Raw genomic sequence first — 48,888 nt, forward strand, 5'->3', positions numbered from 1 at the left:
GCAGGGGGGACCCTGTGGGAGAGTAGGACGCCGCCGAACTCCTTTTACGGGAAAGCCCCGTGCCCTTGTGGCACGGGGCTTTTCTGCGTTCACCCCTCTTTGCTCGGTGAGCGGCCGCGGGTCGGGGCGTCGAAGCCGAGCAGCATGCGCATCGTCGTCGACTTCCCGGCGCCGTTCGGGCCGAGAAGTCCGGTGACGGTGCTGGGCAGGACCGTGAAGTCGAGGTCCTGGACGACGGTGGAGTCTTTGTACCTCTTGGTGAGTTCGTATGCCCTGATCAAGCGGTCGACGCTACGGAGGGGGCGCGCCGCAGACGTCGGACCTGGGGCGGGATGTGGCGGTGCGTGTAGTACCGGGGTACGACGCGGGGGCGATCGGGGGCCGTGAATGTTGTTTGCGCAGGTCGGGTGGGGAAGGGAAGGATCGGCGGATGGAACATGTGATTCGAGCCGTATGCGCCGATGAATGGCCCCTGGTCAAGGAGTTGCGGCTGGCGGCGCTGCAGGACCCGGCTGCGCCGGTGGCGTTTCTGGAGACGTACGCGCAGGGTGCGGCCCAGCCCGACGCGTTCTGGCAGGGCCGGGCGCTCGGTGCGTCCGAGGCCGGGAGCGGTGAAGCGCGGCAGTTCGTCGCCGTCGCGCCCGACGGGCGGTGGGACGGCAGCGTCACCGTGCTGATCGAGCGGCCGGACGCGGACGTGCGGTTCGGGAAGGCGGCCGATGTGCACCAGGCGCATGTGGTCGGTGTGTTCGTACGGCCCGAGGCACGGGGCGAGGGCCTGGCCGAAGAGCTGTTCCGGGCCGGGACGGACTGGGCGTGGTCGCTGGTGGAGCCGCGGATCGAGCGGGTGCGGCTGTATGCGCACGAGGACAACGCGCGGGCTGCGGCGTTCTATCGGCGGATCGGGTTTGTGGCCACCGGGGAGTCGGTGCCTGTGCCGGGCGACTCGTCTGCGCGGGAGCTGGAGTATGCGGTGGGGCGGCCGGTGTAGGTGGGTGGCGCCGGGTTCGCCCGGCTAGCGTGAGCCGGTGAGGTCTTGGGGCCAGCGGGCGCGGGCCTGTTCCTGGGAGCGGAGGAGGGCCAGGGTCGGCAGGCCCTGGGCCTGGCCGCTCGACAGCAGCTCCGGGAGCCGGGGCAGGGGCGCCACCGCGGCGACGTCGTCGAGTACGAGCGTCATTGGTGGGTCGAGCCGACCGTCGGTCGACCGTGCGGCCATGCGGCGGCCGTGCTCGACCACGTGTGAGGCGAGTGCCGTGAGCAGGGGCATTGCTCCGGGACCCGAGCGGGGATCCTCGATCGGTTCACCCACCACGTAAAGGGTGCCCCCCTCGCCCGCGAAAGATTCCAGCACGAGTGAATCGGCCCGGTTCGGTGTGCAGGCCTCGCGGATGTGGACCGAGGAGAGCGCGGCGAAGGCTCGTACCGTCAATTCCTGTGCCATCTCGCGGCGTTCGGGATGGGCGGTCAGTGCGGACTCCAGCACGCCGGCGAGCCCGGAGGCTGCCTTGGGGTGGGTACGGAGCAGGCGCACCGGTTCGTGGGCGCTGCCGCCGAGGGCCCAGCGGTGGACCTGGCGGAAGGGTCTGCCGTCGATGGCAGCGGCGTGCAGCCAGCACTTCAGGAGCGTTTCCGCGGTGTCGGCCGTCGTCGCGTCGATCCGGGCCTGCGGCCGGACCGGGGCGAGGAGCGCGGCGGAGCGGGCGGCGGCCGTGTCGGGCTGTTCGCAGCCGGCCGTGGGGGACCAGTGGAGGCGGGCCGGGGTGTCGCAGAGGTGGCCCGGGTCGTAGACGAGGACCGGACCGAGCTTGGCGCGGGCGTCCTTCGTCTCGGCCCAGACGGTGGGGTCGGAGGTGACGACGAGCGCGGGTCCGTCGGCCTCCTGGATCGCCTGGATGACGGTGGGGCGGCGGGTGGTGGCCGGTCCGTAGACGACGAGGGGGGGCCGGGGAGAGGGGAGGGCGGGCTCGGGTGGGGTGTGCTCCACGGGCACGGGTGCGGGTGGGGTGTGCTCCACGATTGCGGGCACGGCCTCCGGGGAGTGGGCCGTCGGCCGAGGCTCCGGCTCGGGCTTTGGCTGCGGCTCCGTCTGCTGTGGGTTCTGGGCCTCGGGCCGGGGCTCCTGCCGCTGGGACGGTACGGGCGTTTCCTCGCCCCCGTAGCGTTCGCTCCGCTGCTGTGCCCGTACCAGCCGCCAACGGGTCACCACCCCTATCACGAAGACCGTCAGCACCAGCAGCACCATCAGTTCGCCTATGAACAGGCCCCAGAACAGTCCGTACCCGGAGAGCTCGCCCGCCGGGGTGTTCGGCCAGGCGGCCGGGATGTCGTGCGGGGTGGTGACGAGTTGTCGCATCGCCAGGGGGGTCTCGGCGAGGGTGACCCCCTCCGGCCAGGCGCCGTGCGTGAAGAGTCCGGCCATGCCGGTCGCCGTCCACGCCAGCAGCGTCAGCCCGAGCAGGAAGGCCAGCAGGCCGATCAGCAGGCCGTCCGGGATGCCTCCGCCGCCTCCTCTGCTGCCGCCGGTACGTACCTCGCCGCGCCCTGCCATGTCATGCCACCGTTGACTCGGACGACTCGTTCAGTCGTTGTTGGTGCTCGATCCGTGCCGCGCGCTGCTCAGCCTCCAGCTCGGCGGCGCGTACGTCCTCCGGGAGGAGTTCGGTCGCGGAGGACTCGGTCATGGCGCGGTCGGTGAAGACCAGAGGGCGTTCCGCCTCGGTGATCAGGTGTTTGACCACCTGGACGTTGCCGTTGACGTCCCAGACCGCGATGCCGGGGGTGAGGGTCGGGATGATCTCGACCGCCCATCGGGGCAGGCCGAGTACGCGTCCCGTGGCTCTGGCCTCGTCGGCTTTCTGGGCGTAGATCGTGCGGGTCGAGGCCATTTTGAGGATCGCCGCGGCCTCGCGGGCCGCCGCCCCGTCGACGACGTCGCTGAGGTGGTGGACGACGGCCACGAACGAGAGACCCAGTCGGCGCCCGAATTTCAGCAGGCGCTGGAAGAGCTGGGCCACGAAGGGCGAGTTGATGATGTGCCAGGCCTCTTCGACCAGGAAGATGCGTTTCTTCCGGTCGGGCCTGATCCAGGTGTGCTCCAGCCAGACGCCGACGATCGCCATCAGGATCGGCATCGCGATCGAGTTCCGGTCGATGTGTGACAGGTCGAAGACGATCAGCGGGGCGTCGAGGTCGATGCCGACGCTCGTCGGTCCGTCGAACATGCCGCGCAGGTCACCGTCGACCAGGCGGTCAAGGACGAGGGCGACATCCAGGCCCCAGGCCCGTACGTCATCTATGTCGACGTTCATCGCCTCGGCGGACTCGGGCTCCGGGTGGCGCAGCTGGTCGACGATGTCGGTCAGGACCGGCTGCCGGTCGGTGATCGTGTCGTTGACGTACGCGTGGGCGACCTTCAGCGCGAAGCCGGACCGTTCGTCCAGGCCGTGCCCCATGGCGACTTCGATGATCGTACGGAGCAGGGCGAGCTGGCCGGTCGTGGTGATCGCGGGGTCGAGCGGGTTGAGCCGGATGCCGCCGTTGAGTGCGGAGGTCGGGTCGAGGCGGATCGGGGTGAGGCCCAGCTCCTGGGCGATGAGGTTCCACTCGCCGACGCCGTCCTCGCCCTGGGCGTCCAGGACGACGACCTGGCGGTCGCGGAAGCGGAGCTGGCGGAGCACGTACGTCTTCTCCAGCGCGGACTTGCCGTTGCCGGACTCGCCGAGCACCAGCCAGTGCGGGGCGGGCAGCTGCTGTCCGTACAGCTGGAAGGGGTCGTAGATGTAGCCCTTGCCGGAGTACACCTCGCGGCCGATGATCACTCCGGAGTCGCCGAGGCCGGGGGCCGCGGTGGGCAGGTAGACAGCCTGGGCCTGTCCGGTCGACGTACGGACGGGCAGCCTGGTCGTCTCCACCTTCCCGAAGAGGAAGGCGGTGAAGGCGTCCGACAGCGCGGACAGCGGATCTCGCATGGCGTGACCGACCTCCCTCTCGTTTCTCTCGGTTGTTTGCGGTCAGCGACGAATGCCGGTGGCGAACGGCAGGGTGTTCACGAAGGCGCGGTGGTGCTCGCGGTCGCACCACTCCAGCTTCAGATACGACTTTCCGGCCGAGGCCCGGATCGTCCGCTTGTCGCGGGCGAGGGATTCGGGTGAACGCGAGGACACGGTGATGTACCCCACCAGGTTCACTCCGGCCGCGCCGCTCGCGAGATCTTCACCCCGCTGGTCGAGCCGGCCGTGCGCGGCGATGTCGCGCGGGTCGACGGTGCGGTTCATCTTGGCCTGACGGCTGGCTTCCGCCTCGTCGTTGGTCTTCTCGGTGAGCATCCGCTCGATGGCGACCTCGGTGGGTTCGAGGTCCATGCAGACCGCGACCGTACGGATCACATCGGGCGTGTGGACGAGGAGCGGGGCCAGGAAGTTGACGCCGACGGGCGTCATCGGCCACTCCTTCACCCAGGCCGTGGAGTGGCACCAGGGCGCGCGGGTGGTCGACTCGCGGGTCTTGGCCTGGAGGAACGTCGGCTCGACCGCGTCCAGTTCGGCGGGCCAGGCGTTGCGCCTGGTCATGGCCTGGATGTGGTCGATGGGGTGGTCGGGGTCGTACATCGAATGCACGAGGGAGGCGAGCCGGCTCTGGCCGAGCGGCTGGCGCACCCGGATGTCGGCCTCGGCGAGACGGGCGCAGATGTCGGTGAGCTCGCGCGCCATGACGACGGCGAGACCCGCGTCCCGGTCCAGTTTGCGGCCGGCCTGGGGGCGGGCGGCTCGGGCCATGGCATGGGCCTCGGCGGACAGCTCACGGGTGTAGTGCATGCAGGCGACGAGGTAGGCGCGGTGCTGCTCGCTGGAGGTGGAGACCATGGACTGCAGCTGGTCGTACGACTCCTGCAGCCAGCCCGGGGACGTCTTGTCGCCGCGCTGGGCGACATCCTTGGCGTGGGCGTCGGGGTCGGCGGGCAGGGTGCGGGCGAGCATCTGAATGCGGGTCACGAAGCCGTCGCCGTTGGCGACATGCTTCAGCAGCGTGCCGAACCGGTCGACGAGCGCTTCCTGGTCCTCGCTGTCGCGCAGCCCGACGCCGGGGCCCTCGATCTCGATCGCGGCGGTCACGGTGCGGCGGTCGGCGTGCAGGAGTACGGCGATCTCGTCCGGGCCGAAGGGGGCGGCGAGCCAGTTGATCCGGCCGATGCCGGGGGGCGGCCCGATCTCGACCTCGCGCCCGTCGGCGCCGACGCCCGCCTCCATGGCGGCGGAACGGTAGGTCGTACCGCGGCGCAGGGTGCGCTTGTAGCTGCGGTTGATCTCGAACCATTTGTAGAAGGTGCGGTGCTTGTACGGGAGGTACACGATCGCGAGGGCGAGAAGGGGGAAGCCCGCGAGCAGCACGATCCGCGGGGCCAGGTAGGGGACGAGCAGCCCGCTCATCATGCCGAAGAACGCACCGGCGATGATCAACGCGATCTCGCCGGTCTCGCGGTTCTTGCCGACGATCGCGTTCGGCCGGGCCCGGCCGATGAGATACGTACGGCGGGGCGCGATCGTGTGGGACTGAGTCGTCAACGCCCTCCACCTCCCGTGCTGTTGTTACCTGAACTGCCTGATCCGCCACCTCGGGGGGAGCGGCTGCCATGTGGGGTGCCGGAGGTCGGCCCCGATCCGCTGCGGGGCGGAGGTGCGGCGGAGGGGGCAGATCCGCCGCCGACTCCGCTCCCGCCGCCGGAGTTGCGGGAGCTGTGGGCGGCGACACCGCCGCTGACCGCGTTGGCGGGCCTGGCCCCGCCGCTGCCGCTGTCGCCGCTGTTCTGGCCGCTGCGGCTGCTGTGGGTCTTGATGCCCTGGGAGACGAGAGCGGCAGGGGAGCTGATCATCGCGGCGGCCTGGGAGCCGTCGGTGGCCTGCTTGCGGTTGGTGCGGGCGCCCTGGATCTCGTCGCCGAAGCCGGGGACGAACCGGTAGATCATCGCGGAGGCGAAGATCGCGAGCAGGATGATGGCGAGACCGGACACGACGGAGGAGAACGCGTTCGGCCCGTCGTCCCCGGAGAGCGCGCCGGCCAGCCCCAGCACGATGACGATGACCGGCTTCACCATGATCACTGCGATCATGATGCCCGCCCAGCGGCGCACGTGGCCCCACATGTTCTTGTCGACGAGCCCCGCGTAGACGACGGTGCCGAGGAGGGCGCCCACGTAGAGCAGGGCGGCGCGGATGACGAGCTCCAGGTAGAGGACGCCCGCGGCGAGGATCGAGACGAGCGAGACGACGATCAGCATGATCGGTCCGCCGCCGATGTCGGAGCCCTTCTTGAGCGCTTCGGCGAACGACCCGAAGAAGACGTCGGCCTTGTTTCCCGTGGCCGAGGCGATCACGTCACTGACGCCGTCGGTGGCTGATACGACCACGTAGAGGACGAGTGGGGTGAAGGCTGAGGCGATGACCGTCAGCCAGAGGAATCCGACGGCTTCGGAGATCGCGGTGGTGAGCGGGACACCACGGATGGCGCGCTTGGCGACGGCGAACAGCCACAGGACGAGCGTGAGGATGGCGGAGGCCGCGAACACGATCGCGTACTGCTGCCGGAAGGTCTCGTTGGTGAAGTCGACGTTCGCGGTTTGCTTCACGGCGTCGCTGAGCTTGCCGATGATCCATGCGGCGGCGTCGGCGCAGCCGCGGGCGAGGGAGGAGAGGGGGTCCAGGGAGTTGTCGAGGGTGGTGGAGGGGCCGGTTTTGGGGGCGCCTGCGTCGCCGTTTTCGCAGTAGTCCTTGGCGGGGCCGCGGATCAGGTCGCACGCGTTGTTGCTTGCGCTGGGCTTCGGGCTCGGCGAAGGCTCAGCGAATGCGCGGCTGGCCAGCATGACGAGAGCGACCTGCAGGCTGGTTGCCACCGCTGCGAGTGAAAGGGCTCGGCTGGGTCGTTTACCGGGCATACGTGAACCCTCCAAACTCTTCCACGGCGTTGGCCATTTCCTCGGCGGGGGAAGCAGCCTGGTCACGACCGACGGGGGTGGGGCCGTCCTTCTGCGTGAAGTCGGTGATCTTCCAGTCCCCGTCGATCCACGCCAGGTCGAAGGTGTTGGTGAACCAGCTCTCGGAGACGGGGTTCTTGGAACCTTCACCGGCCAGCCCGAACAGGGCTGAGTACCAAACGGCGACGCTTGCGGTGTCGCCGTTGAACTTCACGATCTTGGTGCCGGCCGGGTTGGAACGTGAGATGAAGGTCAGGCCGGAAGGTGCGGTGCCGTCAGCATTCAGCCCGATGCTGGTGAGAAAGTCCTGACCGGAGTAGACCTTGTCAAGGTCACCCTGGCGGGCAGCGGCGACCGCAGGGGCGTATACGGCGGTGACGATCGCGCGACGACCGGTCTTGTCGAACATGTCGGCTGAGCCGAGCGCCACGGAGTAGTTCGCCGCCGCGCTCTGCGCCCCCTGCTTGTCATGGGCGAACCCCGAAGGAATCGAACCGTTCTTCCCCGTCACCGGCTTCGTCCCCGTGGCCGCCGTGGACGACGAATCCGGCTTGCTCTTCCCGTTCCCCGAGCCGCCACTGCCGTCTCCGCCGCTTCCGCCCATGTTCGCGAACGCGATAGCCGCGATCAGGAGGACGACCACGCCGACCACCGTGACCAGGGAGCGGGAGCTGCGGGCGGGGCGGCGGGGGGTGCTGTAGCCGTCGCCGTCCTCGCCGTCGGGGAGGCGGGTACGGGTCTGGCGCGTACCGCCGATGGTGCTGTATCCATCGTCCGTACGACCTGAACCGCTGCCGTAGCCGCTCTCGTCGCCGAGACTCATGCCGCGTGCGCCCCCTCAACCGTTTCCTGAACCGGGTAGTACGACGGTAGTCGTGCGGGTTTCCGCGCGGGCGCGGTGTGGTGACTCGACATCAGGGAAACGTAACCTCTGCCGGTGGGCACGACGGACGGATGGTGTGGGGGTGGGCAGGGCTGCCCCTGACATGGGATGACAGCCGGTCAGACGGCCATCCCGTAGACGATGGTGAACAAGGTGCCCAGCGATCCGATGATGAACACACCGGTCAGACCGGCAACGATCAGCCCCTTGCCCTGCTCCGCGCTGAATGTGTCGCGCAGTGCCGTGGCGCCGATGCGCTGCTTTGCCGCACCCCAGACCGCGATGCCGAGGCAGAGGAGGATGGCAATGGCCATCACGACCTCGATCATTACGCGGGCCTCGTTGCCCAAGGTCCCGAACGGCCCCCAATTCGGGGCGATTCCGCCGATGATGGTGGTGATGTCGCCCTTTTCAGCTGCCAGGATCATGTAAGTCACCGCCCCTGTTGGGTAGTTCAGTGCCCCTGCCACACGACATGGGTCGCTCTCTATCTTCGCTGATGAAACTGCTCTCGTGCGACGGCTTGACGGCTCTCTTTACCCGGATCTCGCACGTTTGACCGGTCCGACCGCCCTGACCTGCGGATCGAATCGGTGTATGACCGAATTCGTATGGTTACTCTGTGTATCACGGAGGGTGACCCCGGGCAATGACTGTCATCCCGCCACCCTGGCCGAGACTCTTGCGCAGGGCTGGTCAGCGCAGTGGCTGGTCAGAGCAGGGGGTGACGTGGGACGGGTGGCCGGGGTGGTGTCGTCCAGGTCGGCGGCGGCCGGAAATCGCACCAGGTGCCGTCGAAGGGAAACGTTCCGGCCTCGGCGAGCCGTACGACCGAGGTGCCCTCGTTACGGATGGCTGACGCTTCGTCGGCCGACCAGTAGGCAGGGTCGCCGGTCTTCTCGGCGAAGGACTGCTCGTCCTTCCACTGCCAGCTCCGGTCCGGGGCCACATTGATGTCGAGCTCGTGGTCGGTGATGTCGATGTCGTCGCCGTGGTGGACCCGGCGCTCCAGATTTACGTACCAGCCACGGAACTTCCGTCTGCGGCCGAAGAGCCAGAGGACGGAGTGCGCGGCACCGGTCGGCTGGTAGAAGAGCGCGCTGCCCATGGGCCACCGGTCGGCGACCAAGGGGTACCCGTCGGCCGGGCGCTCGTGCGGGGCGATGTCCCGCAGGTGTGCCCCGCGCGGAAGCTTCGTACGCCACATCGGTGTGCCGGTCTCCATCCACACCAGCTGGCCCGCCTCGGTGCGCTCTACGAGGCGTACGGGCACCGAGGCGCTCAGGTGTCCGCCGATGAAGAAGTTCCAGCGGAGTATCCGGCCCGGGTCGTCGTTCATGCCGCTGATCATGCCCGCGGTGGAGTGCACGGACACGTGGCCGGACACGTCGAGGGCGGAGAGCATTCCGGTCTCGCCGCCCGCTTCGACGAGTCACCGCTGAAGGAGCGGTGCCGGCCTTCCGATTCGCTCCGTCGCGGTGGCCCAGAGCAGTACCGCGCACAGGACCGCCGCCCCGGCGAACACCAACGGGCGCGCGAGGGCGTCTTCCCGTGCGCCGGCCGACAGCGCGCCGACCGCGGCGGGGGCAAGGGCCGGAGCCGGCAGTGCGCGGCGGCGCGGTGCGACACCCGGCGCGGCAACTCGGTGCTGCGCCCGGCACGGTGCGCGGAAGCAGACGGGTTGCGATGGCGTAGCAGGCGCAGGCCGGCAGCGTGGCTGCGAGAGCGTCGCTGGGCCGGTGCCAGTAAAGCAACTGGACCGCCCTGACCACGCCGAAGCCGGCCATGTCCAAGTCGTAGCGCGCGTCGGGTGGTGGCTCGGCGAGGTCGAAGGGCTACGGGTCAGCCTCGCTGTTGGAAGCGGTCATGTGCTCGGCCATCCAGCCTCTGCCTAGGCTTTGCGGGCGAGCAGTTGAATCTCCTGGAACTGCCGTCGGTCGGTGGGCTGAGGCTCACGAACCATCCGGGCTACCTCGGCCAACCCGGACTTGCGTAGCATCGCGGCGAGGTGATCAGGCCACCACCGATAGGCCGGCGCGACTGCGTGATCGAAGACCTGCGTCGGGTGAGACGGATCACCGCTTGCCGAAAAGCCGACCAGAAGGTGGCCGCCAGGTGCCAGCACACGGTGGAACTCCGACAAGATGATGGGGAGTTCTTGCGGCGGAGTGTGGATGATGGACCAACGTGAGAGTACGCCGCCCAGCACGCCGTCAGCGATGTTCAACGCGGCCATCGAGCCCACGTCGAACCGCAGGCCCGGATAAGCCTGTCGAGCCAACTCGATCATCGCAGGAGAGGCATCGACACCAAACGCCGACAGCCCCAACTCGTCCAGATAGGCGGTGATATGGCCAGGCCCACACCCCAGGTCCGCGACCTGACCGTCCCCACTCGCACTTACGACCTCGGCGAAGGCACCCAAGATCGCGCGGTCCAAAGGCCTGTCCCGCAGCTCGTCGCGGAACAGCTGCGCATAGGTGGGGGCAGCAGCGTCGTAGGCCTCGCGGGTGGCGCTGCGGGCATCGTGTTCGACCATGCTCGCGACAGTAGTTCCTGGCGCTGAGGCGAGCCGAGAGAATCACGATCTTCCCTCCCGCCCGTTCGCCTCAGACAGCTTCGGACCTCAAGGCCGTTCGGGTTTGTGGGCAAGAAAGGTAGCGAAAGTCCTTTTAGCTCCTTCGCTGGGTTCCTCCACCAGACGTGCACTGAGGACGAGCCCGGCCTGCTTCAAGAGTTCGACAATCCGATCGGGTGGCAACAGGTAGGACTCGTAAGACACCGGATGACCGCCATATGCCTGTGTTGGACGTAGATGCTGGTCGGCCCCCACGTGGCCGGCCAGCATCAAACAGCCGCCGGGCGCGAGAGTGCGGTGGAACTCGCCGAACACCACCGGCAACAACGTCGGTGGCGTGTGGTGGGTGGAGTAGTACGCGAGGATGCCGCCGAGGTCGTCGTCCTCGATCGGGAGCGAGGTCATCGAGCCGACGCTGAAACGGAGATTCGGGTGGGCATTACGGGCCAGTTCGACCATCGCGGGCGATAGGTCGATGCCGAACGCAGGCACTTGCTGCTCGGCAAGGTAGGCCGTGACTTTGCCGGGCCCGCATCCCAGGTCGGCGACGGGCCCGAGGCCGGCCGTTCGCACCACCTCTGTAAACACGTTCAGCATCCCTCGTGACAGCGGATCCAGCTCCGCCGGGGGCTTGACCTGCTCAAAGTAGTCGGCGGCGACCGTGTCGTACGACTCTCGGACGGCGGCGAGGTAGGAGAGATCAGGCATGCGGACGACTCTAGATCAGGGTTCGCAGCCCAGGTGATCACTTTTCTTAGCCGGTGCCACTGTGTCTTGGTCGTCGGCGGGTTCGGCGAAGTGGTCGAACTCGCCGGCCTGGACGCCCTTGGTGAAGGCGTCCCATTTCGTTTGGGTGGTTGTGACGATGTTGGTGGGGTCGCCGGTCTCGCGGAGGTATACGAGTTCGTCCGGGCCGAAGGCGATCTCGATCCAGGGGCCGAGGCCCTCCTCGCCCTCGGGGGCGGCGCGGATCCAGGTGAGGTCGGTGGGGATGTCAGTCATGGCGGTGGCTCTCCTTGAGGGTGCGTACGAGGGCGGCCCAGGCGGCGGGTGTGGTGCGGAGTGTCGCGCCGGTGGGGTCGCCGGACTCGGTGAGTTCTATTGCTCCGGTCCGGGCCGCGGCTACGTGCACGCAGGCTTCGCCCTGCGCGCAGTAGGACGACCTCTGCCAGGTGTGTGCGGACATCGTGGTTCCTTTCACAGGCCCTGGGCGGCCTTGTGGATGAGTTCTCGGGACCGCTCGACGTTCAGAGCCGCATCGTCGAGTCGTTCGAGCAGCAGGCGGTACTGGGCCAACTGGGCTTCCGCGTCGATGAAAACGGGGCCGTGCGACTGGTCGAGCTGCGCCGTATCGAGTGCGGGTACCGGTCCGCGGACGTAGTACACGGACTGACCCGAGCCCGGATAGTACGTGGCCTCGAAGGGGATCACGCGGATCGTCGCGTGGGGAAGCTCGCTCATCCCGAGCAGGTGCTGGAGCTGTCCCCGGGCGATATTCGGACCACCGAACATCATGCGCAGAGCGGCCTCGTGAATGACGGCCTGATAGGGGACGGGGTCCGTCCGGTAAAGCACTTCCTGCCGCTTGATGCGGTAGGAGACGCGGTGCTCGATCTCCGGTGGGGACAACTCGGGAACGGCCTGCCGGTAGATCTCCCGGGCGTGATCCACGGTCTGGAGCAGGCCGGGGATGTGGATGCTGTGCGCCGCATGCAGGCCGGTGCCATGGTGCTCGATCTCGGCCAGGTCGAGCAGCTTGGGCGGCAGGATCTCCCGGTACTCCTCCCACCAGCCACGCCTGCGGTCACTTGTCATGGCGACCAGCGCGTCGATCAGTGCTTGGTCGGTGCAGGAGTACGTGTGGGCCGCGACCCGTACCCGGTCGGCGCTCACACCGAACCGCGCCACCTCTATGTTGCTGAGCTGCCCCGAGCTCGTGCCCAGGAGGTCGGCTGCCTGAGTGGTGGTCATCCCGGCACGTTCCCGCATTTTGCGCAGCTCGGCGCCGAGCCGTGTGCGACGTGCGGTAGCGGCGGCCCTGCCTGCCATGTCGAACTCTCCCTTGGGAGCGGCTGAGTTGGGTTGTCACTCACACGAGTGGTTCAGCTCAAGGATTCCGGTCAACTGATGCAAGCAATCCTTGCAGCAGCCTAATCTCTGACTCAGGCCACCCGCCCGGAAGTACCCCGCTCGACGGAGCGGCCTCGTCACCGGGTAACCGGAAACACATGATTCAACTTCCCTCCGTGAACGGAGACTTCCATGGTCAGTGCCACGGTAACCCCGCCCTGGACGTACACCCTCCAACTCCCGCAGGATCCCCGCGCCCCCGGCGTGGCCCGTGCCACCCTCCGTACCATCCTGCGCGTACACGGCATGCGTGAACTCACCGAGACCGCCGAACTGCTGGCGAGCGAGCTGGTCACCAACGCCTACCGGCACTCCTCGGGGCCGTATTCCCTGCGCCTGCGCGACGCCGGGCGCAGCCGTATCCGGCTGAGCGTCTGGGACACCAATCCGCACATCCCCGCCCCGTTCCGGTGGAGCGCCGAGGCCCCGGCGGAGCTCGCCGAACGTGGGCGGGGGCTCTATCTCGTCACCCTCTACGCGGAGAGCTGGGGTGCGTACCCCATGAGGACCGGGCTACCGGGGCAGGGCGGGAAGATGCTCTGGGTGGAATGTGCGGCAAAGGCGGAGGAACAGGCCGGGGGCTGGCCGGGCGGGCGGGACGGGTGTGGCGGGCGTTGGTGAATCCGCCCGGACCGTTGTTGCTGCGTGGTCAGGCCCAGCCGACGACTTTGGCGTCGTCGGTCAGGCCGAGCGCAGGGCGTCTGTCGGGGACACCCTGGCTGCGCGCAGTGCCGGGTAGATCCCGGCGACGGCCGCCACCAGTACCGACACCAGCGGTCCGGCGATGACCGTGTAGAGCGGGATGGAGGCGGGCCAGCCCTGTGCGAGGGCGTAGCCGTAGACCGCGAGGCCGCCCACGAACAGCCCGCCGACTCCTCCGATGAGGCCCATCAGTACGGCCTCGATCAGGAACTGAACGGCGATCTGGCCGCCTCGGGCGCCCAGCGCGCGGCGCAGTCCGACCTCGCCGCGGCGTTCCATCACTCCCACCACCATGGTGTTGGCGATGCCGACGCCGCCCACGAGCAGGGCGACCGCCGCGAGGGCGAGGACGAGTCCGGTGAGGGAGTTCTTGGTCTCGGCCCGTGCCGTGTACAGGTCGGAGGGGCGGCTGACGGCGACCGTGCTCGGGTTGGCGGGGTCGGCGGTGGCTCCGGCAACGGTCTGTACGTCAGGGACGCGTTCGGGGTGGGCCCTGAGGTAGACCATGGCGGCGGTGCCGTCCGCGCCCAGGTGGGCGGTGGCCTGGGGCCAGCCGACCAGGGCGGCGGTGCCGAGCTCGGGGGCGAGCTCGTTCGGGGCCAGGATTCCGGTGACGACGAACCACTGTCCGCCCAGCCAGACCCGCTCACCCGGCGCGGTCACGCCGAGCCGGAGTGCGGCCTGGTCGCCGAGCACGGTCACCGGGAGGTTCTCGCTCGCCTTGTCCAGCCAGCGCCCGCTCCGCAGGGTGGCGTGCAGGACGTCGAGCAGGTTGAGCCGGGCGGCCAGCACAGTGAGGCTGCTGGTCTGCTGCGGTGGGACCAGGTCGTTGCGGTAGACCTGGGCTTTGGTGGCGCCGGTCGCGGTGACCCGTTGCACGGGGGCGATGTTGGCGAGCATCTTCTCGGCCGTGGGCGGCAGCGGCACCGGCTTCTGGTCGGCGCCGTTGCCGGGGGCGACGGTGATCAGGTTGGAGCCGAGCCGGTCCAGGCGCTCCAGCAGGTGCGCCTGGTTGGAGGCGGAGATTCCGGTCACGGCGATGACGGCGGCGATGCCCAGGGAGATGCCGAGCGCGGACAGGGCGGAGCGCATCTTGCGCGTGCGTGGTCCGATCAAGCCGAGGCGCAGCATGTCCGTCGGGCGCAGTCGGGTGCGTCGCAGGGGTGGCGTCATCGGACAGCTCCTGCGGGGTGCGGGCCGCGTTCGTCGAAGTCGATTCGGCCGTCGTGGAGGGCGATTCGCCGGGGGAAGGAGGCGGCCAGCTCGCGGTCGTGGGTGATGACGACGACCGTGGTGCCGTTGGCGTTCAGGGTGCGCAGCAGCTCGACGACGGCGGCGCCGGAGACGCTGTCGAGGGCCCCGGTGGGTTCGTCGGCGAGCAGCAGTGCGGGGCGGCCGACGATGGCGCGGGCGATGGCGACGCGCTGCTTCTCGCCACCGGAGAGCTGGTCGGGGTGGTGGTGGAGTCGGTGCCCGAGGCCCACTTCGCGCAGGGCTTCGGTGGCGTCGGCGCGCCGGCGTGAGGCGGGGGCGCCGCTGTAGAGGAGGCCGGTGGCGACGTTCTCGACCGTGGTGAGCCCGGACAGCAGGAAGAACTGCTGGAAGACGAAGCCGATCCGGTGGGCGCGCAGGGCGGCCAGTTCGGGGTCGGAGAGTGCGGACAGGTCGCTTCCTTCGAAGTGCAGCTTTCCTGCGGTGGGCCGGTCGAGGGAGCCGAGCAGGGCGAGAAGGGTGGACTTGCCGGAGCCGGAGGGGCCGACGACGGCGAGGAGTTCTCCGGCTTCGACGGTGAGGTCGATGCCGTGCAGGATGCGCAGCGGGGGTGATCCCGGGTATTCCTTGGTGATGCCGGAGAGTTCCAGCACGGGGGCTCTGCCGCGTGGCTGATCGGGCGTCATTTCGGGATCACCACCTGGTCGCCCGCTTGGACGTCCCCCGTGATCTGCGCCTTGGCGTCGGCGACCAGTCCCAGCTGGATCCTGACAAGCCGGGTGGTGGTGCCGCTGACGACCTGGACTCCGTAGCCGCCGCCCTCCAGGGCGAGCAGCGCGGTGACGGGGACGATGAGCGCGTCGCTGATGGTCTCGCCGACGACGGTGACGGTCACGGGAGAGGGCCCGGCCTGCTTGGCCTGCCGCTGGTGGTCCAGCGCGATGGTGACGGTGGTCTTGTCCGCGCCACCGGAGCCGTCCGAGCCGTTGTCCCCGCCGTTGCCGGAACCGCCGCGGACCAGTGAGCGAATGCGTCCGTCGATGGTGCTGCCGTCGGCCAGCTTCACCGTCACCCGGCCGTTGGGCTTGAACTGGGAGAGCTGGTTGTCGGCGGGCTGCGCGGTGGCGACCAGGTCGGTGCCGGTCACGGTCATGACCGCGGTGGCCCCGAGGGCCGAGCCGAGCTGTGCGCCGAGCTGCTGCACCCGCACGGCCGCCTGCGGCAGCATGACGACGCTGCCGAGCGCGACCGTTCCCGTCTGCTTCTCACCGAGGGCCTTCTGCCAGCGCTTGACGGCGGTGACGGTGGCAGGGGTGAACTTCTGGTCGGCCGTCAGGCCGAGTCCGTCGGCGTAGCCGAGCCTGATCAGGTTGCGTTTGAGCTGTTCGACGTCGGGTCCGTCACTGATTTCGGGGCCGAGGTCGCGCCACATCGGCCGGTCCCCGGTGAGCAGTACCACGGGCCGTCCGTCGACCTCGTAGAACTTCGCTCCCGCCTTGACGACGGAGCCGACGGCGGGCAGGGCGGTGATGGTTCCGTGGCCGGAGGCGACGACGGGAGTCGGGGTGTTGTAGCTGAGCGCGCCGCCGACCTGGATGCCGGTGGACAGCGAGCCCTTCTGCACCGCGACGGTGCCGTGGCTGACGGACGGCTGCGGGGAGGCGGTGCCGTGGCGCTCCCAGGGGCGCATCGCGGCGAGCACACCCGAGCCGCCGAGCGCGGCGACCAGGACGAGCGCGACGACGACCTTACGGCGCTTCTTTCGCGCGGGGGCGGGCGAGTTATCAGCCGGGGCGGTGGTCTCAACAGTGCGGCTCATGATCACTGACCGATCGAGTAGCCGGGCATCGGGAGCTTGCCGCAGGCCGGCTGGAGGGCGTCCCACGCGGCGGAGTCGAACGATTTCGCCGTGAAGTTGAGGATGCCGCTCTTGGGGTCGGGGTCAGGGATGTCTGCGTAGCCGTTCTTCCGCGCGCACGCGACGAAGGCGCGCGCCTGTTCGACGGCCTTGTCGTCGCCCTTCTGCTGGACCTGGTGGATGCCGGGGACCTTGGTGTCGCAGGCCTTGCTCGCCGCGTCGAAGCCGTTGGCCGAGCCGGGACTGTCGAGACCGGTGGCCGGGAAGGTGATGTTGCCGTCCTTGTCCTGCTCGACGCTGGTCTGCCCTTGCTTGTGCATGCAGTCGACCCAGGCCCGCCGGACCGCGTTGTCGTCCTGCGGCTTGCTCTTTCCCGCGCCGTCGCCCCCGGCCACGCTGGGCGCCGTGCCCTGTGAGGAGCAGCCGGTCATCACCAGCGCCGCTGTCACGGCGGCCGCCGCCAGTGCGGTCCGTACGGTCTTGGTACGCATTTCCTGCTCTCCCTGCTGGACGTCGACATTGACCTCCGTCATTCCTACGGACCGACGAGTTATGCACGGGTGAGTGTGTGCCTAACCGCTGGCTAACGCCTGCCGAGGCATCGTTGACCAGGGCATCGTTGACCAGGGCAGGGCAGGGCAGGGCAGAGCGCAGCGAGTGGAGTGGAACAGAATGCGAGTGCTGATCGTCGAGGACGAGGTGGACCTGGCCGCGATGCTCGCCGAGGGCCTGCGTGCCGAGGGCATGGTCTGCGAGGTCGCCCACGACGGTGCCCGCGCGCTCGAAATGACGGCCGCCGCCGAGTATGACGTCCTGCTCCTGGACCGGCACCTGCCCAACCTGAGCGGGGACGCCGTCTGCCGGGCCCTGAACACAGCCGGCTACCCGGCCAGAATCCTGATGCTCACCGCCGCCGGCGCCCTCGCCGACCTGGTCGACGGCCTCGGCCAGGGCGCCGACGACTACCTGGCCAAACCCTTCTCGTACCTGGAGCTGATCGCCCGGCTGCGCGCGCTGGGCCGCCGCTCCCCTGCCGGCAGCAGTGCCACCGTGCTGAGCAGGCACGGCGTCAACCTGGACACCGTGCGCAGGGTCGCCGAACGCGACGGCCGGCCGCTGAAGCTGACACCCAAGGAGCTCGGCGTGCTGGAACTGCTGCTGGCCGCGGACGGCGCCCCGGTCCCCACCGAGCAGCTGCGGGACAGCCTGTGGGACGCGGCGCTGGACCCGGCCACCACTGCCGTCCGGGTCGCCGTCCATTCGCTGCGCCGCAAGCTCGGCGAACCGCCACTGATCACCAACGACCCCGGCCACGGGTACCGGCTGTGAGCCGGGCCCGGACCGGTCGCCGCCTCTTGCTGCACGGGCTGCCCCTGCGCGGCCGACTGGCCCTGATGACCACGGCGGTCTTCGCGGTCCTCGGCTGCGGGCTGCTCCTGCTGAACTGGCTGAGCGCCCGTCAACTCCTGAAGGACAACCGCCACCTCGTCGACCCCGCGAGCGTGCTGGCTCCCGCCCAGGCGGAGCCGAGCCCCATCGCCGCGCCGCAAGGCTCCTCGATGCCCGCCGCGATCGCCACTCGCGCCCAGCGCTTCGAGGACTTTCAGCACACTGTCCTCAGTGATCTGCTGCTGCTCTCCCTGCTGTTGCTCGCCGTCTTCACCGCGCTCGCCGGGCTGCTCGCCTGGTGGGGCAGCAGCCGCTCACTGCACCGCCTCAGCCAGGTCACTGCGGCGGCCCGGCGAATCAGTACCGGCAGCACCCTGGACGAACGGCTCGGCCTGACCGGCCCGCGCGACGAGGTCCGCGAACTCGGCGACACCTTCGACGCGATGCTCGACCGCCTGGACCGCAGCTTCACCGCCCAGCGCCGCTTCACCTCCCACGCCTCGCACGAACTGCGCACCCCGCTCACCCTCCAGCGCACCGCCCTGGAGATCCCACTCGCCCAAGGCCGGGTCCCGGCCGACCTGAGACCCGCCGTCCAGCGCGCGCTGGACGCCAACGCCCGCACTGAACGGCTGATCGCGGCACTGCTGACACTGGCACGTGGCGAGAGCGGGCAGCTGACGCCGCATCCGGTCGACCTAGAGGACGCCGCCAGGGACGCCTTGGCGGACCTGGCCGACGAGGCCCGGACGGCTGGCATCCGGATCACCGCTGATCCGGGCCCCGCCCCGGTCGTGGGCGACCCCTCGCTGCTGCGGCAGATCGCACTGAACCTGCTGACCAACGCGGTGCGGCACAACCACCGTGACGGCGCGGCGACGGTGACCACCGGCACCGTCGGCGGCCTTGCCTTCATCGAGGTCGGCAACACCGGCCCGGTGCTGGATCCGGACGAACTCCCCGCCCTCTTCGAGCCGTTCCAGCGTGGTCGGGAACACCGCAGCGACGGCTCCGGGCTGGGACTGGCCGTGGTCCGGGCGATCACCCTGACCCACCACGGCGAGCTCACCGCCACCCCCCGCCCCGACGGCGGCCTCACCGTCCGAGTCGAACTGCCTGCCGCACCTGGAACAGGCTCCCCGGGGTCGGGCACCTGAGAGTATGACGCTCCGGAATCAGGACGGTGGCGGGCTTCAGGTCGCGATGGACCACGCGTCCGATTTCGCCTGGGTGGTCGTGACGACATTGCTGGGGTCATCGGTCTCGGTGAGGCGGACCGTGCCGGGGGCGGGGGCGGCTATGTGTACGCAGGAATTGCCCTGGGCGCAGTAGGACGACTTCCGCCAGCTGGACGAGCTTGCTGGGACGTCAGTCATCGGGGTGGTTCTCCTTGAGGGCGCAGAGAAGGGCTGCCCAGGCGGTGGGGGTGGTGCGGAGTATCGCGCCGGTGGGGTCGCCGCTCTCGGTGAGGCAGACCGTGCCGGGGGCGGGTGCGGCTATGTGTACGCAGGACTCGCCCTCGCCGCAGTACGAGGACGTCTGCCAGGCGGAAGCAGGCACGGTGGGTCCCTTCACAGGTCGTGGACGATGCTGTGGATGAAGTCCCTGGACTTGTCGCGATCCAGTGCGGCGCCTCCTACGCGAACTTGGAGCTTGGCACCGGACCGGGAGAGGCGATGTTCGGGCGGGGGCCGGTGGACCAGCCTTGCGCAGTCGCTGCGACGAACGCGCTGAACATCGCGTCCGTGTCGGTCGGGGTCTCCCCGTCCCCAGGGTCGGGTGCGGCGTCGGACCGTACGATCTCGGCGGCGATCTCAGCTTCCTCCCGGGTGTCCGGGGGCACGCGCTCCGGGCCGTCCTCGCCCATGTGCAGGCGCGTTCCCCAGGGCGCGACGACGGTCTGGGCGAGAAGGGTGCTGACGTCGGCGGCGGCGACGGGTGGGTCCGTCCAGCAGGTGGCGTGCTCGAACAGGATCTGCCCTTCGGGGCGTTCCCGCAACGATTCGGCCACATCGTCGTCGATCTCGTTGAGGTCGTAGGCGACGACCACCGTGTCTCTGCGCTGCGGGGCGTACGGCTCCGCGGGCAGCCCCAGCACTTCTGCCGTGGCCAGCCCCAGAATGCGGTCGGAGCGGCCGGGCAGCACGGTGACGGACTGCGGTGCGCGACCGGCGGCACGCAGCGCGATGGCCAGCCGGTCGATGCCGCCCCGGCACAGTGCGTACGTGTCCTGGAGGTACGCGTACCGGCCGTTCATGCCGGACTCGAAACCGTATGGTGACAAGGTGGCCAGGTAGCCGCCGGTCAGGGTGAGGTGCCAGCCGCGCAGATCCCGGTCGTCGAGTGGGCCCGCCATCGCGGCCCGTTCCGCCCGGCGCAGCATGTCGGTGAGGCGTCCGTGGGCCTCAAGCCATGTGTCGTCCTGCGGTGTGAGCAGCGGGGCGAAGGCGTCGCGGGCACGAGAAAACTGGCCGGAGAGCAGGCAGTTGCGGGCGAGAAGGTAGCGCTCGGGCCACATGGGCAGCTCGGCGCCGAGCTCTCCGAGCACGGTCACTGCTTCGGCGTGACGGTACTCCTTCTCCAGCGCGGAGATCAGCTCGGTCCGCAGAGGGCGGGCGTCGGGCAGCTGGCGCAGGGCTTCACGCAGCGCGGGTACGCCGAGGAAGGAAACGCCTCGCTCCACACAGCTGTAGCCGAAGTCGTACAGCGCCTGCGGATGGTCGGGCGCCTTGGCCAGGGCTTTCGCCGTCTGGGCGAGATCGGCGAAGTCGACCGCGGTGGCGAGCCGGCGCACGATCTCCGCCAGGTCCTTGAGGGGCACGGTCTCGGCTATCGGACGTAACGCCCGTATGGTCCCGGGTACGTCCCCGTCTTTCAGGAGCTTTCGCGCTCCAGCAAGTTCATTCGTCATTGCCGCTGATCATCGGGGGGCCGTTCGAGGCGCGCAAGAGTTTTACGGGCGCCGGGGTCGCCGGTCCCCCACTGCGAGGCATCTCCACGAGCCGGGCCCCACGCCGGCCGCACAGGCAGCGTCAGGCCGGTCCTGCCGTGCCTTGGTTGTCGTCGAGTTCGGCGAAGTGGTCGAACTCGCCGGCCTGGACGCCCTTGGCGAAGGCATCCCATTTCGTTTGGGTGGTGGTGACGATGTTGGTGGGGTCGCCGGTCTCGCGGAGGTGGACGAGTGCGTCCGGGCCGAAGGCGATCTCGATCCAGGGGCCGGGGCCCTCCTTGCCTTCGGGGGCGGCGCGGGTCCAGGTGAGGTCGGCTGGGATGTCAGTCATCGGGGTGGTTCTCCTTGAGGGTGCGGAGAAGGGCTGCCCAGGCGGTGGGGGTGGTGCGGAGTATCGCGCCGGCGGGGTCGCCGGACTCGGTGAGGCAGACCGTGCCGGGGGCGGGTGCGGCTATGTGTACGCAGGAATTGCCCTGGGCACAGTAGGAGGACTTCTGCCAGGCGGGAGCGGGCATGGTGGGTTCCTTCACAGGTCGCGAGCGATGTTGTGGATGAAGTTCCTGGACTTGTCGCAGTCCAGCGCGGTGGCTTCCATGCGGCCGAGCAGCACGCGGTACTTCTCCAACTGGGCCTCGGTGTCCAGGAAAACGGGACCGTGGGACTGGTCCAGGTTGACGGTGTCGAGCTGCGGAACCGGTCCGAGGAAGTAGTAGATCGACTGACCCGACCCGGCAAAGGTTCCCGCGGAGAACGGGATCACCTGGAGAGTGATGTGCTCACGTTCGCTCATGTCGAGAAGATGCTGAAGCTGCTTGCGGGTCACCGCCGGACCGCCGAACTGCATGCGCAGTGCGGCCTCATGGACAACGGCCTGCTGTGGCGTCGGTGATCCCCTGAAGAGCACGGCCTGTCGTTTGATGCGGAACGAGATGCGGTGCTCGATGTCGGGAGGTGGCAGTTCCGGCACGTCCTGGCGGAAGACTTCGCGCGCGTATTCCGCAGTCTGGAAGAGGCCGGGGATGTGAACGGTGACGGCCGTCCGCAGCCGACGGGCGTGGTGCTCGATCTCCGCCAGATCGAGGAGCGGTGCGGGCAGAATCTCCCGGTACTCCTCCCACCAGCCGCGTGTGCGGTCGGAGGTCATGTTCCCCAGCGCGGCGACCATGTCCTTGTCGGCGCAGTCGTATTGGCCGGCCAGAGCGCGTAGGCGCGCCAGGCTCACGCCGATGCGTCCCGCTTCCATGTTGCTGATCTGGTTCTGCTTCACACCCAGGAGTCGACCGGCCTGGGTCGCGGTGAGTCCTGCGCGCTCACGGAGTTTGCGCAGCTCGCTGCCGAACCGAAGTTGACGACCCGTTGGATTATTTCTCACGGGTTTATTCGCCTCCTTGAGCGGCTGGTCACCCATAAGGGTGTCAGTTTATTGATTCACCAGGAATCGGTTAACACGTTAGCTGTCGATCGCTACCTTGGATGCCAGGCCACCCGCCCGGAACTGCCCCGCTCGACGGAGCGGCCTCGTCACCGGGCAACCGGAAACCCATGATTCAACTTCCCTCCGTGAACGGAGACTTCCATGGTCAGTGCCACGGTATCCCCGCCCTGGACGTACACCCTCCAACTCCCGCAGGATCCCCGCGCCCCCGGCGTGGCCCGTGCCACCCTCCGTACCATCCTGCGCGTACACGGCATGCGTGAACTCACCGAGACCGCCGAACTGCTGGCGAGCGAGCTGGTCACCAACGCCTACCGGCACTCCTCGGGGGCGTACTCCCTCCGCTTGCGCGACGCCGGGCGCAGCCGTATCCGGCTGAGCGTCCGGGACACCAATCCGCACATCCCCGCCCCGTTCCAATGGACCGCCGAGGCCCCGGCGGAGCTCGCCGAACGTGGGCGGGGGCTCTATCTCGTCACCCTCTACGCGGAGAGCTGGGGCGCCTACCCCATGCGCGGTGGTCTGCCGGGGCAGGGTGGGAAGCTGCTCTGGGTGGAGTGCGCGGCCAAGGGGGAGGGCGAGGGGGAGCGCGGGCCGGGCGACAGATGTACGGGACGGGCATAGCCTCGTTGCATGGTGCGGAGCGAGGCGAAGGACGTGGCCGGGTATCTGGCCGAGGTGCCCGAGGAGCGCAGGGACGCCCTGACGAGGCTGCGGGAGTTGTGCCGGGCGGAGCTGGCCGGGTTCGACGAGGTCATGGCGTACGGGATGCCCGCGTACGAGCGGGACGGCACCGCGGAGATCGCGTTCGCCTCGCAGAAGCAGTACATCTCCTTCTACCTGATGCGCAGCGACGTGCGTGAGGCCTTCGCGAAGCGGCTGGCCGGGCAGGACATGGGGAAGGGCTGCCTGCGCTTCCGCAAGACGGAGGCGATCGACTACGACCTGGTACGGGATCTGCTCCGGGCGACGGCGGCGGCGGCGGGGCCGGGCGCGGTCTGCTGAGCGGGTGTGGCATCACGCCCTTGACCGGCGGAAATTCAATGCGGTGCGTCGCGTGACCGCGTAGGAAGGTGCCATGAGCACCTCCACCCCCATACCCTCGGTCGCTGCCCAGAACGCCGCCGACCGGCGGACCTTCGTCCGCGCCACGCTCGACCTGGGGGACGTGCTGCTGCGCCCGTGGTCACGGGAGGCCGACGAGCTGGACGTGATGCTCGACGGCCTGACAGCCGCCGCCGCGGACCCGCTGATATCCCGCTGGAACCCCTTTCCGGCAGCTGATCGCGCCGAGGCCCTGGCGTGGCTGGAGCTGCGCGAGGGCGGCTGGGACCGTGGTGACGCCGCCTCCTTCGCCGTACTTGACCCGGCCGACGGCGCCGTACTGGGCGCCGTCGGCCTTCGCTGGGTCGACCGTGCGGACGGCCTTGCGATGATCAGCTACTGGACACTCCCGGCCGCCCGTGGACGGAGCGTGGCCACCAGAGCGACCAGAGCGGTGACCAGCTGGGCCTTCGAGACGGCCGATGCCCGCCGGATCGAGATCGCTCACGCCACCGGCAACGAGGCCTCCTGCCGGGTGGCCCACCGCTGCGGCTACCCCGCCGAAGGCACACTGCGCGACTCCCACCGCTACGGCGACGGGGCCTACCACGACGAGCACCTGCACGCCCGCCTGGCCACCGACCCGGAACCGGTCGACGTCGCGGGCGGCCCGACGGCCTGAGGCAACCCGGCGAGCGGGGGCTCGCAGTAGTAGTCCACGCGAGACAGACGGCGACAGGCGCTGACATGCTTTCCGGTGCACGCAGGACGTGTCGGCGACACCCGCCAGGGAAGGCGGCGTGCCAGCGGTGCACCTCGTCGGCGGAAGCGGAGACGGTGCTGGCAGTCTTGGGCCATGCTGATCTCCGGCTATGAGGACGACCCGCTGGTTGCGGGGGAGGATCTTCTCTCCCGGCCGGGCTTCTGGGCCGCGTACCTGATGTGGATGGGCGAGACGGACGGCGAGGACGGCGAGCCGGTCTCCGCGTGTTTCGGTGCGGACGAGGCCGATTTCGACGCGGCATACGAAGAACTGGTGGACCAGGAACGGTGGCCGGTCTTCCGTATCCCGTTCGGCGGCGGTCACAGCGCGGTGGTGGTGAACCGCAACTTCCCCGATGAACAGGGGACGGAGTACTTCATCTCCCACCCTGACTGGGGGCGACGGCACGGTCATCTCGCCACCCTTGACGGGCATCAGGCCGGGCCGGGGCTGTCCTGGCAGGAGTTGACCCATATCGCGAACACGCCGTCCGACCCGAACTCGCCCGGAGTCCATGACCCGGACGCCCGGCTGCTGCTCCTGTTGCCCGCGCTCGGCGACGAGGATCTGCCGGATGACGCGGAGAAGGCGGTGAGCGCGGCGTTGATACGGGCAGCCGGCACGCCGGTGGCCGAGGCCGCGCGTGTTGCGGCCCGGCTTCTGCTCGACCATCCCCTGTGGGAGCCGGCCCACTGGGAGATACCCGGACCGTCGCCGCTCAGCGGCGGTGAGCCGTTGTTCGACGGCATCCTCCAGTGCGACGGTTCGATGAGTCCGCGATGCGGGCTGCGCCTTGCCCGGGGAATCACCGTGGAGCAGAGCGAACGGCTTGCGCGGGCGCTCGGGACGTGGCCTGGCCGATGAGCTCCTTGGCCCGTCACCAGCAGGTCGCACTCGAAGTACTGTCGTGGAACCCCGCCGCGCCCGGCAGCGTGCTGCTGCGGCTGCTCGGTCACGACGACCGGTACGTCAGAAGCAATGTCGCCCAGCGCAAGGATCTGCCGCCGGAGGTGGTGGACGCGATCCTCAGCCACCCGGATCGGGGTGTCAGGGCGGCTTTCGCGGAGAGCTGGAACGCCGACCCGGCCCAGCGTGCCCGGCTTCTCGACGATCCGTCCGCGACGATCAGCCTCATCCTGGCCATGGGGCCGAATCCCTACCGGATGCCGGTGGAGCCGCTGCCGGACTGGGCGTACGAGCGGCTGCTCGCCCACCCACGGGACTCCGTCCGCTACGAGACGGCTGCTTCCGCCAGTGTGCCGGCCCATGTGCGGGCCGGGATGGCGGGCCATCCCGAGCCATTCTTCCGGCGTATGGCCTGCCGCGCGTGGGACCAACTCGACGAGTCTGCAAGGGAGTCGCTGCTCAACGACGAGGACTCGGAGGTCAGGCAGGCCGCCGCGCTGCGCGTGTGCCATGACGACGAGGAGCGGACCGCGTGGCTCGTCGAAGCCCTCGCGGAATCGTGGCAGCTCCACAATCTGCTCGCGGTGGGCCGGCTCGGCCGCGGACTCGCCGAGCGGTTGATGGCCAAGGGCGATCGGCTCTCGTCGCTCGCCGCGAATCCCTCATTGCCCGCGGACCTGGTGGCACGACTGGCCGTCAGCCCCGACCCGTACGTACGGCTCGTCGTCTCCGCCCGCCCCGAACTGACCGAGGATGAACGCGCCGCCATCGAGTACGCCGTCGGACCCGAGGACCGGTTGGACACCTTGGCGTGGGTGTGGGAGGCCCGTGAGGACATGGATGTGCTGCGGCGGTGTGCGACGTCCGCGCATCTGTGGCTGCGGCGGAGCGCCGCCGCCTGCCCCGGGCTGCCGCAGGACCTGGTGGAACTCCTGGCCAGGGACGAGGATTTCGCCGTACGGCTGCTGCTGTGCGAGTTCCATCCGGAACCGCCCCCGGAGCTGCTGCTAGCCCTGTTCCTGAACGGTGGGCACCGTGCCGTAGGGATGCTCGCCGCCAAGCCCCGCTTTCCCGCGGAGGGGCTCGCTGCCCGGTTCGCCGACTCCTCCGACCCGGAACTGCGGCTACTGGCCCTGCGCGATCCGGGGCTGGGGGCAGAGGACCTGGACCGGCTCAGCCGTGATCCTCAGACGCGGGCGGCGGCGGCACGGGACCCGCGGCTTCCGTTGTCACGGATCCGGGAGCTGCTGGCCGACACGGCGACGACAGGCTCCGTTGCGGGAAACCCTGCGCTGCCGGTCGAGGCCATGCACGCGATCCTCGACGGGGCGGGTGTGCCGCGGGCCGGTTAGTGGGCGGCCGCGGGGTGAATGGACGGGGGTGGTCGAGCCGGTGGCTGCCAACTCACTCCGGAAGTCGATGACATGGGGCGGCCACCCCGTTCGGGTGAACTGCCCGGTCCGGCATGCCGGGCCTGCGGGGGTGTTACGCCTTGAGGCGCGTGCGGGCGCGGCGTGTCGCCCGCACTGGATTTGGCACAGTGCCGCTCCACGATCAAGTCCACGATCAAGGACGGAACGGGGTGGCCGGAGTGGCAGTGGTGGGACAGCCGGGGGGCCGGCAGCGGCTGAGCGATCTGTTGGGCGAGGCGGGTGGCGCCGGCAGGGACGTACTGCAGCACAGCGACAGGGTCTGGCTACGGGCCGCCGGTGGTGCGGAGGGGATGTGCACGCACCTCGGCCCGGTGAAGTCGGAACTGGAGACAGCGCACGAGGGCCTGCTCACGGGGACCGGAGGTCTGACCGCGCTGGCGGAGCTGGGATCGGTACGGGAGTCGTGGGTGCGACGGTTCGAGGTCGCGCGGGGGGAGTGCGGGGCGCTGGCCGGGAAGCTGAGGGCCGTCGCCCGGGCCCAGGGCGAGACTGACGAGACAGTAAAGGCGTCGTTCGCATCGGTGGCGCCGTCGGGTCGGGGCGAGGTGCGATGACCCTCACCTGGGCGCAGTTACGCGACCTGAAGTGCGGCGAACTGGAGGGTGCGGCCGACGGGTGGGGCAAGGCGAGCAACCGTGCCGGCGCGGGCCGGGACCGCATCGAGACGCAACTTCTGACCGGCTTGCGCGGTACGCAGCGGGGTGCGGCGGCGGACGCGGCGGTCGGGCGGCTCAAGCAGCTGAGCCGGAACCTGAGTTACGCCTACACGGAGTGCGGTCTGCTCCGTACGACGCTGAACAGCCTGGCCCATGAGCTGCGCATCCAGCAACGGGCGTTGCGGGAGGCGCTGGACGATGCGGAGTCCCTGAAGTTCACCGTGCACGCGGACGGTTCGGTGACGTATCCGGCGGCGGGCGATGGCCTGATCGACGGAAAGCCGCTGCCGGGCGGGACGGCGTCGGTGGGTTCGCTGCCGGGCCTCCTGCTGCCTTCGGGCCTGGTCGCGCCCAACCCGAACGTGTCGAAGGCGCAGGACATCGCGGACCGGGTGGCGAAGGCCGTACGGACGGCGGCCGAGATCGACTGGCGGTACGCCCGCATCCTGCGGCAGTTGAGGGCCGAGGAGGGCCTGAAGGTCCCCGACGCCACGTGGACCGACGCGGCGGGCGACGCGGCCGAGGTACGGGACGCGGCGCGCGGCTACCTGAAAGACGGCATCCCCCGCGACGCCTCACCGGCCGAGCGGAAGGCCTGGTGGGCCGGCCTGACGGACGAACAGCGCGAGGAGTACCTGGCGGTGTACCCGGACCAGATCGGCAACTTGGACGGCATTCCGGCTGTGGTGAGGGATGCGGCGAACCGGGACAACCTGCAGCTGCTGATGGGGAAGCTGGAAGGGCGGGACGACGCGAAGTCGGAGACGCAGTTGGCGGGGTTGCGGGAGATCGACCGGCAGTTGCGGGAGGGGCGGCAGCCTCCGATGTTTCTGCTCGGCATTGGGGATCAGGGGAATGGGCGGGCGATTGTCTCGTTCGGGAACCCGGATATGGCTCGGAATGTGTCGGCGTATGTGCCGGGGCTGAACACGTCTCTGGATGAGGAGTTCGCGAAGGGGGATCTCAAGCGTGCCCGTGACACGGCGATGGGCACTCTTAATCACGATCCTTCCAGTGCGGCGATTGTCTGGCTCGGATATGACGCACCGCAGTCGCCGGATGGGCTGGGAAGCCTGGCGGTAATGGGTGACGAGAGAGCAGAGAAGGGAGGGGGTGCTTTCAATGGGTTCATGGGTGGCTTGGTGGCTACGAACGAGCATGAAGACCCGCATCTGACCGCCATTGGGCACTCATACGGTTCGCGCACAGTGGGTGCTGCCACGCAGCGGGAGGGCGGGATTCCCGGTGTGGACGACATCGTCCTGGTCGGCAGCCCGGGAGTCGGGGTGGACCGTGCCGAGGATCTCGGGGTGGGGAAGGACCATGTCTTTGTCGGGGCGGCGGAGCACGACATCGTGACGAAGCTCCCCTCCAAGCAACAGGCCGTTGTCGGTGCTGCGGGGTTGGTTGCTGGAGGGCCGCCCGTTGCCCACTTGCTCGGAGATCTCGCCGATCAGGGCGACGACGATCTCTGGTTCGGCAAGGACCCGGCGAGTAGGGCATTTGGCGCAAGACGCTTCCCCGTAGATGACGGGCCCCGGTTCATCAGTCGTGAGGGGATCTCCATCGATGCGCACTCCCAGTACTTCGACCCGCGCAGGGATAGTTCATCTGCGAACAGCATTTCTCTGATTGCTGCGGGGCACGCTCAAAAAGTCCAAGTGGAGGAGTACCGGTGATCCACCGATTTCGGGCTGCGGCGATGGTACTTCTGCTGTGCGTGGCAATGTCTGGTTGTGTGAACGGGGGGAAGAGGGCAGTAATGGATATGCAGGAGGCCGGGGACCGCGCTGACAGCATTATGGACGCCGTGCTGGGGCATATTGATCCTGCAGTGCAATGGGTGCACGCCCCCACGACTACGGGGACCTGCGATGTCACGCGTAGGCGAACTGTGATGACCATTGTTTCGGAAGCCCGTCGAGGAAGCTTCCTGGGTGTGGTCGACCGCTTCTGGCGCAAGAGTGGCTACCAGATCAAGGCGATCAACAACGATGTGGATGTGCCGGCGATCTACGCACAGACGAAGGACGGTTTCGGAGTCAGCCTCATCATCGGCTACGAGGGCCAAGCATTCTTCGAAGTCGATAGCCCCTGTGTAAATGAGTCGGAGGTCGCCGAATCCACCACCCCACCGAACGGCCCCGCCTACGAGGGCGTCTACCCCCTCCCCCGCCCCAACGTCCGCTCCGACTTCTGGTCCGCCGGAGCTCCCTGACGTCGCGTCAGCATACTCAATGACCCATATCCGGCCAGTCGGTGGGGTAAGGGACGGGCTGGCCACCTGGGACTTTGAGTCCTGCATTGGGCCCTGGGGCCCATGCCGCGCCCAGTGTTGGTGTGGTCGCATACAGAGACCGGGGGAACTGTCGCTGCGCCCACTCACAAAGCTGGGAGACCCGTCGTGTCTGGCATACGAGAATTAGCGGTACCGGGTGGCGCCGATATAAGCGCCGCCGCCGCCCGTCCGGGCAGACAGTCGTTGTCGCGCCCTCTGCAAGCGGTGCTGATTCTCGTCCGACTGCTCTTCGTCGTCACCGTCGTGGGTGCGATCGACGCGCTGGTCGTGGCCTCGTCCGTCGATGCGGTGGACGGTCACCTGCTGGGCATGGTGCTGTACGCCGCACTGCCCGGCGTCACCGGATTCGTACTGTCGCTGTACATGCGGACCGGCGGCGTCTGGATCTGGCGCGGGCTTCTCGCAGTACACGCCTGGCTCACCCTCGGTGCCCTGGCGACACTGAGCGAGGACACCGGCGGGCAGGGTGTGACGCAACTGGTGATGCCGGTTGTCGTCATCGTCCTGTTGTTCCGGGCCGGCTCGCGCGAATGGTTCGGGCTCGGTCCTGAACAGCGCGCCGAGCACCGGCCGTTCAGCATCGCGCGGATGATCAAGTGGCGTCGGGACGCCGGTCAGACCGCGATGGAGTACCTGGGCATGATCCTCGTGGTCGTGGCCCTCATCGGTGGGCTCGTGGCGACGGGCATCGGCGGGCAGCTGACCGGGGAGATCCGTAACGCCATCTGCCAGCTGACCGGAAGCGCCTGCCCGGCGCCCGATGTCGACGTGGTCGCCGGCAAGGGCACAGACACGGGTAACGGCGGCGGCACCTCGACCGGGGGCGGATCCGATTCCGCCGGCGGTGCGGGATCCGAGGGTGCGACCGTGACCGGGGGCACGGGGTCCGGCGGCTCGGACACATCCGGCGGGTCCACCTCATCCGGCGGCTCGGATTCCGGTGGCTCCGCCTCATCCGGTGGCTCCGGCAGCTCCGGTGGCTCCGGCGGCACAGACAGCACCGGCGGCACCACCGCATCCGGCGGCTCCGACACCTCCGGCGGTTCCAGCGGCTCGACCAACGGCGATTCTTCTACGCAGGTCGACGCGGGTAGACAAAACTCGGACACCAACTCCTCCCACCCCTCGGACGGCAACTTCCTCACCGGCGTCGTCGGCGACGGCGGCCTGTGGGGCGACGTCAGCGGTGTCGTCGACACGGTCTCCCACCCCGTCGACACCGCCAAGGGCATCGCCGACCAGTACGCCCAGGCCGCACGGGGCGCCGGCGACAAGTGGAACAAGGGCAAGTACGTAGCCGCCGCCTGGGACATGACCAAGGCATCCGGCGGGGGCGGCGGCGCGGTCGCCGGGCTGCCCGGCTCCGGTAGCCGCGTCGAGGCGGCGGTACGGGACGCGGAGCGCGACTACCTCAACGAGCGAATTCCGCACAATGCGACTGCGGCCCAACGCAAGGACTGGTGGAACGGGCTGACGCAGCAACAGCGCGATCAGTACCTGGAGCTCTCCCCGGACAAGATCGGCAACCTGGACGGCATCCCGGTGGCGGACAGGGACGCGGCCAACCGGAAGAACCTCCCGGACCTGATTTCGAAGCTGGAGGGGAAGACCGACCCCAAGTCGAAGGACCAGCTGGCGGCGTTGAAGGAGATCGACCGGCAGCTGCAGGAGGGGAGCAAGCCGCCGATGTACCTGATCGGCATCAGCGACGAGGGCAACGGACGGGCCATCGTCTCCTACGGGAACCCCGACACCTCGAAGAACGTGTCGGCCTATGTGCCGGGGCTGAACACTTCCCTCGACGAGGAATTCGCGAAGAACGATCTCAAGCGTGCCCGTGACACGGCCATCGGCGCCCAGGGTTACGACTCGTCCACCGCGTCGATCGTCTGGCTGGGATACGACGCACCGCAGACGCCGGACGGGCTGCACAGCCTGGCGGTCGCGGGCACCGGCCGCGCGGAGAAGGGCGGCGTGGCCTACAGCGACTTCATGGGTGGTATCGCGGCCACCAATCAGAACAAGGACCCGCACATCACGGCCATCGGGCACTCCTACGGTTCACGTACCGTGGGCGCCGCGACGCAGCGCGACGGTGGTATTCCGGGGGTGGACGACATCATTCTGGTAGGCAGTCCGGGGGTGGGCGTGGACCGCGCCGTGGACCTCGGTGTCGGCAGCGGGCATGTCTTCGTCGGTGCCGCGGCCAACGACCCGGTGACCAAGCTCCCGTCCAAGACACAGGCCGCCGTGGGCGTAATAGGGATGATTCTGGGAGGCCCCGCCGGCGCGTACATCGCCGGAGACCTGGCAGACCCGGGCGACGACGACCTCTGGTTCGGCAAGGACCCGGCGAGCAAGGCCTTCGGAGCCCAGCGATTCCCGGTGGCCCCCGGCCAGCCCTTTATCAGCACAGGCGGTGTGAGCTTCGACGCGCACTCCAACTACTTCGATCCGGTACGGGACGCCATGTCGGCGGACAGCATCGCTCTGATCGTGTCGGGACACTCCGACAGGCTCAAGATGGAGGAACAGCGATGAAGCGAAGGTTCCAGATCGTTGCGGTGGCCCTGGCTTTCGGCTTCGCACTGTCCGGCTGCGGCAACGACAGCGGACAATCGGGCGGCAGCGAGAGCGCCGGGACCACCAAGAGCACCAAGAGCACCAAGGAGAGCGGCATGGACATGCAGGAGGCCGCCGAACGGTCCGACGACATGCTCGACGCCGTGCTGAAGGAGATCAACCCCGAGGTGCAGTGGGCGCACGGCCCGACGACGACGGGCAGCTGCGATGTGACGCGCAGGCGCACCGTGATGACCATCGTGTCGGCGGAGCGCAGGCAGAGCTTCCTGGACCAGGTCGAGAAGTTCTGGCGCAAGAGCGATTACCGCATCAAGGCGAAGAACAACGACAAGGAGTTCCCGGCGGTCTACGCACAGACGAAGGCCGGCTTCGGCATCAGTGTGAGTTTCCGCGGCAAGGGGCAGGCGTTCTTCGAAGCGGACAGCCCCTGCGTGAAGGAGTCGAAGGTCGCCGACTCCGCCTCCAAGCCGAACGGGCCCGCCTACGAAGGGGTCTACCCCCTTCCACGCCCCAACGTGCACTCCGACTACTGGTCCGCCGGAGCCGCCTGAGGGCCGGTCAGTGCGCCGGATTGGCCGGTCAACGCCCTTGATGACCCGGATGATTCGTACACACCCGCGAAACCGCTCATGAACCAGGCCCCGATGGGGGATGGTTGAGGGGTGCGGAAATTCTGGGTGGTTGGTGGCATCGGCGTCGGCATGGTCATGTGCTTCGTGGCGTTGCTCGTCGTCGGTACATACTCCGCTGCTGCCGGACTGGTCAGTTCCGGCAGCAGCGGAGCCGTCGCGCTGGCGAAGGGGGCCGTGCCCGCGAAATACCAGCCCCTGGTGCAGAAGTGGGGCAACCTCTGCCCCGCCATCAACCCGGCTCTACTGGCAGCCCAGCTGTACCAGGAGAGCGGGTGGAACCCCCGGGCCGAGAGTCCCGCCGCCGCTCAGGGCATCGCCCAGTTCATCCCGGGCACCTGGGCCGGTCACGGGATCGACGGGGACGGGGACGGGGACCGTGACGTATGGGATCCGGCCGATGCGATTCCGTCCGCCGCCTCGTACGACTGCGAACTGGCCGGGTACGTGAAGAAGGTGCCGGGGGATCAGACGGACAACATGCTGGCCGCGTACAACGCCGGTGCGTACCGGGTGATCCGGTCGGGCGGGGTTCCGGACATCGCGGAGACGCAGAACTACGTCACCATCATCCGGTCCCTGGAGAAGAGCTTCGCCCGGCCCGTCGGACGGGTGCAGCCCTCGCAGCAGGCGGCCGGGGCGATCTACTTCGCGCAGAAGAAGCTCGGTACGAAGTACCTGTGGGGCGGCAACGGTACGGCCGCGCAGGGCGGGCGGTTCGACTGTTCGGGGCTGACCCAGGCCGCGTACCGCACTGTGGACATCGAGCTGCCCCGGGTGGCGAACGATCAGTACAACGCCGGGCCGCACCCCTCGCGGGACGAGCTGCTCCCGGGTGACCTGGTGTTCTTTTCGGACGATCTGAACAACTCGCGGGCCATCCACCACGTGGGGCTGTACGTCGGGGGCGGGTACATGATCAATGCTCCGTACACCGGGGCCGTGATCCGGTTCGACAAGATCGACACCCCGGACTACTTCGGCGCGACGCGCGTGACCAAGGACGGGGCCGCGGCCCTTCCGACCGCCCTCCCGGTGGCATGACGCCGGACGGCGGTGGCCAAAACTCTCCGTGAAGCCTGAGCCCTGAGCTGCGACGATGAGTCACTCTTCGATAACGTCATGGTGATCATTCGGTGGAGAGTGGAACGTACGCACGGGGCGCGTCGTTCCCTGGGTGGACCGGACAGTGGTGCACTGACCATGTGGCGCTGATCGGGGAAGACCTCAGGGACAGGGCCGTCACGCAGTACTGATCCGCGCATTACCGATTTACCGATCCACGCAGTGATCGAACCGGCACGGGGGTTCGTCAAAGCGGTGCACATGGGTGTGGACCGCGGCAGCAGACAAGGCAAGGGGCCGCAGCAGATGGCTGGACTCGCACTGGATGGGGCGAACCCCGACGTCAGCCTGCTCTACGACATCAATGGACTCGCGAAGTCCGCTCCCACCTGGTTCGACCGGGTCATGGAGTTCGTCGGCGAGTACGGGATCATGCTCGGCATGGTCCTGGTGGTCCTGTGGTGCTGGTGGAGCGTCCGCCGGCGCGGCAGCGCCGATGATTCGGTGACGGCGGTCGCAGGGATCGTCTGGGCGCCGCTCGCCGCCGGGATCGCGCTGCTCATCAACATCCCGATCCGCGGCTTCGTGGAGCGGCCGCGTCCGTTCCGGGATCACCAGGGGCTGGATGTCCTGGTGGACGGGAAGAACGACTTCTCCTTCGTGAGCGACCACGCCACGATGGCGATGGCTCTGGCCGTCGGGCTCTTCGTGGCCAACCGGAAGTTCGGCATTGCCGCGCTCGCGCTCGCCCTGCTGGAAGGCTTCTGCCGGATCTACATGGGTGTCCACTACCCGACCGATGTCATCGGCGGATTCGCGCTCGGCACGGCAGCCGCTCTGCTGCTCGCCCCGCTGGCGATGATGCTGCTGACCCCGTTGGTGGCGGCCGTCTCCCGTTCGGACCGGCTCGGGTGGCTCGTACGGTCACGTCGGCCGGAGCCGTCGGTAACGGCGGACGGGCGGGCCGGGGCGTTCGGGATTCCCGAGCCGCGGCCGAGGACCGGCGGCGGGGACGGCGAGAAGGACCTGGCCGCGTAGGAGGCGGCCGGGACCATCGGTTCCGGTGCTGGTGCTGGTGCTGGTGCTGGTGCCGGTGCTGGGGTTGTGGCCAGAGGCCGAGCCCGTGACCGTACGTCAGAGAGCCTGCGGGAAAGCGAAGAGGCGGCCGGGGTCGTACTGCTTCTTCAGTTGGGTGAGACGGTCGGCCGCCGAGCCGTAGTAGGCCCGGCGCCAGTCGGTCAGCGTCGGGTCCGTGTAGTTCTGGTACGCCGCTCCGGACGCGTACCGGCGCATCGCCGCGTGGGTGTTTTTCAGCCAGTCCTGTTGGGCGCTGCCCGCCGTGCCGGGGCTCCAGGCACCGATGTACTGGGCGAGTACGCGTGAGCGGCGGTGGGCGAAGGCCGTCGCCTGTGGGGAGAGCCGGTTGATCGCCCCGCCGAGTGCGGTGAGCGCGATGGAGCCGCCCCCTCCGCCCTGGGTGACGGGAATCCGGGTGAACGCCTCGGCCCGGTCGAGCAGGGCATTCACGCCCGCCGGGGGCAGGGAGCGGTCGTAGAAGTCGGACGCGGCGGCGTACGTCTCGCGCTGGAGCGTGCCCTGTGCGGTGCGGCCGGGCGTCGTGCCCGGCAGATGGCACTGGGCGTCGGTGATGCCCGAGCAGCCCGCGTACACGAGCATCGACTCCTGGTAGCTGCGGCGGCGCAGCGAGACGGAGGACGCCGGGGCACCGATCCGGTGGGCGAGGCGGTCGACGGCGTTCTGCAGGTCGCCGTAAGTACCGAGGCTGAACGCGGCCACCGAAACGGTCGGGTGGCCGCCGCCCGGGCCCGCGGCGAGATGTGCCGAGGACCAGATCTCGTCGGGCTGGGACGGTCCCCACTCCTGCCAGGCCTGGATGACGGCCCGGGCGCGCGACCACGGCCAGGACATGTACGCGGTGACGGTGCGCGGGGCCGGGCGGGTACGGAACGTCAGCTCGGTGACCACGCCGAAGTTGCCGTTGCCCGCGCCGCGCAGCGCCCAGAAGAGGTCCGGGTGGTGTTTGGCGTCCGCGGTGAGGGTCTTGCCGTCGGCCGTGACGATGGTTGCCGCGGTGAGGCTGTCGCAGGTCAGGCCGTACGCGCGGGACGCGACACCGTGGCCGCCGCCGAGGGTGAGGCCGGAGATGCCGACCGTGGGGCAGGAGCCGCCGGGGATCGTCAGACCGTGGCGGGCGAGGCCCTGGTAGACGTCGATGAGCTTGGCGCCCGCACCGATCGTGCCGTTCCTGTCGACGCGGGACAGTGACGAGACGTCAAGGACGAGGCGTCCGTTGCCGCTCGACCAGCCGGCGTAGGAATGGCCGCCGCTGCGGATGGACACGGGGGTGGCGGTGCGACGGGCGAAGGCCAGGCACTCGCGGATGTCCGCCTCGTGCTTGACGTATGCGACGGCGGCGGGCTTCTGACCGTCGAAGCGGGTGTTGTAGAGCTGACGGGCGGTCGGGTAGGCCGCGTCCTGGGGGCGTACGAGGGTGCCGTCGAGGCTCTTGGCCAGGGCGGACCAGTTCGCCGGGCCGGAGGGGGAGGGTTTCGACGGGACCGATGAGGCCGGTGAGGCAGGAGTGCTGCCGCCCGTGGTGCCTGACGTGCCCGAGGGGTTGCTCCCGTCGCCGGTTCCGAAACCGGAACCGGATGCGCCGCTGCAGGCGGTCGCGGTGACGCCGGTGAGTGCTGCTGCGGCGCCCGCGGTGAGCAGGGTGCGCCGGTCGGGCAGGGGCGGCAGGTTCATCGGACCTCCGGGTCGTGGCGCTCAGGGCCGGTCGGTGGGGGGAGAGGTCAGGAGAGTGGAACGAGGTAGTCAGGATGGCGGGCTGTGTTCCGCGGCGTCCGTGCGGGCCCGGTCCCGGGAGCGGCGGGCCGGCCCGGACCAGCCGCAGCTGCAGCGGGCGGTGCAGAACGAGCCGCGTTCCACGGTCGTGGGCTCGTGCCCGGAGGACGCGGGGGTGGGGGGAGTCTGCGGGACCTCATCGGTGTGTTGGACATACACCCGTCCACGGTACTGGGCACGGCCACCCGGCGGTGTGGCGTACGGGAGCGGCGTGACGGGGGACACGGGCTGTCGTTATGCGGAACGGATGGGGGGCTCGGGCAAGCGGTACGTCGTTGGGGGTTGGCAGGCGATGGTGGTGCAGCAGCACAGGTCCGGAGGCGGGGCGCGCGCTGTCTGCGCCCTTGCCGTGGTGGGCGTGATGGCGGCGACCGCCGGATGCTCGGGCGGCGGTGGCGGCGGCGACCGTGCCATGGCCGATGAACGGGGCGGGACCGACTCCCTCGACGCGGTCCACCGCGCGGCCGCGGTGCTCGCGGGGACGGTGAGTGGGACGGGGACGGTGACCGGGGCCGGAGCCCGGTCCGTCGCCACGAGCGCCGAGGTGCGTACGTCGGTGGAGACCGCGGCGGGCGGGACGCGGGTGACGATCAGGGGCCGGGGGACGTACGACTTCCGCAACCAGGTGGGCCGGCTCGAGGTCGTGCTGCCCGAGGACGCCGCCGGCGAGGACGAGCACCGTCCCATCACCGAACTGCTGGCCCCCGGTGCGCTCTACATGATGAACCGTGGCGCCGGAGTGCCCGCGGACAAGTGGGTCAGGATCGACACGACGACCCTGGAGGACGGCAATCTGGTCACCGGCGGAGTGACCGATCCGATGGCTGCCGCCGAACTGCTGCGCGGGGCGCGGCAGGTGACGTACGTAGGAAGGACCGAGCTCGCCGGGGTGGCCGTGCGGCACTACCGGGGGATCTCGGACATCGGCCGGGCGGCGCGCGAGGCCTCGCCGAAATCGCGCGGGGCACTGGCCGCGGCGGCGAAAGGGTTCCGCACGGACACGGTGCCGTTCGACGCGTATCTGGACGAACAGGGGCGGCTGCGCAAGGTGCGCCACCGGTTCAGCTTCGCCAACGAGGGGCCGGCGGTGGAGGTGGTGTCGACGACGCTGCTGTACGGATTCGGGGTACCGGTCTCCGTACGGCTGCCGGACGATCGCGACATCTACACGGGGAAGATCCGGCAGAGATAGCCGGGCGGCGTACGGGCGAGGGCACGGACGAAGGCGGGGGCGTAGGCATGCCGGTGGGCGCGAAATGGTCCGTCCGTGCCATGCGCGGCGTGTGGTCCGCTCCCTACGCTAGGAAGTCGGCGACGGCAGTGAGAGGTGAGTGACGTGGTGACGCTCGGCACGCGGACCGTATCTGACCATGTGGCCCTCGCCGAGATCGAGCTCTGCGGTGAGTTGATGATCGCCGCGTCGGCCGCGATCGGGGAACGGCTCAGCGCGGACCGTATCGACGAGGTGCTGGACGTCCGGGTGATCAACGGACGAACCGCCGTCCCCCGGCAGGCCGACCACCGGGGGTGAGTGCGGGGCCCCGCCCCGCATCAGACCCTGCCCCGCACCGGGCATCGCCCGCCGGCACCGGGCATCCCCCGCCGGCACCGGGCATACTCCCTGCACCGGGCATCTCCCCGTATCAGGTACGGAGCAGGCGGGCGATGGCCTTCGTGGCCTCCTCGACCTTCGCGTCGATCTCCTCGCCTCCCTTGACCGCCGCGTCGGCGACGCAGTGCCGCAGGTGCTCCTCCAGCAGCTGGAGCGCGAAGGACTGGAGCGCCTTCGTGGACGCCGAGACCTGGGTGAGTATGTCGATGCAGTAGACGTCCTCGTCGACCATCCGCTGGAGACCGCGGATCTGGCCCTCGATCCGGCGCAGCCGCTTGAGGTGCTCGGCCTTCTGGTGGTGATAGCCGTGAATACCCCGGTCGTGGTCGGTGACGACCGGTTCCGTCTCCGCGGCCTCGGTGGTGGTCATTGCTGCCTCCCGTTTTCCCTTTACCCTGCCGTTCATATACCCCTGGTGGGTATATTCTAACGAATTCTGCCGAACCGTGACCGGGGGCCCGTGCTGATCACAGTGCCCGATGCGCGACACTGAAGAATGCCGGTTAGCCGTGGCCGGATGATGCGCCTAGCATCAGCCTGACCGAATCCAAAGCACCCGAGGACCCCACGTGCGCTTTCGTCTGACCCCCAGGGAGACGAGCTTCTATGACATGTTCTCCGCATCCGCGGACAACATCGTCACGGGCTCGAAACTCCTGATGGAACTGCTCGGGGCGGACTCTGCCTCCCGAGTCGAGATCGCGGAGCGCATGCGGGCAGCGGAGCACGCGGGGGACGATGCCACCCACGCGATCTTCCACCAGCTGAACTCCTCTTTCATCACGCCGTTCGACCGCGAGGACATCTACAACCTCGCGTCGTCGCTCGACGACATCATGGACTTCATGGAGGAGGCCGTCGACCTGGTCGTGCTGTACCAGGTCGAAGAACTCCCCAAGGGCGTGGCGCAGCAGATCGAGGTGCTGGCCCGGGCGGCCGAGCTGACCGCCGAGGCGATGCCGGGTCTGCGGACGATGGACAACCTCACCGAGTACTGGATCGAGGTCAACCGTCTGGAGAACCAGGCCGACCAGATCCACCGCAAGCTGCTGGCCCATCTCTTCAATGGCAAGTACGACGCCATGGAGGTGCTGAAGCTCAAGCAGATCGTGGACGTGCTGGAAGAGGCCGCCGACGCGTTCGAGCATGTCGCCAACACGGTGGAGACCATCGCGGTCAAGGAGTCCTGAACCACGTGGACACCTTTGCGCTGATCGTGACCATCGGTGTCGCGCTCGGCTTCACATATACGAACGGCTTCCACGACTCGGCGAATGCCATCGCCACGTCCGTCTCCACCCGTGCACTGACACCACGTGCGGCACTGGCGATGGCCGCGGTGATGAACCTTGCCGGTGCATTCCTCGGCAGCGGTGTCGCCAAGACCGTCAGTGAGGGTCTGATCGCGACCCCCGAGGGGGACAAGGGGATGGGAATCCTCTTCGCCGCGCTCGTCGGTGCGATCATCTGGAACCTCGTCACCTGGTACTTCGGGCTGCCGTCCTCTTCCTCGCACGCGCTGTTCGGCGGCATGGTCGGTGCGGCGCTGGCCGGCGGGACGCTGGTGCACTGGGACGGGGTGCTCGACAAGGTCGTCATCCCGATGTTCCTCTCGCCGGTCATCGGCCTGGTCGTCGGCTATCTGGTGATGGTCGCGATCATGTGGATGTTCCGGAAGGCCAACCCGCACAAGGCCAAGCGCGGCTTCCGGATCGCCCAGACGGTCTCGGCGGCGGGCATGGCGCTCGGTCACGGTCTGCAGGACGCGCAGAAGACGATGGGTGTCGTCGTGATGGCCCTGGTCATCGCCGATGTCGAGAGCCCGAGCGACCCGATTCCGGTCTGGGTGAAGCTCGTCTGCGCGCTGATGCTCTCGCTGGGTACGTACGCGGGTGGCTGGCGCATCATGCGGACGCTCGGCCGGAAGATCATCGAGCTGGACCCGCCGCAGGGGTTCGCCGCGGAGACGACGGGCGCGTCGATCATGTTCGGCTCGGCGTTCCTGTTTCACGCGCCGATCTCCACGACGCATGTGATCACCTCGGCGATCATGGGTGTGGGGGCCACGAAGCGGGTGAACGCGGTGCGGTGGGGTGTTGCCAAGAACATCATCCTGGGGTGGTTCATCACGATGCCGGCCGCGGGGTTGGTCGCTGCCGCCAGTTACGGGGTTGTGGTGCTGCTGTTCGGGTGACGGGGCGGTGGGGTCGCCGGGGTCGTCCGGTGGCCGCTTCGTCCTTTGCCCGGCGCGATCGCGTGGTGGTACGGAAATGGGGCCGCCCCCACTCCCTCTGCGGGGAGTGGGGGCGGCCCCTTCGCCTTGCGGTGGCACCGCCATGCAGCACCTCAAGGCCGTCTGGGGACGAGGCCGGTTCGCCGGAGGGGTGAGGCGGTGCGCCGGTGGAAACCCACCACCGGGCGTAACCACCCACGCCCCCGGCCCACGTCGGCCCCGTTGCCGGGTGACTATCCGAAGCGGCCCGAGATGTAGTCCTCGGTTGCCTGAACGGACGGGTTGGAGAAGATGCGTTCCGTCTCGTCGATCTCCACGAGCTTGCCGGGCTTGCCGACCGCCGCGAGGTTGAAGAACGCCGTGCGGTCCGAGACACGGGCCGCCTGCTGCATGTTGTGCGTCACGATGACGATCGTGAAGCGCTCCTTCAGCTCGCCGATCAGGTCCTCGATGGCGAGGGTGGAGATCGGGTCCAGGGCGGAGCACGGCTCGTCCATCAGCAGCACCTCCGGCTCGACCGCGATCGCGCGGGCGATGCACAGGCGCTGCTGCTGGCCGCCGGAGAGACCGGAGCCGGGCTTGTTCAGCCGGTCCTTGACCTCGTTCCAGAGGTTGGCGCCGCGCAGGGACTTCTCGACGATGTCCGGCAGCTGGTTCTTCTTGTACGAGCCGTTCAGCTTGAGGCCCGCCGCGACATTGTCGAAGATCGACATGGTCGGGAACGGGTTCGGACGCTGGAAGACCATGCCGACCGTGCGGCGCACGGTGACCGGGTCGACGTTCGCCCCGTACAGATTCTCGTCGTCCAGCAGCACCTTGCCCTCGACGCGGCCACCGGGGGTGACCTCGTGCATACGGTTCAGGGTGCGCAGGAAGGTGGACTTGCCACAGCCGGACGGGCCGATGAAAGCGGTCACGGAGCGGGGCTCCACGGTCATCGAGATGTCCTCGATGGCGAGGTGGGAGCCGTAGTAGGCGGACAGGCCGCTGACGTCGATGCGCTTGGCCATCTGAATCACTGCTTCTTTCGTGCCGCGGTCAGCGGCCGGTCTTCGGGGCCTTCCAGCGGGCGATGCCGCGGGCCACCAGGTTGAGGATCATGACGAAGGCGATCAGGACCAGGGCGGCGGCCCAGGCACGGTCGTACGACGGCTCGCTGCCGATCTTGTACTGCTCCCAGATGTAGAACGGGAGCGAGGACTGTGCACCTTGGAAGGGGTTGGAGTTGATCAGCTGGCTGCCGAAGACCAGCAGCATGATCGGCGCGGTCTCGCCGGCGATCCGGGCGATCGCGAGCATCACACCGGTGGTGATGCCGCCGATCGCGGTGGGGATGACCACCTTCAGGATGGTGCGCCACTTCGGGATGCCGAGGGCGAGCGATGCCTCGCGGAGCTCGTTCGGGACGAGCTTGAGCATCTCCTCGGTGGAGCGGACCACGACCGGGATCATCAGGATCGACAGGGCCAGCGAACCCATCAGGCCGGATGGCTGGAGTTTCGCCATCAGCATGATCGACAGGATGAAGAGACCGGCGACGATGGACGGGACACCCGTCATCACGTCGACGAAGAACGTGACGGCCCTGGCGAGCGCGCCCTTGCCGTACTCCACCAGGTAGACGGCGGTCAGCAGGCCGATCGGGGCGGAGATCAGGGTGGCGATGCCGACCTGCTCCAGGGTGCCGATCAGCGCGTGGTAGACGCCGCCGCCCGCCTCGATGCCGGGGACACCGGCCATGGAGTGGGTCAGGAAGTAACCGTTGAGGACATTGGCGCCGCGGCTGACCGTCGTCCAGATCAGCGAGAACAGCGGGACGACGGCAAGGAGGAAGCACACCCAGACGACGCTGGTGGCGAGGCGGTCCTTGGCCTGGCGCTGGTTCTCGACGACTGTCGTCGTGACGTACGAGATGACGACGAAGAGCAGGGCGGAGAACAGTCCCCACTGGGTGTGGCTGCGCCAGCCCGCCGCCGCGCCGATGCCCACGCCCAGCGCGATCGCGACGGCCGCGAAGGCGAAGGGGGCCCAGCGGGGCAGGGCCCGGCTGCTGAGACTGGTCTTGCGTGCTGGCGCCATCGGGGTGGGGCGTTCCTGGATGCCGGTGTTGGCTGCCTGGCTCATGCGTTGGCCCCCGAGTATTCCTTGCGGCGGGCGATGATCAGCCGGGCCGCGCCGTTGACCAGCAGGGTGAGGACGAAGAGCACGAGGCCGGACGCGATCAGGGCGTCGCGCCCGTACGCGTCGGCTTCGTCGAACTTCGCGGCGATGTTCTGGGCGAACGTTCCGCCACCCGGATTGAGCAGATGCCCGGAGATGATGAAGCTCGGCGACAGGACCGTGGCGACGGCCATCGTCTCGCCGAGCGCACGGCCCAGGCCCAGCATCGAGGCGGAGATCACGCCGGAGCGGCCGAAGGGCAGCACCGAGAGGCGGATGACTTCCCAGCGGGTGGCGCCGAGGGCGAGGGCGGCTTCCTCGTTCGTCTTCGGGACCTGGAGGAAGACTTCGCGGCTGACGCTGGTCACGATCGGCAGGATCATGATCGCGAGCAGGATGCCGACGGTGAAGAGCGAGCGGGCGACGCCGACCTCGGTCTTCTCGAAGAGGTACGTCCAGCCGAAGAACTGGTCGAGCCAGAGGTTCAGGCCCTCCAGGTACGGGACCAGGAAGAGGGCGCCCCAGATGCCGTACACGATGCTCGGCACTGCGGCGAGCAGGTCGACGACGTACGCGAGGGGCGCGGCCAGCTTGCGCGGCGCGTAGTGCGAGATGAACAGGGCGATACCGACAGCGACCGGGACGGCGATGGCCATCGCGATGACCGAGCTGACGATCGTGCCGAAGAGGAGCACCGCGATGCCGAAGACCGGCGGGTCGCCGGCCGGGTTCCAGTCGAAGGTGGTGAGGAAGTTGCCTTCGTCCTTGGAGACGGCGAGTGCGGCGCGGTAGGTGAGGAACACGGCGATCGACGCCATGATCACGAGCAGCAGAATGCCCGAGCCCCTTGAGAGGCCCAGGAAGATCTTGTCGCCGGCGCGCCCGGTCTTCGGCCTGGCGCGCTTGCGCGCCACCGGCGATGCCGGCGGCGTGTCTATCGGTGTGGTGGAAGCCATGGTCTTTCCGGTCTGTGTGGGGGAGTTGTGGGCTCCCCTGGCGGCGGTGCACCGGATGGGTGGTGGCGGGCCGGTCCGGAGGGGTGCACCGGACCGGCCCGCCAGGTGTTGCTGACGTTGCTACGGGTGTTGCTGGGTGGTGCTTGCGTGCCTTCGGGCTGCGTGCACCGGCTGCGTACCCCGGTTACGAGAGGGAGGCGATGGTCTCGCGGACCTTCCCGTTGATCTCGGTCGGGATCGGCGCGTAGCCGGCGTCGGTGAGGAGCTTCTGGCCCTCGTCACCGGCGGTGTAGTTCAGGAAGGACTTGACCGTGGGCAGGGTCTCGGCCTTGTTGCCCTTGTCACAGACGACCTCGTACGTCACCAGGACGATCGGGTACGCACCCTCGGCCTTGGTGGTGTAGTCGAGGTCGAGCGCCAGGTCCTTGCCGGTGCCCTTGATCTTGGCGGCGGCGATGGCCTTGGAGGCGTTCTCCGGGGTCGCCTTGACCGGGGTGGAGCCACCGGTGTTGATGTCGACGGTGGAGATCGACTGCGAGGTGGCGTAGCTGAGCTCGAAGTAGCCGATCGCGCCGTCGACCTGCTTCACCTGGGCGGCGACACCGGAGGAGCCGGACGCGGCCTGGCCACCGGGGGCCGGCCACTTCTTCTCGGCCTCGTACTTCCAGTCGCTCGGGGCGGCTGCGCCCAGGTACTTGCCGAGGTTCTGCGTGGTGCCGGAGTCCTCGGAGCGGTGGAAGGGCTGGATGGCCTTGTCCGGGAGCTTCGCGCCGCTGTTGAGCTTGGCGATCGCGGGGTCGTTCCACTTCTTGATCTTGCCGTCGAAGATCTTGGCGAGGGTGGGGGCGTCCAGCGTGAGGCTGTCGACGCCTTCCAGGTGGTAGCCGATGGCGATCGGGCCGCCGACCATCGGGAGGTTGATGCCCTGGCCGCCCTTGCAGATCTTCTTCGACGCGGCGACCTCTTCGGGCTTCAGCGCCGAGTCGGAACCGGCGAAGCCGACCGTGCCCTGGTTGAAGGCGACGATGCCTTCACCGGAGGAGGACGACTTGTAGTTGACCTCGACGCCCGAGCAGCCGGCCATGTAGTTCTTGACCCAGAGGTCCATGGCGTTCTTCTGCGCGCTGGAGCCGGAGGCGAGCAGCTGGCCCTTGGCGTCGTCGCACTTGATGTTCGACGCGGCGCTGGTCTTGCCGCCGTTGCCGCCGGTGGACCCACCGCCGCTGTTGTTGTCCGAACCGCACGCCGTGAGGACCAGGGCGCCGGAGACGGCGAGGGCACCGAGCGCGGTGGCACGAAGCCGGTTCTTGCGCTGAAGCTTCACTTTTCGGGTGTTCCTTCCAGGAGCCGCCGAGGTCTTTTTCGTTCTACGACGGCGTGCGATGTGGTGGGTGCTTCGGCGTTGCGCCGCGCACCGTGCACTGCCGAAGTTAGGCAGAACAGGTGAAGCCGTTTACCGGGGAGAGTGAACGGGAGGTGAACCGTGTCGGACGGTGCGGTTCTGGGGCCGTCCGGGGCGAGGGTGCCGTCCTCGACGCCGGAAGGACCTGATCCCCGGCCCGGTCAGGTGCTCGGCAGGCCGGCGAGCAAGGCGTCCAGCACATCCCGGTCGTGCGGCCGGGTGAGGCGGGTCCGGGCCGCCGCCGGGGAGAGCCAGCTCACCCGGTCGACCTCTGTGTTCGGTATGAAGGCGCCACCGGTCGCCTCGGCCGCCCAGTAGGCGACCTCCTTGGGACGCCCGTTCACGGCGTACCGGACCGTGGGCAGCGGAGCACCCGGTGCGCAGTGGTGGCCCGTCTCCTCCAGGACCTCGCGCCGGGCGCCGTCCAGCGCGGACTCGCCGCGCTTCAGCTTGCCTTTCGGATGCGACCAGTCGTCGTAACGGGGTCGGTGGACCAGACAGATCTCCAGCTCGCCGGAGCGCTCCGACCGGCGCCACAGCACACAGCCCGCGGCGAGCACGGGCCCGCTCCTCACGGCGCGATCACCGCCGCGGTCGCGTACGGCCAGCTCTCCCGGAAGACACTGCGCGCCGCCTCCACCTCGTGTCTCTGATCGGCGTGGAGCACCCCCAGGGCGTACGCGGTCGCGGGCGCGATCCGGGGCGTGCGGGCCGCCGATGCCGCTGCCGCGGCCGCCTCCGCCGCATCCCGGTGCAGATCGAGCGCGTGCCCCGGCGCGACCAGGACCGGATCGGGGGCGCCCCGTACCACCTCGTGGGCGTACCGGTACAGGCGCAGCAGCAGCCGGGTCCGGTGCCAGGGCGCGTCCTGTGCCTCGTTGTACGGCTCGACCGCCTCGTTCGAGCCGAGCGCGGCCACCGCACCGAGCAGCTGCTGTTCGGCCCGGTCGGCGGGCCCGTGCAGCATCTCCTCGGCCGGAGCCGTGGCTGCCGCGGCGAGCGGCACCTCGGAGGCGAGCAGCGCGACGGCGTCGGCCACCGCATGGAAGCGGGAGGAGCCGAGCGCCTGGAGCGCCGCGGAGTGGGCGCGGGTCCGGGCGAGGGTCAGCTGCCGTTCGAGCAGCGCCCCGGCGCGGGCCGCGCCGACGCCGAGGGCGGCGCGCTCCTTGTCACCGGCATCGGAGCCGGGGCCGGTGCGGGCGGTGGGCAGTGAGGTGCCGGACAGGGCGTGGAGAGCTTCGAGGAGCCGGTTCAGCCGGGTCGCGTAGGCGTGCTCCCGGGCCAGGGTGCCCGACAGCCAGGCCAGTTCGGTGCGCAGCTGCTCGGCCCAGGCCGCGTCCAGCGCCGCCCGGAAGGTGTGCAGCGTGCCGCCGATCCGGCGGGACGAGCGGCGCAGGGCACCGGCGGCCGCCTCGGCGGCGTGGGTTCCGGCGTCCGTGGGGGCGCTGTTCTCGCGGTGCAGGCGCAGGCTGCGCAGGAATTCGGCGGCCTGTTCCTGCAGGTAGGGCGCGAGCACCGCCCCTGCCGTAAGGTCCGCCTGCGTCGTCTGGTGGTCATGGCGTCGCACGCCGGCGCCTCCGGGCGTCAATGAGCATTTCCTGTACGTGCCGCAGCGGCTGGCCGTCCGCGTCCGTGGCGTGCCGGGTCCAGTTCCCGTCGGAACCGAGGTGCCAGGAGGAGGTGGTGTCGGCCATGCCGGTCTCCAGGAGCCGGCTGAGCGCGGCGCGGTGGGCGGGGTCGGTGACCCGGACCAGTGCTTCGATCCGGCGGTCGAGGTTGCGGTGCATCATGTCGGCGCTGCCGAACCATACTTCGGGTTCGCCGCCGTTGCCGAACGAGAAGATCCGGGAGTGTTCGAGGAAGCGGCCCAGTATCGAGCGGACCCGGATGTTCTCGGAGAGGCCGGGGACGCCCGGGCGGATCGCGCAGATGCCGCGTACCCAGATGTCCACCGGTACGCCCGCCATGGCGGCCCGGTAGCAGGCGTCGATGATCGCCTCGTCGACCATCGAGTTGACCTTGATGCGGACGTAGGCGCTGCGCCCGGCCCGCTGGTGCGTGATCTCCTTGTTGATACGGGCGATCAGCCCGTCACGCAGAGACTTCGGGGCGACCAGGAGGCGGCGGTAGGTCTCGCGGCGGGAGTAGCCGGAGAGCCGGTTGAAGAGGTCGGAGAGGTCCGCGCCGACCTGCGGATCGGCGGTCAGCAGGCCGAGGTCCTCGTACAGCCTGGCGGTCTTGGGGTGGTAGTTGCCGGTGCCCACGTGGGCGTACCGGCGCAGTGTGTCGCCCTCCTGGCGGACGACGAGCGAGAGTTTGCAGTGGGTCTTGAGGCCGACGAGCCCGTAGACGACATGGCAGCCGGACTCCTCCAGCTTGCGCGCCCACTTGATGTTGGCCTGCTCGTCGAAGCGGGCCTTGATCTCGACGAGTACGAGGACCTGCTTGCCGGATTCGGCAGCGTCTATGAGGGCTTCCACGATCGGGGATTCGCCCGAAGTCCGGTACAGGGTCTGCTTGATGGCCAGGACGTCGGGGTCGCTCGCGGCCTGCTCCAGGAACGCCTGTACGGAGGTGGAGAACGAGTCGTACGGGTGGTGCAGGAGTACGTCGCGTTCGCGCAGGGCGGCGAAGATGTCGGGTGCGGAGGCGGACTCGACCTCGGAGAGGTCGCGGTGGGTGCCCGCGATGAACTTGGGGAACTTCAGCTCGGGCCGGTCCAGGGACGCTATGCCGAAGAGCCCGGTGAGGTCGAGCGGTCCGGGCAGCGGGTAGACCTCGGCGTCGGACACCTTCAGCTCGCGTACCAGCAGGTCCAGCACGTACGGGTCGATGGACTCCTCGACCTCCAGGCGGACCGGCGGGCCGAAGCGGCGCCGCATGAGCTCCTTCTCCAGGGCCTTGAGGAGGTTCTCGGCGTCGTCCTCCTCGACCTCCAGGTCCTCGTTCCTGGTGACCCGGAACATGTGGTGGGCGAGGACCTCCATACCCGGGAAGAGCTCTTCGAGGTGGGCGGCGATGACGTCCTCTATGGGCACGTACCGCTGCGGCGACGCCTCCAGGAAGCGGGTCAGCAGTGGCGGCACCTTGACCCGGGCGAAGTGGCGGTGGCCGCTGACCGGGTTGCGTACGACGACGGCGAGGTTGAGCGAGAGACCCGAGATGTACGGGAAGGGGTGTGCCGGGTCGACGGCGAGGGGGGTCAGCACGGGGAAGACGCGCTGCCGGAAGAAGGTGAACAGGCGGGCCTGTTCCTTCTCGGTCAGCTCGGGCCAGCGGATCAGCTGGATGCCCTCCTCGGACAGGGCGGGGGCGACGTCCTGCTGGTAGCAGGCGGCGTGCCGGGCCATGAGCTCGCGCGAGCGGGTCCAGATCAGGTCGAGGACCTCGCGGGGCTGGAGTCCGGAGGCGGAGCGGGTGGCGACACCGGTGGCGATACGGCGCTTCAGCCCGGCCACCCGGACCATGAAGAACTCGTCCAGGTTGGAGGCGAAGATCGCGAGGAAGTTGGCGCGTTCGAGGAGGGGCGTCGCCGGGTCCTCGGCCAGTTCGAGTACCCGTTCGTTGAACGCGAGCCAGCTGCGTTCCCGGTCCAGGAAACGGCCGTGGGGCAGTTCGCTGCCGTCGACGTCGGGTTCGTACGCGTCGACGTCGGCGTCGATGTCGGGATCGAGGTCGGCCCGGGTCGACAGCATGGCGCCGTTGGACGCCGACGAGGCGACGGCGTGCGGCCGGTGCGCGGCGAGCGAGCCGACCGATGGCTGCACGGTGGGCGGAACCGGGACCTCGGAGCTGGGCTGCTGGCTCATGGCCCTATTCTTCCGCGCCGGGGGCTTCGAAGGCGCGCCGGAGGGTGCGGAGATCACGGGAAACCCACGGTTCGTGTGGTTCGCACGGACTCCGCCGGGATTTCTCCCGTTGTGGGGGGTCGGCACAGCTGGCTGCATCCTGAGAGGGTCGCAAGCCCTTCTGAATGGCTGGTAACGGCGACATGACGTGCAGGAAGCGGTGTGCCGTGGGTGGATTGGTCATATGAGCAGTGTCCGGGCCCCTCAAGGGCCCGGACACGGTGCCTGGAAGCGGTCTCAGAGCCTGTCGGGTGACCTCCGACCGGGCGGCCACGCCCTGGCACGCACGCTTCCCGCGTTGTCGTCAGTCACCGACTCCCCCATAGC

52 protein-coding genes and 1 pseudogene are annotated in these 48,888 nt (G+C 69.0%); 20 read left to right on the forward strand and 33 right to left on the reverse strand.

All coding sequences use genetic code 11. The features are described 5' to 3' along the window. Window positions 1-107 precede the first annotated feature (107 nt). Window positions 108-281, reverse strand: a pseudogene (locus tag ACIPEK_RS36850) (ATP-binding cassette domain-containing protein); the annotation flags it as partial. Between the two features lie 149 nt (window positions 282-430). On the opposite strand from ACIPEK_RS36850, the gene ACIPEK_RS36855 reads away from it, so the two are divergent. Next, window positions 431-991, forward strand: coding sequence for a GNAT family N-acetyltransferase (locus ACIPEK_RS36855; protein WP_402005507.1), 561 nt, complete (start codon window positions 431-433; stop codon window positions 989-991). 24 nt (window positions 992-1,015) lie between these two features. On the opposite strand, the gene ACIPEK_RS36860 is transcribed toward ACIPEK_RS36855, so the two are convergent. The 12 genes from ACIPEK_RS36860 to ACIPEK_RS36915 all read right to left on the reverse strand — a co-directional run bounded on the left by ACIPEK_RS36860 (window position 1,016) and on the right by ACIPEK_RS36915 (window position 12,477). After that, complete coding sequence (locus ACIPEK_RS36860; protein WP_402005510.1) at window positions 1,016-2,548, reverse strand: type IV secretory system conjugative DNA transfer family protein; 1,533 nt, start codon at window positions 2,546-2,548, stop codon at window positions 1,016-1,018. Between the two features lies 1 nt (window position 2,549). After that, window positions 2,550-3,968, reverse strand: coding sequence for an ATP-binding protein (locus ACIPEK_RS36865; RefSeq protein WP_402005512.1), 1,419 nt, complete (start codon window positions 3,966-3,968; stop codon window positions 2,550-2,552). A 42-nt stretch (window positions 3,969-4,010) separates the two neighbouring features. Further along, a complete protein-coding gene (locus ACIPEK_RS36870; protein ID WP_402005515.1) occupies window positions 4,011-5,561 on the reverse strand; it encodes an SCO6880 family protein in 1,551 nt (516 codons plus the stop codon). Further along, window positions 5,558-6,928: a hypothetical protein gene (locus ACIPEK_RS36875; protein WP_402005518.1), complete on the reverse strand. Its 1,371-nt coding sequence runs from the start codon at window positions 6,926-6,928 to the stop codon at window positions 5,558-5,560. Before ACIPEK_RS36875 ends, ACIPEK_RS36870 begins: the two co-directional genes overlap by 4 nt. Beyond that, entirely contained in the window at window positions 6,918-7,790 is an 873-nt protein-coding gene (locus tag ACIPEK_RS36880) for a hypothetical protein (RefSeq protein WP_402005521.1), read from the reverse strand. The genes ACIPEK_RS36875 and ACIPEK_RS36880 overlap by 11 nt, the downstream gene beginning before the upstream one ends. A gap of 179 nt (window positions 7,791-7,969) precedes the next feature. Further along, complete coding sequence (locus ACIPEK_RS36885) at window positions 7,970-8,278, reverse strand: hypothetical protein (protein ID WP_018101695.1); 309 nt, start codon at window positions 8,276-8,278, stop codon at window positions 7,970-7,972. Window positions 8,279-8,562: 284 nt separating this feature from the next. After that, a complete protein-coding gene (locus ACIPEK_RS36890; RefSeq protein WP_402005635.1) occupies window positions 8,563-9,201 on the reverse strand; it encodes a DUF402 domain-containing protein in 639 nt (212 codons plus the stop codon). A 540-nt stretch (window positions 9,202-9,741) separates the two neighbouring features. Continuing rightward, the gene (locus ACIPEK_RS36895) at window positions 9,742-10,389 is read right to left on the reverse strand and encodes a methyltransferase domain-containing protein (RefSeq protein ID WP_402005524.1); all 648 of its coding nucleotides are present in this window, start codon (window positions 10,387-10,389) and stop codon (window positions 9,742-9,744) included. Window positions 10,390-10,476: 87 nt separating this feature from the next. Beyond that, window positions 10,477-11,136: a class I SAM-dependent methyltransferase gene (locus ACIPEK_RS36900; RefSeq protein ID WP_402005526.1), complete on the reverse strand. Its 660-nt coding sequence runs from the start codon at window positions 11,134-11,136 to the stop codon at window positions 10,477-10,479. Between the two features lie 15 nt (window positions 11,137-11,151). After that, the gene (locus tag ACIPEK_RS36905) at window positions 11,152-11,430 is read right to left on the reverse strand and encodes a DUF397 domain-containing protein (RefSeq protein ID WP_402005529.1); all 279 of its coding nucleotides are present in this window, start codon (window positions 11,428-11,430) and stop codon (window positions 11,152-11,154) included. Then, a complete protein-coding gene (locus ACIPEK_RS36910; protein ID WP_402005532.1) occupies window positions 11,423-11,614 on the reverse strand; it encodes a DUF397 domain-containing protein in 192 nt (63 codons plus the stop codon). The genes ACIPEK_RS36905 and ACIPEK_RS36910 overlap by 8 nt, the downstream gene beginning before the upstream one ends. A gap of 11 nt (window positions 11,615-11,625) precedes the next feature. Beyond that, window positions 11,626-12,477 (reverse strand): Scr1 family TA system antitoxin-like transcriptional regulator, encoded by an 852-nt coding sequence (locus tag ACIPEK_RS36915; RefSeq protein ID WP_402005535.1) that lies wholly within the window; start codon window positions 12,475-12,477, stop codon window positions 11,626-11,628. Window positions 12,478-12,690: 213 nt separating this feature from the next. Between ACIPEK_RS36915 and ACIPEK_RS36920 the strand changes: the two genes are divergently transcribed. Further along, window positions 12,691-13,179, forward strand: coding sequence for an ATP-binding protein (locus ACIPEK_RS36920; protein WP_402005538.1), 489 nt, complete (start codon window positions 12,691-12,693; stop codon window positions 13,177-13,179). Between the two features lie 60 nt (window positions 13,180-13,239). Here ACIPEK_RS36920 and ACIPEK_RS36925 read toward each other — a convergent pair whose 3' ends face one another. Genes ACIPEK_RS36925 through ACIPEK_RS36940 form a run of 4 tightly spaced genes read right to left on the reverse strand, consistent with a single transcriptional unit; the run spans window position 13,240 to window position 16,821 of the window. Beyond that, a complete protein-coding gene (locus ACIPEK_RS36925; protein WP_402005541.1) occupies window positions 13,240-14,433 on the reverse strand; it encodes an ABC transporter permease in 1,194 nt (397 codons plus the stop codon). Next, entirely contained in the window at window positions 14,430-15,158 is a 729-nt protein-coding gene (locus tag ACIPEK_RS36930; RefSeq protein ID WP_402005544.1) for an ABC transporter ATP-binding protein, read from the reverse strand. Before ACIPEK_RS36930 ends, ACIPEK_RS36925 begins: the two co-directional genes overlap by 4 nt. Then, the gene (locus ACIPEK_RS36935) at window positions 15,155-16,291 is read right to left on the reverse strand and encodes a peptidoglycan-binding protein (protein WP_402005547.1); all 1,137 of its coding nucleotides are present in this window, start codon (window positions 16,289-16,291) and stop codon (window positions 15,155-15,157) included. The genes ACIPEK_RS36930 and ACIPEK_RS36935 overlap by 4 nt, the downstream gene beginning before the upstream one ends. 2 nt (window positions 16,292-16,293) lie before the next feature. Then, window positions 16,294-16,821: a hypothetical protein gene (locus ACIPEK_RS36940; protein WP_402005550.1), complete on the reverse strand. Its 528-nt coding sequence runs from the start codon at window positions 16,819-16,821 to the stop codon at window positions 16,294-16,296. 181 nt (window positions 16,822-17,002) lie between these two features. On the opposite strand from ACIPEK_RS36940, the gene ACIPEK_RS36945 reads away from it, so the two are divergent. Both ACIPEK_RS36945 and ACIPEK_RS36950 read left to right on the forward strand, forming a co-directional pair. Further along, window positions 17,003-17,659: a response regulator transcription factor gene (locus ACIPEK_RS36945; RefSeq protein WP_402005553.1), complete on the forward strand. Its 657-nt coding sequence runs from the start codon at window positions 17,003-17,005 to the stop codon at window positions 17,657-17,659. Next, a complete protein-coding gene (locus ACIPEK_RS36950; RefSeq protein ID WP_402005556.1) occupies window positions 17,656-18,876 on the forward strand; it encodes a sensor histidine kinase in 1,221 nt (406 codons plus the stop codon). The genes ACIPEK_RS36945 and ACIPEK_RS36950 overlap by 4 nt, the downstream gene beginning before the upstream one ends. 36 nt (window positions 18,877-18,912) lie before the next feature. Here the strand turns inward: ACIPEK_RS36950 and ACIPEK_RS36955 are convergent, their stop codons facing one another. The 6 genes from ACIPEK_RS36955 to ACIPEK_RS36980 all read right to left on the reverse strand — a co-directional run bounded on the left by ACIPEK_RS36955 (window position 18,913) and on the right by ACIPEK_RS36980 (window position 22,041). Next, window positions 18,913-19,095 (reverse strand): DUF397 domain-containing protein, encoded by a 183-nt coding sequence (locus ACIPEK_RS36955; protein WP_402005558.1) that lies wholly within the window; start codon window positions 19,093-19,095, stop codon window positions 18,913-18,915. Continuing rightward, entirely contained in the window at window positions 19,088-19,279 is a 192-nt protein-coding gene (locus ACIPEK_RS36960; RefSeq protein ID WP_402005561.1) for a DUF397 domain-containing protein, read from the reverse strand. The genes ACIPEK_RS36955 and ACIPEK_RS36960 overlap by 8 nt, the downstream gene beginning before the upstream one ends. Before the next feature lie 76 nt (window positions 19,280-19,355). After that, window positions 19,356-20,540: a hypothetical protein gene (locus ACIPEK_RS36965; protein ID WP_402005564.1), complete on the reverse strand. Its 1,185-nt coding sequence runs from the start codon at window positions 20,538-20,540 to the stop codon at window positions 19,356-19,358. Window positions 20,541-20,751: 211 nt separating this feature from the next. Further along, window positions 20,752-21,000: a DUF397 domain-containing protein gene (locus ACIPEK_RS36970; protein WP_402005566.1), complete on the reverse strand. Its 249-nt coding sequence runs from the start codon at window positions 20,998-21,000 to the stop codon at window positions 20,752-20,754. Beyond that, window positions 20,993-21,184, reverse strand: coding sequence for a DUF397 domain-containing protein (locus ACIPEK_RS36975; protein ID WP_402005569.1), 192 nt, complete (start codon window positions 21,182-21,184; stop codon window positions 20,993-20,995). Before ACIPEK_RS36975 ends, ACIPEK_RS36970 begins: the two co-directional genes overlap by 8 nt. Before the next feature lie 11 nt (window positions 21,185-21,195). Then, entirely contained in the window at window positions 21,196-22,041 is an 846-nt protein-coding gene (locus ACIPEK_RS36980) for a helix-turn-helix domain-containing protein (RefSeq protein WP_402005572.1), read from the reverse strand. Between the two features lie 204 nt (window positions 22,042-22,245). Here ACIPEK_RS36980 and ACIPEK_RS36985 point away from each other — a divergent pair, with 204 nt between their 5' ends. From ACIPEK_RS36985 to ACIPEK_RS37040, 12 genes are all read left to right on the forward strand, one after another. Continuing rightward, window positions 22,246-22,728, forward strand: a complete 483-nt coding sequence (locus ACIPEK_RS36985; RefSeq protein WP_402005575.1) for an ATP-binding protein — start codon at window positions 22,246-22,248, stop codon at window positions 22,726-22,728. A 9-nt stretch (window positions 22,729-22,737) separates the two neighbouring features. Next, a complete protein-coding gene (locus ACIPEK_RS36990) occupies window positions 22,738-23,109 on the forward strand; it encodes an iron chaperone (protein ID WP_402005578.1) in 372 nt (123 codons plus the stop codon). A gap of 73 nt (window positions 23,110-23,182) precedes the next feature. Further along, the gene (locus ACIPEK_RS36995) at window positions 23,183-23,830 is read left to right on the forward strand and encodes a GNAT family N-acetyltransferase (protein ID WP_402005581.1); all 648 of its coding nucleotides are present in this window, start codon (window positions 23,183-23,185) and stop codon (window positions 23,828-23,830) included. A 174-nt stretch (window positions 23,831-24,004) separates the two neighbouring features. Then, a complete protein-coding gene (locus tag ACIPEK_RS37000) occupies window positions 24,005-24,775 on the forward strand; it encodes a hypothetical protein (protein ID WP_402005584.1) in 771 nt (256 codons plus the stop codon). Continuing rightward, on the forward strand, window positions 24,772-26,169 hold the full coding sequence (locus ACIPEK_RS37005; RefSeq protein WP_402005586.1) for a hypothetical protein: 1,398 nt from the start codon (window positions 24,772-24,774) through the stop codon (window positions 26,167-26,169). Before ACIPEK_RS37000 ends, ACIPEK_RS37005 begins: the two co-directional genes overlap by 4 nt. 230 nt (window positions 26,170-26,399) lie before the next feature. Next, entirely contained in the window at window positions 26,400-26,804 is a 405-nt protein-coding gene (locus ACIPEK_RS37010) for a hypothetical protein (protein ID WP_402005589.1), read from the forward strand. Beyond that, window positions 26,801-28,585, forward strand: coding sequence for an alpha/beta hydrolase (locus ACIPEK_RS37015; protein WP_402005592.1), 1,785 nt, complete (start codon window positions 26,801-26,803; stop codon window positions 28,583-28,585). The genes ACIPEK_RS37010 and ACIPEK_RS37015 overlap by 4 nt, the downstream gene beginning before the upstream one ends. A gap of 23 nt (window positions 28,586-28,608) precedes the next feature. After that, a complete protein-coding gene (locus ACIPEK_RS37020) occupies window positions 28,609-29,124 on the forward strand; it encodes a hypothetical protein (protein ID WP_402005638.1) in 516 nt (171 codons plus the stop codon). A 285-nt stretch (window positions 29,125-29,409) separates the two neighbouring features. Continuing rightward, window positions 29,410-31,746: an alpha/beta hydrolase gene (locus ACIPEK_RS37025; protein WP_402005594.1), complete on the forward strand. Its 2,337-nt coding sequence runs from the start codon at window positions 29,410-29,412 to the stop codon at window positions 31,744-31,746. Then, window positions 31,743-32,339 (forward strand): hypothetical protein, encoded by a 597-nt coding sequence (locus ACIPEK_RS37030; RefSeq protein WP_402005597.1) that lies wholly within the window; start codon window positions 31,743-31,745, stop codon window positions 32,337-32,339. The genes ACIPEK_RS37025 and ACIPEK_RS37030 overlap by 4 nt, the downstream gene beginning before the upstream one ends. Window positions 32,340-32,495: 156 nt before the next feature. Next, complete coding sequence (locus ACIPEK_RS37035) at window positions 32,496-33,461, forward strand: NlpC/P60 family protein (protein ID WP_402005641.1); 966 nt, start codon at window positions 32,496-32,498, stop codon at window positions 33,459-33,461. A 327-nt stretch (window positions 33,462-33,788) separates the two neighbouring features. Further along, entirely contained in the window at window positions 33,789-34,520 is a 732-nt protein-coding gene (locus tag ACIPEK_RS37040) for a phosphatase PAP2 family protein (protein ID WP_402005600.1), read from the forward strand. 96 nt (window positions 34,521-34,616) lie between these two features. Here ACIPEK_RS37040 and ACIPEK_RS37045 read toward each other — a convergent pair whose 3' ends face one another. Beyond that, entirely contained in the window at window positions 34,617-36,251 is a 1,635-nt protein-coding gene (locus ACIPEK_RS37045; RefSeq protein WP_402005603.1) for an FAD-binding oxidoreductase, read from the reverse strand. Window positions 36,252-36,320: 69 nt separating this feature from the next. Then, complete coding sequence (locus ACIPEK_RS37050; protein WP_402005610.1) at window positions 36,321-36,509, reverse strand: hypothetical protein; 189 nt, start codon at window positions 36,507-36,509, stop codon at window positions 36,321-36,323. A 133-nt stretch (window positions 36,510-36,642) separates the two neighbouring features. Between ACIPEK_RS37050 and ACIPEK_RS37055 the strand changes: the two genes are divergently transcribed. Beyond that, window positions 36,643-37,542: a hypothetical protein gene (locus tag ACIPEK_RS37055; RefSeq protein ID WP_402005613.1), complete on the forward strand. Its 900-nt coding sequence runs from the start codon at window positions 36,643-36,645 to the stop codon at window positions 37,540-37,542. A gap of 144 nt (window positions 37,543-37,686) precedes the next feature. After that, window positions 37,687-37,881 (forward strand): hypothetical protein, encoded by a 195-nt coding sequence (locus ACIPEK_RS37060; RefSeq protein WP_383077982.1) that lies wholly within the window; start codon window positions 37,687-37,689, stop codon window positions 37,879-37,881. Between the two features lie 112 nt (window positions 37,882-37,993). Here the strand turns inward: ACIPEK_RS37060 and ACIPEK_RS37065 are convergent, their stop codons facing one another. After that, complete coding sequence (locus ACIPEK_RS37065; RefSeq protein WP_266359401.1) at window positions 37,994-38,332, reverse strand: metal-sensitive transcriptional regulator; 339 nt, start codon at window positions 38,330-38,332, stop codon at window positions 37,994-37,996. A gap of 199 nt (window positions 38,333-38,531) precedes the next feature. On the opposite strand from ACIPEK_RS37065, the gene ACIPEK_RS37070 reads away from it, so the two are divergent. Further along, entirely contained in the window at window positions 38,532-39,152 is a 621-nt protein-coding gene (locus ACIPEK_RS37070) for a DUF47 domain-containing protein (protein ID WP_114245730.1), read from the forward strand. 5 nt (window positions 39,153-39,157) lie between these two features. Next, a complete protein-coding gene (locus tag ACIPEK_RS37075; RefSeq protein WP_327273922.1) occupies window positions 39,158-40,156 on the forward strand; it encodes an inorganic phosphate transporter in 999 nt (332 codons plus the stop codon). 272 nt (window positions 40,157-40,428) lie between these two features. On the opposite strand, the gene pstB is transcribed toward ACIPEK_RS37075, so the two are convergent. From pstB to ACIPEK_RS37110, 7 genes are all read right to left on the reverse strand, one after another. Further along, window positions 40,429-41,205 carry a phosphate ABC transporter ATP-binding protein PstB gene (gene pstB, locus ACIPEK_RS37080; RefSeq protein ID WP_383077979.1) on the reverse strand — a complete coding sequence of 259 codons (777 nt, stop codon included), beginning with the start codon at window positions 41,203-41,205 and terminating at the stop codon, window positions 40,429-40,431. Between the two features lie 28 nt (window positions 41,206-41,233). Then, complete coding sequence (gene pstA, locus ACIPEK_RS37085) at window positions 41,234-42,319, reverse strand: phosphate ABC transporter permease PstA (protein ID WP_402005618.1); 1,086 nt, start codon at window positions 42,317-42,319, stop codon at window positions 41,234-41,236. After that, window positions 42,316-43,311 carry a phosphate ABC transporter permease subunit PstC gene (pstC, locus tag ACIPEK_RS37090; RefSeq protein WP_402005620.1) on the reverse strand — a complete coding sequence of 332 codons (996 nt, stop codon included), beginning with the start codon at window positions 43,309-43,311 and terminating at the stop codon, window positions 42,316-42,318. The genes pstA and pstC overlap by 4 nt, the downstream gene beginning before the upstream one ends. A gap of 184 nt (window positions 43,312-43,495) precedes the next feature. Continuing rightward, window positions 43,496-44,635 carry a phosphate ABC transporter substrate-binding protein PstS gene (gene pstS, locus ACIPEK_RS37095; protein WP_402005623.1) on the reverse strand — a complete coding sequence of 380 codons (1,140 nt, stop codon included), beginning with the start codon at window positions 44,633-44,635 and terminating at the stop codon, window positions 43,496-43,498. A gap of 239 nt (window positions 44,636-44,874) precedes the next feature. Continuing rightward, on the reverse strand, window positions 44,875-45,273 hold the full coding sequence (locus tag ACIPEK_RS37100) for an NUDIX hydrolase (RefSeq protein ID WP_402005626.1): 399 nt from the start codon (window positions 45,271-45,273) through the stop codon (window positions 44,875-44,877). 11 nt (window positions 45,274-45,284) lie between these two features. Then, the gene (locus ACIPEK_RS37105) at window positions 45,285-46,280 is read right to left on the reverse strand and encodes a CHAD domain-containing protein (protein WP_402005629.1); all 996 of its coding nucleotides are present in this window, start codon (window positions 46,278-46,280) and stop codon (window positions 45,285-45,287) included. Next, entirely contained in the window at window positions 46,267-48,522 is a 2,256-nt protein-coding gene (locus ACIPEK_RS37110; protein ID WP_402005632.1) for an RNA degradosome polyphosphate kinase, read from the reverse strand. The genes ACIPEK_RS37105 and ACIPEK_RS37110 overlap by 14 nt, the downstream gene beginning before the upstream one ends. Window positions 48,523-48,888 lie beyond the last annotated feature (366 nt).

The organism is Streptomyces sp. NPDC088246, assembly GCF_044741025.1.
GTDB lineage: Bacteria > Actinomycetota > Actinomycetes > Streptomycetales > Streptomycetaceae > Streptomyces.

Excerpts from the sequence above, each read along its gene's own strand:
- ACIPEK_RS36905 (WP_402005529.1), bottom strand. The coding sequence starts at position 11,430 with ATGACTGACATCCCCACCGACCTCACCTGGATCCGCGCCGCCCCCGAG.
- ACIPEK_RS36865 (WP_402005512.1), bottom strand. The coding sequence starts at position 3,968 with ATGCGAGATCCGCTGTCCGCGCTGTCGGACGCCTTCACCGCCTTCCTC.
- ACIPEK_RS37110 (WP_402005632.1), bottom strand. The coding sequence starts at position 48,522 with ATGAGCCAGCAGCCCAGCTCCGAGGTCCCGGTTCCGCCCACCGTGCAG.
- ACIPEK_RS37015 (WP_402005592.1), top strand. The coding sequence starts at position 26,801 with ATGACCCTCACCTGGGCGCAGTTACGCGACCTGAAGTGCGGCGAACTG.
- ACIPEK_RS36880 (WP_402005521.1), bottom strand. The coding sequence starts at position 7,790 with ATGAGTCTCGGCGACGAGAGCGGCTACGGCAGCGGTTCAGGTCGTACG.
- ACIPEK_RS37040 (WP_402005600.1), top strand. The coding sequence starts at position 33,789 with ATGGCTGGACTCGCACTGGATGGGGCGAACCCCGACGTCAGCCTGCTC.
- ACIPEK_RS37035 (WP_402005641.1), top strand. The coding sequence starts at position 32,496 with ATGTGCTTCGTGGCGTTGCTCGTCGTCGGTACATACTCCGCTGCTGCC.
- ACIPEK_RS36875 (WP_402005518.1), bottom strand. The coding sequence starts at position 6,928 with ATGCCCGGTAAACGACCCAGCCGAGCCCTTTCACTCGCAGCGGTGGCA.
- ACIPEK_RS37005 (WP_402005586.1), top strand. The coding sequence starts at position 24,772 with ATGAGCTCCTTGGCCCGTCACCAGCAGGTCGCACTCGAAGTACTGTCG.
- pstC (WP_402005620.1), bottom strand. The coding sequence starts at position 43,311 with ATGGCTTCCACCACACCGATAGACACGCCGCCGGCATCGCCGGTGGCG.
- ACIPEK_RS36945 (WP_402005553.1), top strand. The coding sequence starts at position 17,003 with ATGCGAGTGCTGATCGTCGAGGACGAGGTGGACCTGGCCGCGATGCTC.
- ACIPEK_RS36860 (WP_402005510.1), bottom strand. The coding sequence starts at position 2,548 with ATGGCAGGGCGCGGCGAGGTACGTACCGGCGGCAGCAGAGGAGGCGGC.
- ACIPEK_RS36955 (WP_402005558.1), bottom strand. The coding sequence starts at position 19,095 with ATGACTGACGTCCCAGCAAGCTCGTCCAGCTGGCGGAAGTCGTCCTAC.
- ACIPEK_RS36855 (WP_402005507.1), top strand. The coding sequence starts at position 431 with ATGGAACATGTGATTCGAGCCGTATGCGCCGATGAATGGCCCCTGGTC.
- ACIPEK_RS36990 (WP_402005578.1), top strand. The coding sequence starts at position 22,738 with ATGGTGCGGAGCGAGGCGAAGGACGTGGCCGGGTATCTGGCCGAGGTG.
- pstB (WP_383077979.1), bottom strand. The coding sequence starts at position 41,205 with ATGGCCAAGCGCATCGACGTCAGCGGCCTGTCCGCCTACTACGGCTCC.
- ACIPEK_RS36940 (WP_402005550.1), bottom strand. The coding sequence starts at position 16,821 with ATGCGTACCAAGACCGTACGGACCGCACTGGCGGCGGCCGCCGTGACA.
- ACIPEK_RS36915 (WP_402005535.1), bottom strand. The coding sequence starts at position 12,477 with ATGGCAGGCAGGGCCGCCGCTACCGCACGTCGCACACGGCTCGGCGCC.
- ACIPEK_RS36935 (WP_402005547.1), bottom strand. The coding sequence starts at position 16,291 with ATGAGCCGCACTGTTGAGACCACCGCCCCGGCTGATAACTCGCCCGCC.
- ACIPEK_RS36890 (WP_402005635.1), bottom strand. The coding sequence starts at position 9,201 with ATGATCAGCGGCATGAACGACGACCCGGGCCGGATACTCCGCTGGAAC.
- ACIPEK_RS36975 (WP_402005569.1), bottom strand. The coding sequence starts at position 21,184 with ATGCCCGCTCCCGCCTGGCAGAAGTCCTCCTACTGTGCCCAGGGCAAT.
- ACIPEK_RS37065 (WP_266359401.1), bottom strand. The coding sequence starts at position 38,332 with ATGACCACCACCGAGGCCGCGGAGACGGAACCGGTCGTCACCGACCAC.
- ACIPEK_RS37030 (WP_402005597.1), top strand. The coding sequence starts at position 31,743 with ATGAAGCGAAGGTTCCAGATCGTTGCGGTGGCCCTGGCTTTCGGCTTC.
- ACIPEK_RS37000 (WP_402005584.1), top strand. The coding sequence starts at position 24,005 with ATGCTGATCTCCGGCTATGAGGACGACCCGCTGGTTGCGGGGGAGGAT.
- ACIPEK_RS36895 (WP_402005524.1), bottom strand. The coding sequence starts at position 10,389 with ATGGTCGAACACGATGCCCGCAGCGCCACCCGCGAGGCCTACGACGCT.
- ACIPEK_RS36985 (WP_402005575.1), top strand. The coding sequence starts at position 22,246 with ATGGTCAGTGCCACGGTATCCCCGCCCTGGACGTACACCCTCCAACTC.
- ACIPEK_RS36970 (WP_402005566.1), bottom strand. The coding sequence starts at position 21,000 with ATGACTGACATCCCAGCCGACCTCACCTGGACCCGCGCCGCCCCCGAA.
- ACIPEK_RS36900 (WP_402005526.1), bottom strand. The coding sequence starts at position 11,136 with ATGCCTGATCTCTCCTACCTCGCCGCCGTCCGAGAGTCGTACGACACG.
- ACIPEK_RS36920 (WP_402005538.1), top strand. The coding sequence starts at position 12,691 with ATGGTCAGTGCCACGGTAACCCCGCCCTGGACGTACACCCTCCAACTC.
- ACIPEK_RS37055 (WP_402005613.1), top strand. The coding sequence starts at position 36,643 with ATGGTGGTGCAGCAGCACAGGTCCGGAGGCGGGGCGCGCGCTGTCTGC.
- ACIPEK_RS37020 (WP_402005638.1), top strand. The coding sequence starts at position 28,609 with ATGGTACTTCTGCTGTGCGTGGCAATGTCTGGTTGTGTGAACGGGGGG.
- pstA (WP_402005618.1), bottom strand. The coding sequence starts at position 42,319 with ATGAGCCAGGCAGCCAACACCGGCATCCAGGAACGCCCCACCCCGATG.
- ACIPEK_RS36910 (WP_402005532.1), bottom strand. The coding sequence starts at position 11,614 with ATGTCCGCACACACCTGGCAGAGGTCGTCCTACTGCGCGCAGGGCGAA.
- ACIPEK_RS36885 (WP_018101695.1), bottom strand. The coding sequence starts at position 8,278 with ATGATCCTGGCAGCTGAAAAGGGCGACATCACCACCATCATCGGCGGA.
- ACIPEK_RS36930 (WP_402005544.1), bottom strand. The coding sequence starts at position 15,158 with ATGACGCCCGATCAGCCACGCGGCAGAGCCCCCGTGCTGGAACTCTCC.
- ACIPEK_RS37045 (WP_402005603.1), bottom strand. The coding sequence starts at position 36,251 with ATGAACCTGCCGCCCCTGCCCGACCGGCGCACCCTGCTCACCGCGGGC.
- ACIPEK_RS36925 (WP_402005541.1), bottom strand. The coding sequence starts at position 14,433 with ATGACGCCACCCCTGCGACGCACCCGACTGCGCCCGACGGACATGCTG.
- ACIPEK_RS36995 (WP_402005581.1), top strand. The coding sequence starts at position 23,183 with ATGAGCACCTCCACCCCCATACCCTCGGTCGCTGCCCAGAACGCCGCC.